The 56,849-nt window shown below is 35.8% G+C and carries 61 protein-coding genes, 1 tRNA gene and 1 riboswitch (1 of these 63 cut by a window edge); of the genes, 34 read left to right on the top strand and 28 right to left on the bottom strand.

Annotation, left to right across the window (positions count from 1 at the left end):
- Positions 1 to 50: 50 nt before the first annotated feature.
- The 3 genes from tsf (at position 51) to NHF50_RS08540 (ending at position 1,733) form a co-directional block, all read left to right on the top strand.
- Positions 51 to 875 (top strand): translation elongation factor Ts, encoded by an 825-nt coding sequence (gene tsf, locus NHF50_RS08550; RefSeq protein WP_109569302.1) that lies wholly within the window; start codon positions 51 to 53, stop codon positions 873 to 875.
- A gap of 74 nt (positions 876 to 949) precedes the next feature.
- Entirely contained in the window at positions 950 to 1,171 is a 222-nt protein-coding gene (locus NHF50_RS08545) for a VF530 family DNA-binding protein (RefSeq protein ID WP_109569301.1), read from the top strand.
- Between the two features lies 1 nt (position 1,172).
- The gene (locus NHF50_RS08540; protein ID WP_252775798.1) at positions 1,173 to 1,733 is read left to right on the top strand and encodes a DNA-3-methyladenine glycosylase I; all 561 of its coding nucleotides are present in this window, start codon (positions 1,173 to 1,175) and stop codon (positions 1,731 to 1,733) included.
- Here NHF50_RS08540 and aat read toward each other — a convergent pair.
- The 3 genes from aat to ahcY form a co-directional block, all read right to left on the bottom strand.
- Entirely contained in the window at positions 1,730 to 2,374 is a 645-nt protein-coding gene (gene aat / locus NHF50_RS08535; protein ID WP_252777321.1) for a leucyl/phenylalanyl-tRNA--protein transferase, read from the bottom strand. The genes NHF50_RS08540 and aat overlap by 4 nt on opposite strands.
- A 17-nt stretch (positions 2,375 to 2,391) precedes the next feature.
- On the bottom strand, positions 2,392 to 3,501 hold the full coding sequence (locus NHF50_RS08530) for a DUF4407 domain-containing protein (protein ID WP_252775796.1): 1,110 nt from the start codon (positions 3,499 to 3,501) through the stop codon (positions 2,392 to 2,394).
- Between the two features lie 140 nt (positions 3,502 to 3,641).
- Complete coding sequence (gene ahcY / locus NHF50_RS08525) at positions 3,642 to 4,958, bottom strand: adenosylhomocysteinase (RefSeq protein WP_109569297.1); 1,317 nt, start codon at positions 4,956 to 4,958, stop codon at positions 3,642 to 3,644.
- Positions 4,959 to 5,085: 127 nt separating this feature from the next.
- Between ahcY and NHF50_RS08520 the strand changes: the two genes are divergently transcribed.
- The 6 genes from NHF50_RS08520 (at position 5,086) to NHF50_RS08495 (ending at position 11,486) form a co-directional block, all read left to right on the top strand.
- Positions 5,086 to 5,727: a 4'-phosphopantetheinyl transferase superfamily protein gene (locus NHF50_RS08520; RefSeq protein ID WP_252775794.1), complete on the top strand. Its 642-nt coding sequence runs from the start codon at positions 5,086 to 5,088 to the stop codon at positions 5,725 to 5,727.
- A gap of 3 nt (positions 5,728 to 5,730) precedes the next feature.
- The gene (locus tag NHF50_RS08515; protein WP_252775791.1) at positions 5,731 to 6,444 is read left to right on the top strand and encodes a geranylgeranylglyceryl/heptaprenylglyceryl phosphate synthase; all 714 of its coding nucleotides are present in this window, start codon (positions 5,731 to 5,733) and stop codon (positions 6,442 to 6,444) included.
- The gene (gene pnuC, locus NHF50_RS08510; RefSeq protein WP_109570643.1) at positions 6,437 to 7,051 is read left to right on the top strand and encodes a nicotinamide riboside transporter PnuC; all 615 of its coding nucleotides are present in this window, start codon (positions 6,437 to 6,439) and stop codon (positions 7,049 to 7,051) included. Before NHF50_RS08515 ends, pnuC begins: the two co-directional genes overlap by 8 nt.
- Positions 7,021 to 8,556: a DUF4301 family protein gene (locus NHF50_RS08505; protein ID WP_252775789.1), complete on the top strand. Its 1,536-nt coding sequence runs from the start codon at positions 7,021 to 7,023 to the stop codon at positions 8,554 to 8,556. Before pnuC ends, NHF50_RS08505 begins: the two co-directional genes overlap by 31 nt.
- Positions 8,549 to 8,950 (top strand): alternative ribosome rescue aminoacyl-tRNA hydrolase ArfB, encoded by a 402-nt coding sequence (gene arfB, locus NHF50_RS08500; RefSeq protein ID WP_109569294.1) that lies wholly within the window; start codon positions 8,549 to 8,551, stop codon positions 8,948 to 8,950. The genes NHF50_RS08505 and arfB overlap by 8 nt, the downstream gene beginning before the upstream one ends.
- 43 nt (positions 8,951 to 8,993) lie before the next feature.
- Positions 8,994 to 9,091: riboswitch (TPP riboswitch) on the top strand.
- Between the two features lie 133 nt (positions 9,092 to 9,224).
- Entirely contained in the window at positions 9,225 to 11,486 is a 2,262-nt protein-coding gene (locus NHF50_RS08495) for a TonB-dependent receptor (RefSeq protein ID WP_252775787.1), read from the top strand.
- Positions 11,487 to 11,529: 43 nt separating this feature from the next.
- On the opposite strand, the gene NHF50_RS08490 is transcribed toward NHF50_RS08495, so the two are convergent.
- Positions 11,530 to 11,955: a hypothetical protein gene (locus NHF50_RS08490; protein ID WP_109569292.1), complete on the bottom strand. Its 426-nt coding sequence runs from the start codon at positions 11,953 to 11,955 to the stop codon at positions 11,530 to 11,532.
- A gap of 151 nt (positions 11,956 to 12,106) precedes the next feature.
- Here NHF50_RS08490 and greA point away from each other — a divergent pair, with 151 nt between their 5' ends.
- Complete coding sequence (gene greA / locus NHF50_RS08485) at positions 12,107 to 12,583, top strand: transcription elongation factor GreA (RefSeq protein ID WP_109570642.1); 477 nt, start codon at positions 12,107 to 12,109, stop codon at positions 12,581 to 12,583.
- A 15-nt stretch (positions 12,584 to 12,598) separates the two neighbouring features.
- The gene (locus NHF50_RS08480; RefSeq protein ID WP_109569291.1) at positions 12,599 to 12,988 is read left to right on the top strand and encodes an HIT family protein; all 390 of its coding nucleotides are present in this window, start codon (positions 12,599 to 12,601) and stop codon (positions 12,986 to 12,988) included.
- Positions 12,989 to 13,051: 63 nt separating this feature from the next.
- Here the strand turns inward: NHF50_RS08480 and NHF50_RS08475 are convergent, their stop codons facing one another.
- A complete protein-coding gene (locus tag NHF50_RS08475; protein WP_252775785.1) occupies positions 13,052 to 14,209 on the bottom strand; it encodes a PAS domain-containing sensor histidine kinase in 1,158 nt (385 codons plus the stop codon).
- A 117-nt stretch (positions 14,210 to 14,326) separates the two neighbouring features.
- Between NHF50_RS08475 and NHF50_RS08470 the strand changes: the two genes are divergently transcribed.
- Genes NHF50_RS08470 through NHF50_RS08450 form a run of 5 tightly spaced genes read left to right on the top strand, consistent with a single transcriptional unit; the run spans position 14,327 to position 17,525 of the window.
- Positions 14,327 to 14,608, top strand: a complete 282-nt coding sequence (locus tag NHF50_RS08470) for a hypothetical protein (RefSeq protein ID WP_252775783.1) — start codon at positions 14,327 to 14,329, stop codon at positions 14,606 to 14,608.
- A gap of 43 nt (positions 14,609 to 14,651) precedes the next feature.
- Positions 14,652 to 15,767, top strand: a complete 1,116-nt coding sequence (locus NHF50_RS08465) for a DUF4221 family protein (RefSeq protein ID WP_252775781.1) — start codon at positions 14,652 to 14,654, stop codon at positions 15,765 to 15,767.
- Positions 15,748 to 16,197: a hypothetical protein gene (locus tag NHF50_RS08460; protein WP_252775779.1), complete on the top strand. Its 450-nt coding sequence runs from the start codon at positions 15,748 to 15,750 to the stop codon at positions 16,195 to 16,197. Before NHF50_RS08465 ends, NHF50_RS08460 begins: the two co-directional genes overlap by 20 nt.
- A 55-nt stretch (positions 16,198 to 16,252) precedes the next feature.
- Entirely contained in the window at positions 16,253 to 17,128 is an 876-nt protein-coding gene (locus NHF50_RS08455; RefSeq protein WP_252775776.1) for a flavin reductase family protein, read from the top strand.
- A 13-nt stretch (positions 17,129 to 17,141) separates the two neighbouring features.
- Positions 17,142 to 17,525: a DUF3127 domain-containing protein gene (locus NHF50_RS08450; RefSeq protein WP_109569289.1), complete on the top strand. Its 384-nt coding sequence runs from the start codon at positions 17,142 to 17,144 to the stop codon at positions 17,523 to 17,525.
- A 58-nt stretch (positions 17,526 to 17,583) separates the two neighbouring features.
- Here NHF50_RS08450 and NHF50_RS08445 read toward each other — a convergent pair whose 3' ends face one another.
- The 5 genes from NHF50_RS08445 to hemW all read right to left on the bottom strand — a co-directional run bounded on the left by NHF50_RS08445 (position 17,584) and on the right by hemW (position 21,614).
- On the bottom strand, positions 17,584 to 18,786 hold the full coding sequence (locus tag NHF50_RS08445; protein ID WP_252775772.1) for an NAD(P)/FAD-dependent oxidoreductase: 1,203 nt from the start codon (positions 18,784 to 18,786) through the stop codon (positions 17,584 to 17,586).
- A gap of 88 nt (positions 18,787 to 18,874) precedes the next feature.
- Complete coding sequence (locus tag NHF50_RS08440; protein WP_109569287.1) at positions 18,875 to 19,237, bottom strand: MmcQ/YjbR family DNA-binding protein; 363 nt, start codon at positions 19,235 to 19,237, stop codon at positions 18,875 to 18,877.
- On the bottom strand, positions 19,237 to 19,587 hold the full coding sequence (locus NHF50_RS08435) for a DUF4260 domain-containing protein (RefSeq protein ID WP_109569286.1): 351 nt from the start codon (positions 19,585 to 19,587) through the stop codon (positions 19,237 to 19,239). The genes NHF50_RS08440 and NHF50_RS08435 overlap by 1 nt, the downstream gene beginning before the upstream one ends.
- A 41-nt stretch (positions 19,588 to 19,628) precedes the next feature.
- Complete coding sequence (locus NHF50_RS08430; RefSeq protein WP_252775770.1) at positions 19,629 to 20,420, bottom strand: cyclase family protein; 792 nt, start codon at positions 20,418 to 20,420, stop codon at positions 19,629 to 19,631.
- Between the two features lie 12 nt (positions 20,421 to 20,432).
- Positions 20,433 to 21,614 carry a radical SAM family heme chaperone HemW gene (gene hemW, locus NHF50_RS08425; RefSeq protein WP_252775767.1) on the bottom strand — a complete coding sequence of 394 codons (1,182 nt, stop codon included), beginning with the start codon at positions 21,612 to 21,614 and terminating at the stop codon, positions 20,433 to 20,435.
- Between the two features lie 100 nt (positions 21,615 to 21,714).
- Here hemW and NHF50_RS08420 point away from each other — a divergent pair, with 100 nt between their 5' ends.
- Positions 21,715 to 22,245 (top strand): DUF6252 family protein, encoded by a 531-nt coding sequence (locus tag NHF50_RS08420; protein ID WP_252775764.1) that lies wholly within the window; start codon positions 21,715 to 21,717, stop codon positions 22,243 to 22,245.
- A 196-nt stretch (positions 22,246 to 22,441) separates the two neighbouring features.
- On the opposite strand, the gene NHF50_RS08415 is transcribed toward NHF50_RS08420, so the two are convergent.
- Both NHF50_RS08415 and ruvC read right to left on the bottom strand, forming a co-directional pair.
- On the bottom strand, positions 22,442 to 23,329 hold the full coding sequence (locus NHF50_RS08415; RefSeq protein ID WP_252775762.1) for a DUF6252 family protein: 888 nt from the start codon (positions 23,327 to 23,329) through the stop codon (positions 22,442 to 22,444).
- Between the two features lie 15 nt (positions 23,330 to 23,344).
- Positions 23,345 to 23,899: a crossover junction endodeoxyribonuclease RuvC gene (gene ruvC / locus NHF50_RS08410; protein WP_252775760.1), complete on the bottom strand. Its 555-nt coding sequence runs from the start codon at positions 23,897 to 23,899 to the stop codon at positions 23,345 to 23,347.
- A gap of 55 nt (positions 23,900 to 23,954) precedes the next feature.
- Between ruvC and NHF50_RS08405 the strand changes: the two genes are divergently transcribed.
- Positions 23,955 to 24,914, top strand: a complete 960-nt coding sequence (locus NHF50_RS08405; RefSeq protein ID WP_252775758.1) for a lysylphosphatidylglycerol synthase domain-containing protein — start codon at positions 23,955 to 23,957, stop codon at positions 24,912 to 24,914.
- Positions 24,911 to 26,008, top strand: a complete 1,098-nt coding sequence (locus NHF50_RS08400) for a glycosyltransferase (RefSeq protein WP_109569281.1) — start codon at positions 24,911 to 24,913, stop codon at positions 26,006 to 26,008. The genes NHF50_RS08405 and NHF50_RS08400 overlap by 4 nt, the downstream gene beginning before the upstream one ends.
- Here NHF50_RS08400 and NHF50_RS08395 read toward each other — a convergent pair whose 3' ends face one another.
- On the bottom strand, positions 26,009 to 26,488 hold the full coding sequence (locus NHF50_RS08395) for a hypothetical protein (protein ID WP_109569280.1): 480 nt from the start codon (positions 26,486 to 26,488) through the stop codon (positions 26,009 to 26,011).
- 49 nt (positions 26,489 to 26,537) lie between these two features.
- Between NHF50_RS08395 and NHF50_RS08390 the strand changes: the two genes are divergently transcribed.
- The 5 genes from NHF50_RS08390 (at position 26,538) to NHF50_RS08370 (ending at position 30,291) form a co-directional block, all read left to right on the top strand.
- Complete coding sequence (locus NHF50_RS08390) at positions 26,538 to 27,038, top strand: DUF456 domain-containing protein (protein WP_109569279.1); 501 nt, start codon at positions 26,538 to 26,540, stop codon at positions 27,036 to 27,038.
- Positions 27,039 to 27,050: 12 nt separating this feature from the next.
- The gene (locus NHF50_RS08385) at positions 27,051 to 28,310 is read left to right on the top strand and encodes a Y-family DNA polymerase (RefSeq protein WP_252775756.1); all 1,260 of its coding nucleotides are present in this window, start codon (positions 27,051 to 27,053) and stop codon (positions 28,308 to 28,310) included.
- The gene (locus NHF50_RS08380) at positions 28,304 to 28,735 is read left to right on the top strand and encodes a LexA family transcriptional regulator (protein WP_252775754.1); all 432 of its coding nucleotides are present in this window, start codon (positions 28,304 to 28,306) and stop codon (positions 28,733 to 28,735) included. Before NHF50_RS08385 ends, NHF50_RS08380 begins: the two co-directional genes overlap by 7 nt.
- Before the next feature lie 256 nt (positions 28,736 to 28,991).
- Positions 28,992 to 29,366: a hypothetical protein gene (locus NHF50_RS08375; RefSeq protein ID WP_146193411.1), complete on the top strand. Its 375-nt coding sequence runs from the start codon at positions 28,992 to 28,994 to the stop codon at positions 29,364 to 29,366.
- A 4-nt stretch (positions 29,367 to 29,370) separates the two neighbouring features.
- Positions 29,371 to 30,291, top strand: a complete 921-nt coding sequence (locus NHF50_RS08370; protein ID WP_252775752.1) for a DUF6624 domain-containing protein — start codon at positions 29,371 to 29,373, stop codon at positions 30,289 to 30,291.
- Positions 30,292 to 30,696: 405 nt separating this feature from the next.
- On the opposite strand, the gene NHF50_RS08365 is transcribed toward NHF50_RS08370, so the two are convergent.
- The 8 genes from NHF50_RS08365 to NHF50_RS08330 all read right to left on the bottom strand — a co-directional run bounded on the left by NHF50_RS08365 (position 30,697) and on the right by NHF50_RS08330 (position 41,818).
- Positions 30,697 to 30,773: transfer RNA gene (locus NHF50_RS08365), tRNA-Asp, on the bottom strand.
- An 86-nt stretch (positions 30,774 to 30,859) separates the two neighbouring features.
- Positions 30,860 to 31,786, bottom strand: coding sequence for a DUF58 domain-containing protein (locus NHF50_RS08360; RefSeq protein ID WP_252775750.1), 927 nt, complete (start codon positions 31,784 to 31,786; stop codon positions 30,860 to 30,862).
- 110 nt (positions 31,787 to 31,896) lie between these two features.
- A complete protein-coding gene (gene trxA / locus NHF50_RS08355; RefSeq protein ID WP_109569256.1) occupies positions 31,897 to 32,214 on the bottom strand; it encodes a thioredoxin in 318 nt (105 codons plus the stop codon).
- 112 nt (positions 32,215 to 32,326) lie between these two features.
- Entirely contained in the window at positions 32,327 to 36,853 is a 4,527-nt protein-coding gene (gene dnaE / locus NHF50_RS08350) for a DNA polymerase III subunit alpha (RefSeq protein WP_252775749.1), read from the bottom strand.
- A 99-nt stretch (positions 36,854 to 36,952) separates the two neighbouring features.
- Positions 36,953 to 38,536, bottom strand: a complete 1,584-nt coding sequence (locus NHF50_RS08345; protein ID WP_109569254.1) for an MFS transporter — start codon at positions 38,534 to 38,536, stop codon at positions 36,953 to 36,955.
- 2 nt (positions 38,537 to 38,538) lie between these two features.
- Positions 38,539 to 39,588 (bottom strand): HlyD family secretion protein, encoded by a 1,050-nt coding sequence (locus tag NHF50_RS08340; protein WP_252775747.1) that lies wholly within the window; start codon positions 39,586 to 39,588, stop codon positions 38,539 to 38,541.
- Between the two features lie 24 nt (positions 39,589 to 39,612).
- Positions 39,613 to 40,971, bottom strand: a complete 1,359-nt coding sequence (locus tag NHF50_RS08335; protein ID WP_252775745.1) for a TolC family protein — start codon at positions 40,969 to 40,971, stop codon at positions 39,613 to 39,615.
- A 151-nt stretch (positions 40,972 to 41,122) separates the two neighbouring features.
- On the bottom strand, positions 41,123 to 41,818 hold the full coding sequence (locus NHF50_RS08330) for a DUF6252 family protein (protein WP_252775743.1): 696 nt from the start codon (positions 41,816 to 41,818) through the stop codon (positions 41,123 to 41,125).
- Positions 41,819 to 42,019: 201 nt separating this feature from the next.
- Between NHF50_RS08330 and NHF50_RS08325 the strand changes: the two genes are divergently transcribed.
- The 3 genes from NHF50_RS08325 to NHF50_RS08315 are packed head-to-tail and all read left to right on the top strand — an operon-like array spanning position 42,020 to position 43,824.
- The gene (locus tag NHF50_RS08325; RefSeq protein ID WP_109569249.1) at positions 42,020 to 42,562 is read left to right on the top strand and encodes a 30S ribosomal protein S16; all 543 of its coding nucleotides are present in this window, start codon (positions 42,020 to 42,022) and stop codon (positions 42,560 to 42,562) included.
- An 18-nt stretch (positions 42,563 to 42,580) separates the two neighbouring features.
- Complete coding sequence (rimM, locus tag NHF50_RS08320) at positions 42,581 to 43,108, top strand: ribosome maturation factor RimM (protein WP_252775742.1); 528 nt, start codon at positions 42,581 to 42,583, stop codon at positions 43,106 to 43,108.
- A gap of 5 nt (positions 43,109 to 43,113) precedes the next feature.
- Positions 43,114 to 43,824 carry a tRNA1(Val) (adenine(37)-N6)-methyltransferase gene (locus NHF50_RS08315; protein WP_109569247.1) on the top strand — a complete coding sequence of 237 codons (711 nt, stop codon included), beginning with the start codon at positions 43,114 to 43,116 and terminating at the stop codon, positions 43,822 to 43,824.
- Between the two features lie 199 nt (positions 43,825 to 44,023).
- Here NHF50_RS08315 and NHF50_RS08310 read toward each other — a convergent pair whose 3' ends face one another.
- Entirely contained in the window at positions 44,024 to 44,542 is a 519-nt protein-coding gene (locus NHF50_RS08310) for a hypothetical protein (RefSeq protein ID WP_109569246.1), read from the bottom strand.
- A 145-nt stretch (positions 44,543 to 44,687) separates the two neighbouring features.
- Between NHF50_RS08310 and NHF50_RS08305 the strand changes: the two genes are divergently transcribed.
- From NHF50_RS08305 to NHF50_RS08295, 3 genes are all read left to right on the top strand, one after another.
- Positions 44,688 to 45,866 (top strand): acyl-CoA dehydrogenase family protein, encoded by a 1,179-nt coding sequence (locus tag NHF50_RS08305; RefSeq protein WP_252775740.1) that lies wholly within the window; start codon positions 44,688 to 44,690, stop codon positions 45,864 to 45,866.
- A 122-nt stretch (positions 45,867 to 45,988) separates the two neighbouring features.
- Positions 45,989 to 46,630 carry a hypothetical protein gene (locus tag NHF50_RS08300; protein ID WP_252775738.1) on the top strand — a complete coding sequence of 214 codons (642 nt, stop codon included), beginning with the start codon at positions 45,989 to 45,991 and terminating at the stop codon, positions 46,628 to 46,630.
- Between the two features lie 94 nt (positions 46,631 to 46,724).
- On the top strand, positions 46,725 to 47,507 hold the full coding sequence (locus tag NHF50_RS08295; RefSeq protein ID WP_109569243.1) for a DUF3050 domain-containing protein: 783 nt from the start codon (positions 46,725 to 46,727) through the stop codon (positions 47,505 to 47,507).
- Positions 47,508 to 47,572: 65 nt separating this feature from the next.
- Here the strand turns inward: NHF50_RS08295 and NHF50_RS08290 are convergent, their stop codons facing one another.
- Positions 47,573 to 48,679, bottom strand: coding sequence for an HmuY family protein (locus NHF50_RS08290; protein ID WP_252775736.1), 1,107 nt, complete (start codon positions 48,677 to 48,679; stop codon positions 47,573 to 47,575).
- Positions 48,680 to 48,701: 22 nt separating this feature from the next.
- Positions 48,702 to 50,813: a TonB-dependent siderophore receptor gene (locus NHF50_RS08285; protein WP_252775735.1), complete on the bottom strand. Its 2,112-nt coding sequence runs from the start codon at positions 50,811 to 50,813 to the stop codon at positions 48,702 to 48,704.
- Between the two features lie 107 nt (positions 50,814 to 50,920).
- On the opposite strand from NHF50_RS08285, the gene NHF50_RS08280 reads away from it, so the two are divergent.
- Genes NHF50_RS08280 through NHF50_RS08265 form a run of 4 tightly spaced genes read left to right on the top strand, consistent with a single transcriptional unit; the run spans position 50,921 to position 54,601 of the window.
- Positions 50,921 to 51,745, top strand: a complete 825-nt coding sequence (locus tag NHF50_RS08280) for a hemin ABC transporter substrate-binding protein (protein ID WP_252775733.1) — start codon at positions 50,921 to 50,923, stop codon at positions 51,743 to 51,745.
- Positions 51,735 to 52,766 (top strand): iron ABC transporter permease, encoded by a 1,032-nt coding sequence (locus tag NHF50_RS08275; RefSeq protein WP_252775731.1) that lies wholly within the window; start codon positions 51,735 to 51,737, stop codon positions 52,764 to 52,766. The genes NHF50_RS08280 and NHF50_RS08275 overlap by 11 nt, the downstream gene beginning before the upstream one ends.
- 3 nt (positions 52,767 to 52,769) lie before the next feature.
- Complete coding sequence (locus NHF50_RS08270) at positions 52,770 to 53,546, top strand: heme ABC transporter ATP-binding protein (protein WP_252775729.1); 777 nt, start codon at positions 52,770 to 52,772, stop codon at positions 53,544 to 53,546.
- A 20-nt stretch (positions 53,547 to 53,566) separates the two neighbouring features.
- Positions 53,567 to 54,601: a hemin-degrading factor gene (locus NHF50_RS08265; protein WP_252775727.1), complete on the top strand. Its 1,035-nt coding sequence runs from the start codon at positions 53,567 to 53,569 to the stop codon at positions 54,599 to 54,601.
- Between the two features lie 33 nt (positions 54,602 to 54,634).
- On the opposite strand, the gene NHF50_RS08260 is transcribed toward NHF50_RS08265, so the two are convergent.
- From NHF50_RS08260 to NHF50_RS08245, 4 genes are all read right to left on the bottom strand, one after another.
- Positions 54,635 to 54,967: a 2Fe-2S iron-sulfur cluster-binding protein gene (locus NHF50_RS08260; RefSeq protein WP_252775726.1), complete on the bottom strand. Its 333-nt coding sequence runs from the start codon at positions 54,965 to 54,967 to the stop codon at positions 54,635 to 54,637.
- The gene (locus NHF50_RS08255; RefSeq protein WP_252775723.1) at positions 54,967 to 56,025 is read right to left on the bottom strand and encodes an NAD(P)/FAD-dependent oxidoreductase; all 1,059 of its coding nucleotides are present in this window, start codon (positions 56,023 to 56,025) and stop codon (positions 54,967 to 54,969) included. Before NHF50_RS08255 ends, NHF50_RS08260 begins: the two co-directional genes overlap by 1 nt.
- 162 nt (positions 56,026 to 56,187) lie before the next feature.
- On the bottom strand, positions 56,188 to 56,427 hold the full coding sequence (locus tag NHF50_RS08250; RefSeq protein WP_109569227.1) for a NifU family protein: 240 nt from the start codon (positions 56,425 to 56,427) through the stop codon (positions 56,188 to 56,190).
- A 28-nt stretch (positions 56,428 to 56,455) separates the two neighbouring features.
- Positions 56,456 to 56,849, bottom strand: the 3' end of a protein-coding gene (locus tag NHF50_RS08245) for an Mrp/NBP35 family ATP-binding protein (protein WP_109569226.1). 746 nt of this gene lie beyond the right edge of the window; 394 of the gene's 1,140 nt are visible here — the last part of the coding sequence; the start codon falls outside the window, past its right edge — the gene reads right to left on this strand; the stop codon is at positions 56,456 to 56,458.

Raw genomic sequence — 56,849 nt, 5'->3', positions numbered from 1 at the left:
ATTTGGTTTTTGAGTTTTGGAATTTTTACATTTAAAAACAAAAACAAGTTATGGCAAATATTACTGCTGCAGACGTAAATAAATTGAGACAGACTACCGGTGCCGGTATGATGGATTGTAAAAAAGCTTTAGTAGAAGCAGAAGGTGATTTTGATAAAGCAATTGAAATCCTTAGAAAAAAAGGTCAAAAAGTTGCTGCTAACCGTTCTGACAGAGAGTCTACTGAAGGTGCTGCTATCGCTGTTGTAAATGCAGATAAAACAGCTGGTGTTGTAATTACATTAAACTGTGAAACTGACTTCGTAGGTAAAAATGAAGGTTTCGTAAAATTAGCTACTGATTTAGCTACTCAGGCTTTAAATTATGCTACTAAAGAAGAATTATTAGCTTCTGATTTCGGTGGTATTACTGTAGCTGAAAAATTAATTGAGCAAACCGGTGTTATCGGTGAGAAAATCGAAATCGGTTCTTTCGAGAAATTAGAAGGAGCTTTCATAGGTTCTTACATCCACGCAGGAAACAAAATCGCTACTTTAGTTGCTTTATCAGCAAATGTTGAAGGTGCTGAAGAAGCTGCAAGAAACGTTGCTATGCAAGCTGCTGCTATGAACCCTATCGCGTTAAACGAAGAAGGTGTTGATGCAGATACAATTGCTAAAGAAATTGAGATCGCTAAAGATCAATTACGTGCAGAAGGTAAACCGGAAGCTATGTTAGACAACATTGCTAAAGGGAAATTAAACCGTTTCTTCAAAGACAACACTTTAGTTAACCAAGATTACATTAAAGATGGTTCTATGAGTGTTGCTGCTTACGTAAAAACTGTTGACGGTGGTTTAACTGTTACAGGTTTCAGAAGAGTTGCTTTAGGATAATAAATCTTGATACAAGATAGAAATGAAAAACCTCAATCAAAATTTGATTGAGGTTTTTTTATTATTTTTACACTATGCAAGAAAACAATCCTCTTCACGGAAAAACGCTAAAAGTCATTCTTGAAACTTTGGTCGGCTTTTATGGATTTGACACCTTAGGCGAGTTGATTCAGATACGTTGTTTCAATGTAGACCCGTCAATAAACTCAAGTCTGAAATTTCTCAGAAAAACGGATTGGGCCAGAAAAAAAGTAGAAGATTTGTACATTAGAACCTTACCTAAACTTAATGACTAAAATGACTTCAAAAAACAGATGCGCTTGGTGCGAAAAAGATGATTTATACCGCAATTACCACGACAATGAATGGGGGAAACCTGTTTACGATGACCCTACTATTTTTGAATTCCTGATTTTAGAAACCTTTCAGGCCGGATTAAGTTGGTATACCGTTTTAGCTAAAAGAGAAAATTTCAGAACAGCTTTTGAGTCCTTTGACGTTCAAAAAGTAGCCGATTTCAGTGAAGAAAAAATAATTTCACTCTGTGAAAACCCTGGAATCATTCGCAATAAACTGAAAATAAGAGCAGCTGTAACTAATGCACAAGCTTTTATAAAAGTCCAGGAAGAATTCGGAAGCTTTTCTAAATACATATGGGGCTTTGTTGACGGCAACCCTATTGACAATCAACCGCAATCTTTGTCTGAAGTTCCGGCAACAACTGAAATTTCAGATAAATTAAGTAACGATCTTAAAAAAAGAGGATTCAAGTTTGTTGGCTCTACAGTAGTTTATGCACACATGCAAGCCACAGGTATGGTTAACGATCATATTACTGATTGCTGGACGAGAAATTAATCGATATTAGTCTTCAAAATCATCATAAAATCATCGCGCTCGATTTCTACACAACCCAAAGAAGCTAAATGTTCATTATATACTTGGCAGTCTAAAATTCTGTAGTTAGCACGTTCTAATTGCTTTGCCAAATGAATAAATGCCACTTTGCTAGCATTAGATGCTTTTGAAAACATACTTTCACCACAAAAAACATGTCCTAAATCTACACCATACAAACCTCCGACCAACTCACCTTCTTGCCAAACCTCAACACTTTTTGCCACACCTAATTCATTAAGCTTACAATACGCTTCCACCATCTCATCCGTGATCCAAGTTCCCGGCTGATCTTTACGCACTATCTTTTTACAATTTGTAATAACTTCCCTAAAAGCCGTATTGAACGTCACTTTAAATTTATTTTGATTTAGCACGTTTCGCATACTTTTGGAAATTTTAAGATCTTCAAAAAACAAAACCATACGTTCCGGAGGAGACCACCACAAAATAGGTTCGTCTTCATCAAACCAAGGAAAAATTCCGCTCTTATAAGCCAATAAAAGCCGCTCCGGAGATAAATCACCACCAATAGCCACAATGCCTTCTATAGAAGCTTCTTCTACCGGCGGAAAATACAATGCTGACGTTAAGAAATACAAAACTCTTTTTTGCAAAACTATAAATTCTTAATCACTTTTTGTTGTTTTTGAGTATATGCTTTGGCTTGATCTTTTAAAACACCAACCCAATGTTTTCGCTTTTCATCGTATAAATCTGCATCATTAACTAATTCTTTTTTCAATTTGTCCTCAATTTCATTTTCAACTTGTTGAATAACTTCCTGCTGCTCTTTAAATTGTACCAGAATTTGCTTCACCGAATTTTCCTGATCTTCCAGTTTAAAGTCATATTCCCCTCTAGCTGTCATCATTTTAACCAGAACCGGAGCTGTTTCTACCGCTAAAAACAATAGCATAATAAAAAACGAAGGCCAAAAAGACAATTTCCCTAAAGCATCTATTCTGGCCATAATCCCATTATACTCTTTAAGTACCGGTTGAACCGATTTAATTTTTGCTTCTTGGTTTTTTTTCAATTCTTCTACCTGACTCTCTAACGCTTTAATTTTTATTGCATTGCGATTCTTTAGCGTATCTAACTCTTGCAAGGCTCTATCGTGTTTTTCGCGCTTTTCTTTATAGACCGGACCCTTACCCATCTTTTTAGTTCCGGAAGTTCCCTCTGCTTCTGTAATATAAACCGAATACAACTCATTTACCTCTTTTTCCTTTTTACCAATCTCAGACTTCAGACTATTTATCTGTTGCTGATTTTGTACTAAATCCTTTTGAAAATAAGAAGCGACTTGCTCTTTATTTTGCAGAGCCAACTGATTTTGTTCTTTTACTAAAACCGTATTGATCTCTTTTTCGAAAATTTTAAGTTCCAATGGCTTTGAAATTACAATAGCAATAATAATCGCCAAAACCAATCGTGGTGTTGCCTGCAACAATTCACTTTGCCAATGGTTCCGCTTACGAAGCGTTGACACAATAAACCGATCCAGATTAAAGATTAGCAAACTCCAAACCAATCCGAAGGCAACAGCACTATAATAATTATCAAAAACAGTATAAAGCGCATAACTCGCCGAAAGAAAAGCCATAACTGCTGTAAAGAAAACAGTAGCACCTATACCAACAAATTTATTTTGTTCGCCATTACTACAAGTGGCCATAATATCTTTGTCCGCTCCCGAACAAAGAAGAAAGAATTTTTTAAGCATGATTTTGTTTTTTGATGATGATACTTCATTAGTCCAAAAAACATGCTAAATGTTTCAAAAACAAGCTGTCAATTTGTAAAAAGAAAACCCCCTCACCAGAGTGAGGGGGTTCGATATCTAAAATTTTTCCTGAAGTCTTATTAATATCTGTAATATTCTGGTTTGAATGGTCCTTCAACCGTTACTCCGATATATTTAGCTTGTTCTTCAGATAAAGTTTCAAGTTCTACACCAATTTTTTCTAAATGTAGTCTAGCTACTTTTTCATCTAAATGCTTCGGCAACATATATACTTTGTTTTCGTAAGCGGCACTGTTTGTCCATAACTCAATTTGAGCTAAAGTCTGATTAGTAAACGAATTACTCATTACAAAACTTGGGTGACCTGTAGCACAACCTAGATTTACCAGACGTCCTTCAGCCAAGATAATGATATCTTTCCCGTTAATAGTATATTTATCAACTTGAGGTTTAATTTCATTCTTAGTTGAACCATGATTTTTGTTTAACCAAGCCATGTCAATTTCATTATCAAAGTGCCCGATGTTACAAACGATGGTTTTATCTTTCATTGCCTCGAAATGACGACCTACTACGATGTCCTTATTCCCTGTTGTTGTAATAACAACATCTGCATTTCCTACAACTGTTTCTAAACGTTTTACTTCGTAACCGTCCATTGCCGCTTGTAATGCACAAATCGGATCAATTTCAGTAACCGTCACAATAGAACCCGCTCCACGGAAAGAAGCCGCAGTACCTTTTCCTACATCACCGTATCCGCAAACCACTACTCTTTTTCCTGCTAACATAACGTCGGTCGCACGACGAATAGCATCAACCGCAGATTCTCTACATCCATATTTGTTATCAAATTTAGATTTGGTAACGGAATCGTTTACGTTGATCGCCGGAATGTGTAATGTTCCGTTCTCCATTCTTTCATACAAACGGTGAACTCCCGTTGTAGTTTCCTCTGATAAACCTTTAATCCCTTTAATTAATTCAGGATATTTATCAAAAACCATATTGGTCAAGTCACCACCATCGTCTAAGATCATGTTTAACGGTTGTCTTTCTTCACCGAAGAATAACGTTTGTTCAATACACCAGTCAAATTCTTCTTCATTCATACCTTTCCAGGCATAAACCGGAATTCCGGCAGCGGCGATTGCAGCAGCAGCATGGTCTTGTGTTGAAAAAATATTACATGAACTCCAAGTTACATCAGCACCTAAAGCAACTAAGGTTTCAATTAATACTGCCGTTTGAATGGTCATGTGCAAACAACCGGCAATACGAGCTCCTTTTAATGGCTGACTTTCTCCATATTCTGCACGTAAAGCCATTAATCCTGGCATTTCAGCTTCTGCTAACTCAATTTCTTTTCTTCCCCAAGCAGCTAAAGAAATATCTTTAACTTTGTAAGGAACATAAGGGATGGTTTTTGTACTCATCTATGTATATTTGTTATTTTTATTAGAAAGTGCAAATTTAAGCATTTCCTTTTTATTTCATAAATTAATTAGCTTATTTTGCGAAATGTTTAACTAGTTAAGCATTTGAAAAACAACAGAATAATACATGTCCTTTTACAAATCCATAGTTATAAACGAAACCACTACTGCTTATTTTTGGGAAATAACAGAAGATTTTAATGTTCTTTTCAGACAGGTTACATTGAAAGACATCTCATTGGCCCGGTTAGAAAAAATGAAATCTGAAAGCCATCAAAAAGGTTTTTTAGCTGTCAGAATGTTGTTGCAACACATCGGTTATTCTGATTTTGACCTGTATTACGACGAATTCGGAAAACCACATTTAAAAAATACAAAAGAAGAGCTTCATATTTCCATTTCTCATTCGTTTGATTTCTCCAGTATCTGTATTAGTAAAAGCAAACCTATCGGAATAGACATCGAAATTGTAAAACCTAAAATTTTAAAGATTGCGCCCCGTTTTATGGACATCAGTCATCTGAAAGATCTGTCGGAACCGGATAAAATCCGTAAAGCAACGATCATCTGGGGAATAAAAGAGTCTATTTTTAAGATTAAAAATGAGAAAGGAATTAGTTTTCCCAAACATATTTTTGAAAACCCGTTCTGTTCCATTACTGAAACGAACTGTACTGCAGAACTTCGGTTCAATAATACAAAAGAAGAATTCGATATTCAATATTATCAGTTAGAAGATTATATCTTTGTATGCGCTTTACCTAAATAAGTAATGAGTATTTACCAAAACATCATACAATCTGCTGAAGAGAATAAGAAACTTTTAGCCATTTTGATCGATCCTGAAAAAATTGCTTTAGAGCATGTTCCTCACCTGATTTCACAAATAAAAAAATCGCCTGCAACGCATATCCTTGTGGGAGGCAGCACTTTTGACGGACAAAATCTGGACGATTTAATCAGCGGATTAAAAAAACATTGTGATTTACCCGTTTTGCTGTTTCCGGGCGGATTTCAGCAAATCTCAGCACAAGCAGACGGCATTCTCTTTTTAAGTTTACTTTCGGGAAGAAATCCCGATTATTTAATTGAACATCAGGTAAGATCTGTTCCTTATTTAGAGCAAACCCGACTAGAAGTTATTCCAACCGGCTATTTACTGATCGAAAGCGGTAAAGAAACTGCCGTTGCAAGGGTCAGTCAAACACTACCGCTAAGCAGAGAGAATATAGAGTATGTTTCCCAAACTGCAAAAGCGGGAGAATATTTAGGTAAAAAACTAATCTATCTGGAAGCCGGAAGCGGTGCCAAACACGCCGTTCCTATAGAAATGATACGAAGAGTCAAAGACGCCCTTAATATTCCGTTAATTGTGGGAGGTGGCATTCGTTCCAAAAATGCTATTGAAGAAGTTTTTAACGCTGGAGCCGACATGGTCGTTATCGGTACCGCTTTTGAAAATGATAATACTTTTTTTGATGTTTGAAACACTATTTGAACCTTATCGTTATTATTCTACAGAAGCTATCATCTTAGAAGTTATTGCTATCTTCTTTGGCTTACTTAGTGTTTTTTTAGCCAAGAAAAATCATATAGGCGTTTATCCCACCGGTCTGGTCAGTACCGTTCTATATGTTTACTTGCTCTGGCAATGGGGGTTGATCGGAGACATGCTTATCAACTTCTATTATTCCACTATGAGCATCTACGGTTGGTTTCTATGGACTCAAAAACACGATAAAGAATACGATTACCCTATTAGTCAAATGAACCGCACTGATTTTCACAAATCTATCGTTATATTTCTATTAACCTGTATTTTTGTTATTGTCATTTACAATTTATTTAATAAATTTACGAATTGGACGGCTTATGTTGACACATTCACAACCGGTCTTTTTTTCGTCGGAATGTGGCTCATGGCAAAACGCAAGGTAGAAAACTGGATCTTGTGGATCATTGGTGATTTTATTTCGGTTCCATTGTATTATTGCAAAGGATACACGCTAACAAGTATACAATATCTGGTTTTCACGATTATAGCAATTTATGCATATAAAGAATGGAAGAATTATTTACCCCAAAAGATATAGAATTACTTGACCAAAAAGGCATCTCTATTGAAAAAATAAACCAACAATTAGAATATTTTATTTATGGAATTTCTAAAATAAATCTGGTTAAGCCTGCTACACCGGAATCCGGAATCTGGATTCTTTCCAAAGAAGACCGACAAAAGTACAGTACTCTTTTCGATACCAGTAAAAATCAAAAAAACATTCTAAAATTTGTTCCGGCATCAGGAGCAGCCAGCAGAATGTTCAAGTTTCTATTGGAATTCCTGAACGACTTCCGAAGAGGAAATGAAACCGTTAATGCTTATATTAACCGAACCCGATGTACCGAGCTGTCCGTCTTTCTGGTCGGACTTAAACGATTTCCGTTTTACAGAGACTTAAAAACGAGAGTACGTGAACTTTACCCTGATTTTATTCAACTGGAGAATGACGAAAAGAATTACTACTTAATAAAAACGTTATTAGATAAAAACGAATTTGATTTTGCCAGTAAAGCAAAGGGCGTTTTGCCTTTTCATGCAAAAGAAGACAAAAACCTGACTCCGATTGAAGAGCATTTCAGAGAAACTCTTTTTTATCAAAAAGAAGATGAAAAAGCTCAGGTACACTTTACGATTTCAAAAGAACACCTGACTAGCTTCCATTCGGTTTGCAATCAATATCCGGACATTGATACTTCTTTTTCTTTTCAGTGCGAATCTACCGACACTATTGCTGTGACTCCTGAAAACACCCCGTTTCGAGATGAAAACAACAATCTGTTTTTCAGACCCGGCGGACACGGAGCACTTATCAAAAACCTGAATGATTTAGAGGCAGATGTTATTTTTATTAAAAATATTGACAACGTTTCACAAAACCATATCATTCCCATTTTTGAATACAAAAAAGTACTTGGCGGCGTATTGCTGGAACTACAAGCTCAAACCTTTTACTATCTGAAAGAATTAGAAAACCAATCCGTTTCAGAAGAACTAATCAATGAGATTACCGGTTTTGCTACTCAAAAGTTAAATATTGTTCTGCCTAAAGATTTTTATAAATACCAGACACAATACAAGGTTGAAACGCTACAATCTTTCCTTAACAGACCTATCCGTATTTGCGGAATGGTAAAAAATGAAGGAGAACCGGGCGGAGGACCTTTCTGGATTAAAAATGAAGAAGGAGAAATTTCACTTCAGATTGTGGAAAGTTCTCAAATTGATTTCAGTAGCCCAAAACAACTTGCTATTGCACAGCAAGCTACTCATTTTAATCCGGTGGATATTATTTGCGGGATCAAAAACTATAAAGGTGAAAAGTTTGACCTTACCCAATTTGTTGATCATAACACCGGCTTTATCGTAGAAAAAAACAAAGACGGAAAACCTATAAAGTCATATGAATTACCCGGTTTATGGAATGGCGCCATGGCAGGCTGGATCTCAATTTTCGTAGAGGTTCCATTGGTTACTTTCAATCCGGTAAAAACAATCAACGATTTGTTGAAACCGGCTCACCAACCTGAAAATGAATAAAGAATACATTCAAAAGGAGTTACGATTCAAAGCTGTAAGAAGCAGTGGCGCCGGAGGTCAGAATGTAAATAAAGTAGCTACAAAAGTCGTTTTAAATTTTGATGTTCCAAATTCTTCGGGACTTACTGCTGAAGAAAAAGCATTACTTCATGAAAAACTGACTACAAAAATATCTCAGGAAGGAATTTTAATTTTATCCTGTGACGAAGACCGGAGCCAACTTAAAAACAAAGGAATTGTTACTCAGCGCTTTTGGGAATTATTATCCAAAAGTATGAAGAGACCTAAAGTCAGAAAAGCGACTAAAACACCCCGATCTGCCCAAGAAAAAAGACTACAATCAAAAAAGAAATCATCTGAAATTAAGGCAAACCGAAAGAAGCCAAACTTTTAGACCTATAAACTTGGAACTTTAGGCGAAAGAATTATATCTTTGCGTCGTCTCAAAGGGGTGCTCAAAATAAAGAGCTGAGATCATACCCATAGAACCTAGAACAGGTAATGCTGTTTAGGGAAAGCTGAGCATTGAGAAAATGTATTTTTACATTTTATGGAAAAATGTGCAGGCGCGCAAGCTCATTTTTCACGTTATGCAACCAGCAAGAGTATCAATTTTTAATAGTAACCTAAGAGTAATTACCCCTTTTATTCGTAAATTTTAATTACGGATGAAATTATTATTCACAAAAAGTGCCAAGCACAAAGTCACAAACCCAAAAACTCTTTTGAGTTTAACTGCTGTTCTTGTTTCTTCTGTTTCATTTTCACAGGAAAGAGCAAAAGACACAACAAAAGTCACCGATTTAAAAGAAGTAACGGTATCAGCAGTTAGAGCAAAAGACAAAAACCCGATTACTTTTACAAATGTTTCTGAAGAAGAAATCGAATCAAAGAACTTAGGACAAGACATTCCTATTTTATTAAATTATTTACCGTCGGTAGTTACTACGACCGATGCCGGAAACGGAGTAGGTTACACCGCTATGAGAGTTCGCGGATCTGACGGTTCCCGGATCAATGTAACGCTTAACGGTATCCCTTTTAACGACAGCGAAAGTCAAGGATCTTTTTTTGTTGACCTACCTGACTTTGCATCTTCTTTAGAAAGTGTTCAGCTACAAAGAGGTGTCGGAACTTCTACAAACGGAGCCGGAGCCTTCGGAGCCAGTCTGAATATGCAAACCAAAAGTTATCAGGAAAAAGCACATGCAGAGATCGCTAATTCAGTAGGATCATTCGGCACGCAAAAACATACTTTGTCGTTCGGAACAGGGTTACACGGCAATTTTGAAATGAACGGACGTATCTCGCAAATTGAATCTGACGGTTATGTAGATCGTGGATCCTCTAATATGTTCGGCTACCTTTTCAATGCCAATTATGTGAAAGAAAATACTCTGATTAAACTGATCGCTTTCGGCGGAAAAGAAAAAACCTATCAGGCTTGGTGGGGACAGGACACTGCGGCAATGGAAGGGTTGCGTGCTACTAATCCCAATTTTGATTTTGGCAGAAAATTTAACGTTTCCGGAATTATGATGAATGATAACGGGGAAATTACAGGATATTACAACGACCAGACAGATAATTATTGGCAGAACCACTTTCAATTACACTGGACTGAAAAGTGGACTGAAAAGTGGACCTCTAATACCGCCTTACATTATACGAAAGGAAAAGGGTATTACGAAGAATACATAGACAATTATTACTACTCCAACATTTTATTTGAGGACGATTCTTACCTGTCTTTCTTCGGATTAGATGACATCACTGTAAACGGGAACACCATCTCTTCAATGAACTATATCCGAAAAAGATGGCTAGATAATGACTTCTTCGGAGCTACTTTTTCAGCTAATTACAAAACAGCTAAAACGGATATTTTACTTGGCGGAGCTGCGAATCGTTACCTAGGAAAACATTACGGAGATGTTGTCTGGACTCAATATGAAATTCCTGATTTAGGTCGTTATTATAGCAATTACGGTAACAAAGACGATGTCAATTTCTACGCTAAAGCTTCACAACAATTTAACAAATTAAATGTTTTTATAGACCTACAATACCGCTACGTGGGCTATCAGGCTACTTCTTATAAATTTGCCGATGTTAATGACACATTTCACTTCTTCAACCCTAAAGTTGGCTTAAACTACCAATTAAACACTAAAAATGCTTTCTACGGTTTTGCCGGAGTAGCCAATAAAGAACCCAGAAGAAGTGATTACGAAGATGAAAACATCAAACCGGAACGCCTATACGATTTTGAATTAGGCTGGAAACACAATAGTTCTAAGTTCAAACTATCAGCCAATGGATTTTTCATGTACTACCTTGACCAGTTAGTTATGACAGGTGCTTTAAGTGACACCGGTTCGCCTATTTTTACCAATTCAGGAAAAAGTTACCGTTTAGGAGCTGAAGTGGAATCCGTAGTAAAAATCACTGACAAATTCAATGTTCAGGCAAATGCCACTTTAAGCGATAACAGAAATATTGATTTTTATTTCCAACGTGATGGCGAATTAAAAAACTTAGGCAATACCACTATTGCTTTTTCTCCGAAAATCGTATCGGCAGGAGCTCTGAACTATTTACCTCTTCAGAATTTACAATTAAGCCTTTTAGGTAAATATGTAGGAAAACAATATATGGGAAATATTGATTCTGAAGCTTCAGCGTTGAAGGCTTACGGAACGCTTGATTTCAATGCTGTTTATGAGTGGAAAATAAACAAAGGATTAAAATCAATTGTTTTTACAGCGCTTATTAATAACCTATTGAATTCAAAATATAGCTCTAACGGCTACTTCTATACTTATGACGATGACTGGTCTAATCCGGGAAGTGTAAGTACCATTGAAGGTACCGGCTATTACCCGCAAGCCGGAATCAACGGATTAGTGGGTGTTACACTTAAATTTTAAGAGTTAATACAAAAAAGGCTGTTTAATTAACAGCCTTTTTTTATTAATTATAAACTCTTAGACTATATTGATCTAGGACTTCAACTCTATATTGTTTCATCGGATATTCTTTTCCTTGTGATTGCCCTGTAAATAAACTATATTCGGCATCATCGCAAGGGCAAATAGCTTTAATACCATCTAAGCTCATAGTTGAGCAACTACTCAATTCCTGATTAGGACATGCCGCATCAAAAGCTACATAACCGGAACCGGTATTAAATACAAAAATTCCTCTAACTCCTTCTGAACCGGTAAAGACATAAACTGCATTAGCCGGATATAAAAGGGTATTATATTGCGGAAGTGATAAATTCAGTGTTGTAGAAAAACCATAATTCGGTAAATAGGGGTTGGAATTATTAAAACTGTCTTTAGTACAAGACAATACAGAAAAAACAGCAAACAGCAATAACACACTCTTCTTCATAAACAATAAAATATTAATCATTTTGATGTAACAAATTTAAATTAAATATTTTTGCCTTGCGTTAAGATTAACATTAATATTAAAAAATTCACTATATTTGCGTTAAGGAATCCCACAATGGGATTCTTTCTATTTATATAAACATGACGTTATGAGTAAAGTATCTTATTATACAGCAGAAGGATTAAAAAAATTAAGAGACGAGTTAGAATATTTGAAAAGCGTGGAACGTCCAAAAGCTTCTGATGCTATTGCAGAAGCACGAGATAAAGGTGACCTGTCTGAAAATGCAGAATATGATGCCGCTAAAGAGGCACAAGGGTTACTTGAAATGAAAATTGCCAAAATGGAGGAGCTTTTAGCGAATGCCCGCTTAATTGATGAATCTCAACTGGATGTTTCTAAAGTTTTAGTGCTTTCTACCGTTAAGATCAAAAATCAGGCTAACGGTATGGAAATGAAATATACTTTAGTAGCGGAGAGTGAAGCCGATTTGAAAACCGGTAAAATTTCCGTAACTTCACCTATCGGAAAAGGCCTGTTAGGCAAAAAAGTCGGAGAGGTCGCTGAAGTTCAGGTTCCTAACGGAGCTTTAAAATTTGAGATTTTAGAAATCACACGAGATTAATTAACTGGTATAAACATGGCTTCTATATTTACTAAAATAATAAACGGTGAAATTCCGTGCTATAAAGTTGCAGAAGACGACAATTATTTAGCTTTTTTAGATATCAATCCCAATACTCAGGGGCATACCTTATGTATCCCGAAACAAGAAGTGGATAAGATTTTTGATATGGAAGAAGAACATTATATGGGATTAATGGCTTTTTCCAGAAAAGTTGCCTTAGCTCTTGAGAAAACCATTCCTTGTAAACGTATTGGAGTTGCCGTAGTAGGTCTGGAAGTCCCGCACGTACACGTTCATTTAATTCCTCTGCATGACATGGATGATATGCGTTTTCAACGCAAAGTGAATTTAACAAAAGAAGAGTTTGAAGATTTAGCTGCTAAAATAAGTGCTAATCTATAAACTACGAGAAAGAATATCATATCAAAAAAGCCTTGCATTTATGTTATGCAGGGCTTTTTTAATTTACTGTATCTGACTCTTTCTCAAACTTACCTGTATTGTCGTTCCTTTTCCTATTTCTGAATGCACTACTTTTATTTTTCCTTTATGGTAATCCTCCACTATCCGTTTCGTAAGAGACAATCCTAATCCCCAACCTCTTTTTTTAGTTGTAAAACCCGGTTCAAATATCTTTTGAAATTGATTTTTAGGAATTCCTTTTCCCGTATCTGTAACCTTTATGTGAATCTGATTCGGCAGGTCTTCTATTTCAACATGAAGTTCACCTTTTCCTTTCATGGCATCTATAGCATTCTTAACCAGATTTTCAATGGTCCAGCTATGTAGTGCCGGATTAATATTGGCAAAAACAGGATAATCGGGAGCCTCAAAGCTAAATTTCACTTGTTTGGAAGCTCTGCTCTTCAAATATTCAAATGACATTTGAGTTTCTGCAATAACATCCAATCGTTCTAAAACCGGCTCGCTTCCTATTTTTGAAAAACGATCCGTTATTGTTTGTAAACGCCCGACATCTTTTTCAATTTCATCAACGATATCTTTATCTACATTTTCCGTTTTCAATATTTCAACCCAACCGATCAAAGAGGATAATGGGGTTCCGATTTGATGAGCAGTTTCTTTAGCCATACCTGCCCAAAGTTTGTTTTGGCTCGCCATTTTAGTCGCCCGGTAAAAATTATAGACCACAGCTCCAAACAAAAAAATGATCAGTAATAAAGCTATCGGGTAATATTTCAGTTTATTCAACAAAGGTGAATTACCGTAATACACCAATTGATAATTCTGCGCAGAAAGTTCCATTTTTATCGGCTGATTCTCCGATTTCATCTGATTAAGGTATCCTTGCAACGCAATTGTATCATTAGAATCTGAAAGTTCAATATTATCGAAATTGATAATTCTGTTAGTAGTATCCGTAACGATCATAGGGATCGTATTATTTTTACTGATTACCTGAAAAGGCAATTCCACATCGGTATATTCATTAGCATTTGCCAACGTCTTTTGAGCTGTAGCCCAAAGTTCCATTCGCACTCGCTCTTCATTTTTAAAAATCTGAAAGAAATTATACGTATTCCAGACGATAAGAACTACGATAAAAAAAGAGGCTGAGATAATAAACCAACGGGTAATATTTCGTTTGTCGGTGAAATACATAATAGCTATTTGTTAGTAAAAATAGTAAAAAAAAGAAATAATCAAATACTACAAAAAGTTGTACAAAATGATATTTTTTTTAATACATTTGAATTATTATTCTTTAATTTTTCAATTATGAAAAAAACTCTTATTGTTTTAATTGCATTCATTACATGCAATTTTTTTGCACAAGACCTATTAAATAGCGACGGTGTTGTATATGGTTTTAGTGAGTATGGCGATTTAATTATTTATGACGATGCAAGCACTTCAAGATTAGCACCGACAGCTGCCGGCTGTAGATGTTATCAGGGGTATGACCCGGCATCAAACCAACAATCCCAGTTATACGGAAGTTGTTGCTGGAAGCCAATCACTACCAGTTATCCGATATGTGGTGGTGGATGTGTAAAATAGTTTAATATCAGAGCCCATCAAAGGCTCTTTTTAATAAAAAAAAATGCATAAATATTTATATATTTGTTTACTTACAATTATTTTTTATAGTTGTAGCGAAAAGAAGAGCCAAGCTTATCTTCAAATAACCAATGAAAATATTATTTTACCAGTAGTAGAAAACTATGCCGATCTCCACATTAATTTAGATTATTCTAATTCCAACGGAACAGATTATCTAACCTATTTAACACGAAATACAATAAGTGGAGAACAAGAAATTTTATTTTTTGATTTAAAAAGCAATAAAATAGTCAAAAATCTGATTTTTTCAGAAAACAATGGTTTCTCAAAGTCTATTAATTCTTTCACTAATATCGAAACAAACAACCTTTTTGCTACGGGAAGTTTTAATGACACTATATATATTACTGATTTGAATGCTAAAATTTTAAAAAAAGCCTATTTATTTGACGAAAATATTGTTTCAAATCTGACTTCGACTACAGGGAAAAAAATAATATATAAAAATAATAAAATTTATTTTTCTCCTGAAATCTCTTTCGAAACTATTAATGATTTAACGAATAAATCCATTTTTTACACCTATAATTTTGAATCAGATAAAATAGAAGACTTACATTTTTATTACCCTAAAGAATACCTTAGTTCAAAAGTTTTTAATCCTGAGTTTTCTTATTGTTATGATGGAAAAAACATATTATACTCTCCTCTAAATTCAGATGAACTATGGGTTACCGATTTGGATCATAAAAACTTTAAAAAAGTAAACGCTAAAAGTGACTATTTTAGAGAGTTCAGACCTTATGAAAAACAACCGCAATCTATGCAAGAAGCAATATTTAATTACTGCTTTTATTCCTATTATACTTTTATTGCCTTTGATAAATACAGGAATGTTTACTATCGTTTTTTCATACCGGGTATTGACATTGACATGGATAATAAAACATTAGTACAACAAAAAGAAACTCCTCAAAAAATGAGTATTATTATTTTAGACAAGGATCTAAATAAAATTGGGGAGACTCTATTCGAAAATCAAAATTTACAATCTTCTTATTTTATAACTCCGGACGGTTTATACATTGAAGTAAAAAATGATGATAAAACTTTATTTACTAAATTAGAACTAATCAATGAAAATAAAAGTAATTAACCTGATCTTAATTATATTGTTAATAGGTTGTTCAAAAAGTAAATTCGGTAGAGAAGAAAAAATTCTAACTGATTTTCTAAAATCCGATTCTTTTCTTACCTCCAAAAAATGTGTTGTGATCATTCCTAGCTATGGTTGTGGAATATGTACTCAGGATATCATAGCCTTTTCTAAAAACAATTTTGAAAATGAAAAAGTCCTATTTATCTATTCTCCATATGATAAAACAAAAAGCTTAGAATTTAAAAAAATTATTGGTTTTGAAGAGACAATCGCTAAAGATCGAAAATCAGAACTAATAAGTTTGGGGTTAGTAGACAATAAACCTTTTGCGTATTTTATTGAAAATAACAAAATCCAGGAAATAATAAAATTTGACGATAGTACTTCAAATGACATAATCGAAAAAATCGAGCTTTCTATTAAATAAAGTGCTTTTTAGCACTTTATTTATTTTAGTACCTTTGTCAAAAATTTAAAAAAACATGCTGACCATAAATCCTAAAGAAGTTTCTCCGGCTAAACTGCAAGGCTATTTGCAAGGAGCCGTAGGACCGAGACCTATTGCTTTTGCCAGTACGGTTGATCCTAATGGAACCCCTAATTTATCGCCTTTTAGCTTTTTTAATATTTTCAGTTCTAACCCGCCGATATTAGTCTTTTCGCCGGCAAGAAGAGTGCGTAATAATACGGTAAAACACACTTTAACGAACTGCGAAGCTACAAAAGAAGTTGTAATCAATATTGTAAACTACGATATTGTACAGCAAATGTCTCTTTCCAGCACAGAATATCCTGATGGTGTTAATGAATTTGAAAAATCTGGGTTAACTATGTTAGCTTCAGACCTTATAAAACCATTCCGGGTAGCTGAAAGTCCGGTTCAATTTGAATGCAAAGTAAATGAGATCGTTCCTTTAGGTCAAGAAGGAGGCGCCGGAAATCTAGTGATCTGTGAAGTGATTAAAATTCATATTGATGAAGCTGTTTTAGATGAAAACGGAGGAATAGATCAACATAAAATTGATCTGGTTGCTCGAATGGGAGGCAATTGGTACACCAGAGCCAATATGGGAATGTTTGAAGTAGAAAAACCCCTTACAACCTTAGGAATAGGCGTTGACAACATTCCTGACTTTATAAAAGAAAGCTACTTTTTTAACGGAAATGATCTGGGAAAATTAGGTAACATTGAAGCCATTCCAACTGAAGAAGAAATTGCTATCTTTGTAAAAGAGGATTTTTCGGTAAAAGCTGCTTTAAGTTCTGACGATCAATTAAAACAAATGCAGCTTGCAAAAAAATTATTAGACGAAAATGAAGTTCTGAAAGCATGGAAAGTGCTTTTAGCAAAAAAATAAATTATTTAGATATATGGAAGTAACAGGGAAAGTAAAAGTAATTAATCCGGTACAACAAATAAGTGCCACTTTTAAAAAAAGAGAATTAGTTGTGACTACTGAAGAGCAGTATCCTCAACATATCATGATTGAATTCACTCAGGATAAGACAGATATTCTAAATCAATTTAACATCGGTGATTTAGTAAAAGTTTCAATTAACCTAAGAGGTAGAGAATGGGTTAATCCACAAGGTGAAACTAAATATTTCAATTCTATCCAAGGTTGGAGAATAGAACGAGTTGCAACGGAAACTCCGGCTGCTTCAGCTCAAGGGATGCCTACCATGCCTCCTGTTGATGCTTTTGAACCGGCAACAAACTTCAATGAAGAAGAACACGACGATTTACCTTTCTAAGAAAAAAGATCTCATATAAAAAGCGCCGTTCAGATGAACGGCGCTTTTTTATTTTTAATTATGGTAAAAAAGAATACCCGTTTTTGGTTTTCCATAAAAAGTATTTTTCAAATAATACTTTATTAAAATCATAAATCACATTTGGAATCATAATAGCAAAACTTCTTGGTTTAAAAAGTTTATCTGATACGATAATTACTTCTTTTTTTCCGGCATCCATAATACACAAGCCCGGAATTTTACCCCAAGGTTTTTCTTTTAACTTGGTTTCTCCTTTCGTCACCCGAATAATATTTTCGGCTACAACTTTTCCGGTTTCATCAGAAGGATAACCGGTTTTCGGAGCTGCAAAAGGAACTGTTTTAGGTGTAAAAGGCAACGGAACATTTACAGCAATTCCTGCAGTCCAGATATTAGGATAATCCGGATGTCTGTAATCATCTCCTGCTGGGACATACCCGGCAGCATTTGCATGAAGTTCCGGAGAATTGGTCACAAAATCCACTCCTATAAACGGTGGCATCAACATTGTAAATTTACTTGATAACACTTCTCCGTTAGTTAAAATTACTTTGTCTTTTTCCATCTCTTTAACACCTACCTGCGTTCTGAAATGAATATTGAACATTTTCATAAAGCCGGTTAACATGGATTCTGCTAAAGGCATTCCGTCAATTCCGAAGTGTCCTAAATAATCTTCCGGAGTAATCCAATATAAATCCACTTTTTTACGGATTTTTTGATCTCTAAGCCATTTTTCAATATTGAATAAGAATTCGTAAGCTGCCCCCATACATCCTGCATTTTGGGTCGCCCCGACAACAATTGGTCCGGGATCTTTTTTAAATTCTTCTAATGCTTTACGGATTTTCATTGCTCCGTTTGGCGTTCCTACATAATAAGCATGCTCGGCTACACCGGGAGCTACATCATATTTTACTTTCGGTCCTGTCGCAATAACCAAATGGTCATATTTGAATTCCCCTTTATCAGTATAAACCACTTGTGTTTTCGGATCGACTTTTAATGCCTCTGCATTTATAAAATCAACTCCTTTTTTTTGAAGAATTCCATCTTTTCTAAAAGAAATATCCTTAATTTCTCTTCTTCCGAATGGCACCCAGATAAGAGAAGGGATAAATAAAAATAATGGTGATTTATCTATCAAAATGACTTTGTGAGCTTCTTTCCCTTTTCGTTTAATCTCGAGGGCTGCTGTCATTCCGGCAAAGTTCCCTCCTATTACTACAGTAGTTGTCATGATGTCAATGTTTTTTAGTTTTGTTATTTAAAGTTAGGCCTTTATATCAATCCCTACTGTTACAATTGTTACAAAAAAAAGCTCGGTTTTATTGAGAAATTTCAGTTTGCAACTTTTTAGACAAACTCGAAAAAACCAAATCGTACGAATGCCACAACATTTTTACAACTTCCTTATCCTCAACATCTTGATTTACCGAAACCGTATTCCAATGTTTTTTACTCATGTGATATCCGGGCTGAACCCCCTGATAACGAGCTCTCAATTCTAAAGCCTCTTCAGGATCGCATTTTAAATTCAGGGATGGTTTCCCGTTTTCCCAACCGGCTAACGATGTTAAACAGAACATTTTTCCTCCTACCTTGAAGACTAAGGTATCCTCATCAAAAGGGAAATGCTCGGTTACCCCTTTCTTTGACAAACACAACTCATATAATTGCTGAATATTCATTACTTTCCTATATTATCTAAATGTGTAAATTTAAAACCTTTTATATATTTCAACCCATACCCGAAAACTCGATCCATTGAAGCATGGGAAAACAAGATAATTCCAATAATCTGTACTATTTCTGAATGAAAATATAGTCCCAATCCATAAATTCCTAATGCCAATCCTTTATGATGAAAAACATTATATACAAATGCTCCTGTTTTATTGTTTATACTATAACCTATCATTCCGACATCAGGTACTAGTATCAACACAAAGAACCACCAAACAGGAACATTAAGTTGATAAAAGGCTATAAATCCCGCTATAAACAAGGCTAACTCTTCAAGTTGTAAGATCCTTTTCATCCATTAATTTTTGATTATTAGTCTTTTACCTCATCCTATTGTTACTCAATTTTATACAAAATCGGTTTTCCGGGACTGGCATCATTTTCAAATGAAGCAATTTGTAAATTGAGTAAATAGATTCCGTCTTTAATTGTATTATCAACGAAAATCATTTCAGTAATGGTACAATCTAATCGGGCATCGTTATTCAAATGATGTACGTCTGTTACATTCCAAAAAGCTTTATGCGCCAATAACTTTCCTTCATCATGCTCCTTATCTACACTTGGTAAATCAATCAATAAATGTTTGATATTCATTTCTCTAATGTAAGCCGCGGCTTTCTCTGACAAATAAGGTGGATTTGAATTAGAATAGTTTTTATGTCTTTTCTCTGCTAAATTAGGCAACGTTCTGATGATTAGAGCTTCAATTTGATGAAGCGACTTCTCGACTCCGCCCGGAGTGACAATAGAAGATTCTATCTGTTCTTTCGTTATCACTAAATCTTCACCTACAGAAATCGGCTCAACTGAAATCAGTTCTGCCAGAAAGAAAAACTGTTGTAAGGACTGATTAACACTATAAAAATCATTGGTTATATGACCTAAACATTCTGTATGTGTTCCGTGCGCATGCGGATTAAAGAAAATATTATTGAAATTAGTTGACGATTTTCCTTCGGAAACTTTCCCTATCCAATCACCCATTTTAACGGGTTCTATTTCCGGCTCTTTCTGGTACCAGGCAATAGGATTTTTATCATCATTCGTTACAGGTAACGAAATATCTATCGGTTTTGATAAATCAACTGTAAAATTTTGATCTTTATACTCTAAGACTGCTTTCAATTGGAATTATTTTTATTCCAAATTTAGCAAAAACAAATCACTCGCTATCCCGTCTGTCAGAAATTTACCTTTTGGGGTCGTTTTTAAAATCTTCCCCGCCTCGTCGGGAATGACGATCTCTAAATATCCCTGCTCAATGAATTTCTGACTTTGCCGGTTAAGGTACTCTGAAAATTTTGTTCCGAATTCACGCTCTACTCGTTCCAATGAAACGCCCCAAATGGTCCGTAGTCCAGTCATAATATATTCGTTATAACGGTCAATTGTTGAAAGTGTTTCCGCCTCAGAAGGTCGTTTATTTTCCTGAATGGACTTGATATAAAGTGTATTATTGGCAAGATTCCAACTTCTGTTTCTTCCGTCATAACTATGTGCTGACGGGCCGATACCGATATATTTTTTACCTAACCAATAAGCTGAATTATTTTTGGAAAAATAATTCGGTTTTCCAAAATTCGACAGTTCATAATGTATAAATCCGGCTTCTTGCAGTCGATTGACCAGCAAATGAAAGTGCTCGTTAGCTACCTCTTCTTTAGGAGCTTGAATTGTTCCTTTTTTGATAAAGGAATCTAAAGCTGTTTTAGGCTCTACCGTTAAGGCATAACTCGAAATATGAGGGATCCCGAAAGACAAAGCGGTTTCAATATTTTCCAGCCAACGCTCATTTGTCATCCCCGGAATACCATAAATCAAATCGATTGTAATATTATCAAAATATTGGGTAGCAGTTTCCAGACATTTTTTAGCTTCTTCAGCATTATGTGCCCGATTCATCAGTTTTAAGTCTTCTTCAAAAAAAGACTGGATTCCGATAGAAAGGCGATTAATCCCTATTTCTTTTAGATCCTTTATGGGATGCTTTGCTGAACTTACGTTTCCCCCATCGGATTGAAAGCTCAAATCATCAGGATTAGCCTCTAACGTAATTTCAGGGTTTTCAACTACTTCGAAATTTTCATATACTGTATCAATCAGAAACTGAATTTCTGCAACAGAAAGTATGCTTGGCGTCCCGCCACCAAAATAAATAGTTTCTACTTTTTCATTTCCCGGTTCATTTTTTCGCATTTGGATTTCTTTGGCTAAAGCCAAAACCATTTCCTCTTTTTTCTTCAAGGATGTAGAAAAATGGAAATCGCAATAATGGCAAGCCTGTTTGCAAAAAGGGATATGAATGTAGATGCCTGACATAATAACAAATGTATTTCAAATTTAATTATCATTGTAATAAAAAAATATTTTTATGCTAATAGCTCTTTTTTTACTTTTGCAAAAATTTAAAAATATTTTTATGAAAAAATTACTCTACATCCTACCTTTTCTGATTTTATCATGTTCTTCTGACGACGGGAACAACTCTTCTACGGATCCCCAATCGCAATATGCTATGACGGCAAAAATTAATGGAGTAACGTTTGAAGCGAATAACCCTTTCGGTAACAATATGTTTTCTTCAACAAATATCTGGAATTATTTCCCGGAAGAAGATTTTGTAATGATACAAGGAAGACAAGGTGGTATTTATGGAAATCCAGAAATCAATATTTGGCTAAAAAGATCAGATATAACGATTGGAACTTACACTATTGGCACTGAAACTTACAACACACCTCCTTCGCACTTTATCGATTTAATAGACAATAGTAATGATGAATTTGAAAGTACAGTTGCTGGAACGATTATTATTACAGAAGTGAACACTACTACAAAAATTGTAAAAGGAACTTTTCAGTTCACAACTTCCGACAATGTACAAGAATCAAATCCTATAATTAATTATAATGTAACTGATGGGACATTCCGTTATCAGTACGAAGAATAATAAAAATTTAAAAAGCGAGAAGTTTTATTCTCGCTTTTTTTATAAAATTGAAAAATGGAAATCGCAATAATAGCAAGCCTGTTTGCAAAAAGGGATATGAATGTAGATGCCTGACATAATAGTAAAGAAATCTCAAATTAAATTGTCATTAAAACTAAACGCTCGCTGGCTTACAAAAAGAAAGAATAAGAATACCTTATCTATAACGCTCTGAAAAAACTCCATTAGTTACTGTTACTGTATCTCCTGTGTTTGGGTCAACACTAGTAAATGAAAAAGTTCCCTTTATATAATTTACGCCAACTTCTGATATGGTCATTGTACCAGATGAATTGTAATCCATATTATCGTAATTTTCACCTAAATCTTCATTGTACTTATAAAGAAAAATAACGTATGGAGATTCAACTCCCATATTTGAATTTGTAAAATTAAACGTCCCTGTACTTAATGTTTGGTTTTTGGGCACATGCAGGTAAATAACATATTGGTCATCACCCTGAATTTCTGTATAATAATAGTCTGGTGTCTCATCTCTCCTACCAAGTCCTCTCCAACTATTCCCATTTATTGTTGCCGTTGTTCCAAAACTTGCAATACTTGGCAAATTAGGACTTATATTTTGAAATTCAGCATATACAGAACTATTAACTGTCACACTCCCTGACCCAACAGAAACATATCGATTGAAAGATAAATCACCATTGAATTGAATTTTCAAAGTATTATCGCTAGCATTAATATCAACTATTGAAAAGTCTAAATAATTATCAATAAAAAAAGGTGCGCTATAATAATTAAGAATATCTCTATCATAAGCTTGAATATCTATTAAAGTTCCGTCTTCATGAAACAAAATAGATATATCGTTCCTTTCTGAATTATTCTCATATTTTGAAGCATATACTCTGTAATAGCTCCCATCTTTTTCTGCACTCCATTCTGAATATTGCAACATATTACCGTTGTAAATCATATCAAAATAACCAAAACTATTTTGTTGATTACTATTAGAATTAGATGATGGACTGCATGCGATAAGTGTAAAAATTAGCGAAAGACAAAAAATGTAGTGTTTTTTCATGTTTTTTTAAGTAAATTATTTATTAATACGATTCTCATTTTGCTTCACAAAAGCATCCCAACCGGAATAACTTTTTCCTACTTGGGTTTTACCTGAATTAAAAAAATGACAAACTGCTGCTGCTAAACCATCAGTTGAATCTAAGTTCTTAGGCAACGTTTTTAGTCCTAATAATTGCTGTAGCATTTTAGCAACTTGTTCTTTACTGGCATTACCGTTTCCGGTTATGGCCATTTTAATTTTCTTAGGTTCGTATTCGGTAATAGGAATCTGACGCGATAAACCGGCTGCCATAGCAACTCCTTGTGCTCTTCCCAGTTTTAACATCGATTGCACATTTTTACCAAAGAAAGGCGCTTCAATAGCAATTTCATCCGGGTGATAGGTATCGATCAGCTCTATAGTGCGCTCAAAGATACGTTTCAGTTTTACGTAATGGTCGTCTAATTTACCCAATTGTAATTCGTTTAACTGGACAAATTCCATTTTTTTATTGACTACTTTAATGAGTCCGAAACCCATAATAGTTGTTCCCGGATCGATCCCTAATATGATTCGTTCGTTTGCCAAAAGTTTTGTTTTGCGTTTAAGGTTTCATGTTCAAAGTTTTATGTTACTTTGCAACATGATTGTTATTTCTCACAAAGCTAAACAATTCTTGTTAGTTCTCGCCAAAGTTTTGCTTGTGAGTCTGGCTTTTTTTTACATTTACAACAGATTGCAAGCTGAAAAAGAAATCACCCTAAAACAGTTGATTCACTTTTTAAACGTTCCTGCAATTGCTATCCTTTTCCTTTTTTCTTTAGCCAATTGGTCCTTAGAAATTCTAAAATGGAAAACCTTAGTAAGCAGTTTTAAAACGATTTCTTTTAAAGAATCAGTCTATCAGACTTTGGGTTCACTTACTGCTTCTGTATTTACCCCTAACCGAATCGGAGAATATGGTGCAAAAGCCTTGTATTTTCCAAAAGAAAAGGTCAAAAAAATTGTCTTTCTGAACTTTATCCATAACAGTAGTCAAATGCTGGTTACTACCTTGTTTGGAATCATCGGTTTGCTTTTTTTATTCTTCTTACACGATAAGAACAACCCGATCTTTCAATTTTCGTTCAAGATCAATAACCTTATTATTTTATTGGTCTCCATTGTACTTTTGGTTCTTTTCTTTATTTATGGACGGAAAATGGAAATTTACGGTTTTTCGATTGAAAAATTACTTCAGAAATTCAAAGCTCTTCCCTCTGAAATCCGACTAAAAACTTTTATTTTTTCTTTGTTGCGTTATCTTGTTTTTTCACATCAGTTTTTCTTTTGTCTTTTTATTTTTCATACCAAATTTGATTATCCAACAGCACTAATCACTATATTTTCCATGTATTTCTTGGCATCGATCATCCCGAGTATTCACCTTATGGATGTTGCTGTAAAGGGAAGTGTTGCTATTTACCTTTTTAATGCTTTAAATATCGAAAGTGAGAAAATTATTTCCGTAACTTTGCTGATGTGGATTTTTAACTTAGTTTTTCCGGTTATCTGGGGAAGCTATTTTGTTTTACGGTTCAAACCCAAACCGAAACAAGTATGATACTTTTATTTATTGTTTTAGGCATTTATGTAGTAAGCATAAGTGTCTTGATTTTAGGATTCACTAAGATGAAGCCTATTCACTTTCACAATGCCATTCCTCAAACCCGTTTCAGCATTGTAGTTCCTTTCCGTAATGAGGCTCAAAATTTACCTTTGCTCTTAGCCTCTCTCGAAGCGTTAGATTATCCTAAAGATCAGTTTGAAGTTCTTTTAGTTGACGATGCTTCTGATGATAATTTTATACTTCCGCCAACAACTATTGACCTGAAGATCATTCCGAGTAAACGCAAAACACTTTCACCTAAGAAAGATGCTATTAATACAGCTATTACATCTGCTAAATACGAATGGATCATTACTACGGATGCTGATTGTGTTGTTCATTTTAACTGGTTGAAGGTTTATGACAATTACATTCAGCAAACCGATAGAAAAATGATTGCTGCCGGAGTTTGTTATATTCCTAAAAAGGGCTTTTTACATGCTTTTCAGAATTTAGATCTGCTAAGTTTGCAAGGAGCTACTATCGGTAGTTTCGGCGTATTTGGTCCGTTTATGTGTAATGGTGCCAATTTTGCCTACAAAAAAGATTTTTTCTTTGACCTGAACGGTTTTGAAGGCAATGAAAATATCGCTAGCGGGGATGATGTGTTTTTATTACAAAAAGCGGTAAAAAAAGACAAAAAGAAAGTGGGTTTCTGTATGCACGAAAACAGCATTGTTGCTACCCAAAGTTTAGACTCGTGGAAAGCTTTGTTTTATCAGAGAGTCCGATGGGCCGCTAAGAGTCCGGGCTATTCGTCAAAATTCGGAAAATTTTTAGCTTTAGTAGTCTTCCTGACTCATTTAGCCTTACTTTCTGCTTTAATTTTATGGCTTTCCGGTTTTATGGATCAGAATTATTTTATGCTTTTTTTTGGCGTGAAATTTTTAGTCGATCTGGTACTGTTAATACTTTCCGCCCGACATTTTCATTCCGGATTAAACGGACTGTTGCTGACTTCTCTGTTGCATCCGTTCTTTAATTTTGCCGTTGCTGTTTACAGTTTGTTAGGATCCTACCAATGGAAAGGAAGAGTATTCCAAAAATAACTACTCTGTCACATTTAAGATTACCGGAAGTACAAATTGAGATTTTACTTTTATTCCTTGTTTGATTGCCGGCTCAACAGTCGGGAAGTCAGAAAGTCGGTTTTGCAAAATACTGTCAATAACCTTAATATCATAAGAAATTGAATCCTGTGGTATCTCTGTCTGAAATTGTAAGGTAGCATCGGGGTTTATGGTTACCTTAACCGAAATCGTATCCAGTTCAGGGTATAAAATATGAATTGTATCAATACCTATTCGATTCTGGATCGTTTCGATAAGAAAATCAAACAAACATTGTTTTTGAGTTTCTTTGTCTAAAATAGTATCACACGAAGCTACGGAAGGGTATTGATCGACTTGATTCCAATTTATTTTTTGCAATTCCTGCTGCAACAACTCTTTTTCATCCGGCACTTTTTTATCAAAAAGTTGGCAGGAAGTTAAAAGCATCACTAAAAATAAAATTAGAATTTTGTTCATTTATGCACTAACTTTGTTACTGTTAAGACTGTCAAAAATAATAATATTAATGGAATACTTTCTCCTAATCGTCGGATTTTGTTGTATGTTAATAGGAATTGCCGGTAGTTTATTACCTGCTTTACCCGGACCACCTATCAGTTGGATCGGGCTTTTATTACTTTATCTGAGCCCGAAAATAGAAAATAATTACTGGATATTAGGTATTACACTTGCCATTGCTGTGCTTATTGTTATCCTAGATTATGTGATTCCGGCACAAGGAACGAAACGCTTCGGAGGAAGTAAATACGGGATTTGGGGAACCAACATCGGATTGATCTTAGGGTTGATTTTACCTATTCCTTTCGGTTTCATTATAGGTCCGTTCGTTGGAGCATTAGCCGGTGAACTTTTATTTGACAAACAAAATGTCAACAGAGCTTTTAAGGCCGCTACCGGTTCTTTTTTAGGCTTTCTGGCAGGAACTTTCATGAAATTTGTAGTAAGCATCGCTTATTTCGGGTTATTCATCGCTTTATTTTGGAACAACAGATCCGTTTGGTTTTAATTTACTAAAAACATGTTTGCCTTAGTCGATTGTAATAATTTTTACGCTTCCTGTGAAAGGATATTCCAACCGCAATACCAAAACCAACCGATTGTGGTATTGAGCAACAATGATGGCTGTATCATTTCGAGAAGTGAAGAAGCAAAACGATTGGGAATCCCTATGGCTGCACCCGAATTCAAATTCAAAAAACTTTTGGCAGAGCACAACGTTAAGGTTTTCTCTTCAAATTACCCGCTTTACGGGGATATGAGCAGTCGGGTTATGAATTTATTGCATCACTTTACGCCCGACGTAGAGGTTTATAGTATTGACGAAGCCTTTTTAAATTTTAAAACCGTAAAAATTGACCATTACTATAGCTATGGTCAGGATATAAAAAACTATATCAAGAAATGCCTCAGTCTTCCTGTTTGTGTTGGTATTGCACCTACCAAAACCTTAGCCAAAGCCGCAAACCGAATCGCTAAAAAATTTCCGGAAAGAACTAACGGTGTCCACGTAATAGATTCAGAAGAAAAACGCCTAAAAACACTAAAATGGATGGCAATTGAAGATGTTTGGGGAATTGGTTTTCGGTTGAGCAAAAAATTTAGAGCCAAAAATATTAAAACAGCTTATGATTTTACGTTACCCGAACATGAAAACACCATCAAAACATTAATGGGAATAACCGGACTTCGTTTGAAAATGGAACTGGAAGGCACACCCGCTATCGAATCAAACGACTCCAATGAAAAAAAGTCAATTGCCATAACCCGAAGTTTTGAACATAGCATCAGTGATCTTAAGGAGCTAAAGGAACGCATCACAACTTTTGCTTCTGTTTGTGCCGAAAAACTTCGCAAGCAAAACACCTTGTGTAACGGTATTATTCTATACCTGAGAAAAGACAGCTATGACCCAAAAAACACTAGGTATAACTATACTTCATTCTATACATTACCTTTTGCGTCAAATTCGACCTTAACAATTAATACTATTGCTTTAAAAATGCTGAATGACCTTTATGAGGAAGGTTCCGTTTATAAAAAAGCGGGTGTTATTGTAACTCAAATCGTCAAAAGCGAAGAGGTTCAACTTTCCATTTTTGAAAACGAAAACCCTAAGCATCAACATCTGATGCATACTATTGATACATGCAATAAAAAATGGGGGCGTAAAATACGACTAGGTTCACAAGACCTGAAACGGACCTGGAAGATGAAACAAAATCACTTGTCCAATCAATACACCACTAAAATAAACGAGATCCTTACTGTAAAATGTTAAACAAAAAACTCCATTTCTTTAAACCCGATTTTTCTAAACCTGAAAATGTAGTTATGATTAGTGAAGGAATCAAAGCCGGATTTCCTTCACCTGCTTCTGATTTTGAAGAGCAACGCATCAGTCTGGATCAATACCTGGTAAAGAACAGTGAAACTACTTTCTATGCCCGGGCAAGCGGTAATTCTATGATCAATGCCGGAATAGAAGACGGAGACCTGTTGATCATTGACCGAAGTTTGGAAGCCAGTGATAATGTTATTGCTATTTGTTACATTGATGGCGAATTCACTGTAAAACGCATTAAAAAAGACAAAGACAAAGTAATCCTTCTGCCAGAAAATGAAGCCTATGCTCCCATTGAAGTTTCGAAAGAGAGTGAACTGCTTATTTGGGGAGTTGTAACCTATGTGATCAAGAAACTTTAATTTCAGCTTTTTTCCACATCTCAACTTATTTCCTCAATTCAACCAATCTCATCATAAACGATATTCAATACTCAGACAAGCTAAAATGGAGATGAACAACCATTTTTTTAGGTAATTCTGTTCACAAACAAACGTTTCAACCTTTAAGAGAGCAAAAACAGTCAAAACCTTTCCCAAAAACTTCATTCGTCGCAAAAAAAAGAAAGAAGTAAGCTCTGCTTTTATTTTTGGAACTCAATTTAAAAACAGAATTATTATGAGAATGCCATTTACAGAATTTATTGCTAGTGGAGACCCGAAGTTTATCATTGTTTTTTTAATTTTCAGTTCAATAGCGGTCTTTCATTTCATTAAAAAATTAAAAACAAAACCTGAAGATCAAAAATTGATCTCTTATTACAATTCTAAAATAGACCATGCTGCCTTTTGGATCCTTATATCCGGCATCCTATCCCTTTTACTGGGATTAATGCATAGCTTTTATTTTGTTGGAAAATCCGGAGGTATTGCTCCGAATTTAATGTTCCAGGGTATCTCTTATACCTTAATCACTCCTGTATTGGGAATCAGTTTGTATATGATCTGTAAAATACTCAAAGGTCTTTTTAATTCTAAGAAAAACAAAGCATAAGGACATGAAAAAGTATCTAAAAACAATAATCCTACTATGGATCAGCCATAGCTGTTTTGGACAAACTGCAATTTCTGAAGGCGATAGTTTACGACAAAAAGGAGAATTAGACCAAGCAATCATAGCTTATAAGACAATTTACAAAAAAGATCAAAACAATCGGGAAAACGTTTATAATCTGGCATGTGCCTATGCTTTAACTTTTCAAAGAGACAGTGCTTATCATTACTTAAACATTGCTTTACAAAATGATTCTTCTTTATGGGCATTGGCAGATACCGACTTGTACGCTCTGACACAAGATCCCCGTTGGCTTAATATCGAAACGCAACAGATGGAAAAATTCCAAAAAGTAAATGGCAAACTTAAACAGCCGGAATACACAAAAAAATTGCTCCACATTATCATGAAAGATCAGGTACTGGACTATTACATTGAACAAGCCAAAAAATTTTATTCAGAACAAGGCTATATTCCGCAATGGTATTATCCGTTAGCTTATATGAAGCAAAAAACAGCTCAGGACAACTACACGGACATGGAAGAACTAATTAAAACGTATGGATGGCCTAAATATTCTAATGTAGGTCAATTGGCAGCTGATGCTCCTCTTCTTGTCATTAATCATCATGAAAGTGATAGCATACGAAAAAAATACTTGCCTGTAATAAAAAAAGCCTGCTTAGACGGAGAAGGAAGTTGTGTAGAATATGCCAAAATACAGGATCGGATATTGGTTAATGACAACCAACCTCAAATTTACGGAATGCAATTTCGTTATAATGCAGAACGAAGCCTTGAACCCTTTCCTATTCTTGAACCTGAGTATGTGGATCAACGCCGAAAGAAAATCAGTTTAGAGCCTCTAAAAGTGTATTTAAAAAGGAAGATCAACTATGATTGGGAAGTTGTACAAAGAAAATAAAGAAGCAACCTTAAATATCAAAATTGTAATCATTAGAGCCTAATGAATGCCTTTCCGGACATCTTATTAGGCTTTCAAATTTAAACTTTACTATTCTTAAAGCAAAATCTGACTTCTTTTAACCATCCTATAAAAAGTCATCCGAACGAATAAACAATCTAAAAATAACATTTAGTTAATTAAAACTTTAAATTAATTATTTAAGCAATTGATTTTTTAAGAAAAAAGATGTGAAAAATGCAATAGAGAAGTCTATATAAACAAAAAAGCCCTTCCGTAAACGGAACAGCTTTTCATTGGTCTAACTACTAAACCTTTGGCACTTTCGTGCCTAAACAACACAACTATCTTTAAAAATGTAAGAGGGCAAAAAAGCTCCGTTGTTCACGGAGCTTCCTCTTTTTCTGGCGGTCTGGACGGGACTCGAACCCGCGACCCCATGCGTGACAGGCATGTATTCTAACCAACTGAACTACCAAACCAGTGCTTCATTGCGGTTGCAAATATACAACGGTTTTTGATTCCTGCAAATGTTTTTCTAAAAAAAAATCACTTTTTTTCACCACTTTTAAACAAACTTCTGTTTTTCAATTAAATAGGATATTAAAATTTTTTCAAAATTTTCTCCCACAGCTGCCGGTACATACTGAATTTTATATTGTAAACAATTTTCTTTAATTTTCTGAAAGTACATTTCAACTGCTTTTTGATAACTCTCTTTTACATTTTCAGCAAATAGCTGAACGGATTCTCCTGTTTCCACATCTATAAATTTCTTAGGTGCATCTGAAAATTGAAACGAGAATTCTTTATCCTTATCAAAAACATGGAAAACCACAATTTTATGCTTGTTGTGTTTCAAATGTTGTAGCGCTTTAAAAATCTTATCTTCATCTTCATTCTGAAACATATCTGTAAACAGAATAATCATAGAGCGACGGTGTATTTTTTCAGCAATCTGATGTAAAAAAGTAACCGTATCTGTTTTCTTATTCTCCGGGTTTTTATCCAAAAGTTGTTCCAACTGATGCAGCAACATACGATAATGGCGCTCACTTCCTTTTTCCGGCGCATAATATTCATATTCATCAGAATAAATACTTAAGCCTACCGCATCACGTTGTTTTTTTAGTAAATTCATAAGACTGGCTGCCGCCAAAACCGAAAAACCTATTTTGCTACGATAGAAAGGCATTGAACGCTCTAAAGCCGGATAATGCATCGAAGAAGAGTTATCTATGATAATATGGCAACGTAAATTAGTTTCTTCCTCAAATCGCTTCGTAAACAGCTTATCGGTTTTAGCAAATAACTTCCAGTCGATAAATTTGGTACTTTCCCCGGGATTGTAAATCTTATGCTCTGCAAATTCTGCGGAAAAACCGTGAAACGGTGACTTGTGCATTCCCGAAATAAAACCTTCAACAACCTGATTTGCTAAAAGCTCCAGATGCTGTATAGCTGCTACTTTTTCTAACTGTGTTTCAATCTTCATATTATCAAAGATACAGTTTTTTCTTTTGTTTAAAATGCTCCTCTCCTATATGCTAATAAAAGAAAAGGGCAAACATTAGTTTGCCCTTTTCTTTCTTTTTCATAATGTTTCTACAACAATGCATCAATTGCATCTGTGTATGTTTTTTTAGGAGCTACTCCTACTTGACGTCCTACTACTTCTCCGTTTTGGAAAACTAAAACGGTAGGAATGTTACGTACTCCGTATTTTGCTGCAAATTCTTGGTTTGCATCTACATCAACTTTACCTACAACAGCTTTTCCGTCGTATTCTGTTGAGATTTCGTCAATAACCGGACCCACCATTCTACAAGGACCACACCATGCCGCCCAAAAATCTACCACTACCGGTTTATCTGATTTTAATACTACTTCTTCAAAAGTAGCATCAGTTATTGCTAATGCCATATCTTTAATTTTTTAGTTTTACTTTATTGCACAAATGTAAGGAATTATTTTATTACACTTATGCAACTTAAATTACTTTTGGTTATGTATAAATAGTTTTTATTGATACTAACTAGTTCAATTTGAAGTTTATCTGATTCTCTTCCAGTTCTCTTAATAATTCCGTTGAAATCTTCACTTTCATTTTCCGACTTGGCATACTTAATTTAGTTACCACTCTGATCTCCTCCACTTCCGTACGCAAAGGTTCTATTTCTGTCTCTAAACTTTCTACATCCAGATTTTCGTCTATATCATCAGTCTCAGGAAGTTCAGCCGTTACCTGTGTAATGACTTCTTTGGTTACTTTCTCCAGTTCCATCACTTCTATCGTAACCTGATGATCTCCTTTTTCTCTTTGGAACAAAGTATGTAATGAATGAATCAGATTTTCACTTAATTCGGCAATATTGAACTGTAAGATTAATTTTTTAGCAAATGTAGTCAGTACATCTTGTAAATACTGAACAGCTAAAAACTGTATCTTCGGGTCAGAACGTCTTCCGTCTGCATTTATCCAACCTTCTTTTACCATGAAGCGAAGGAATGTAAAATTGTTTTGTATTAGAAAATGTCTGAATTTTAAATACTCTTCTCCGAAAATCTTAAACTCATAACTCTCCTCATACCCCTCTAATACAAAGACAGCCCATCCTTTTCCGTTTTTAGACACACGGTGTTCCACATTGGTTATAATTCCTCCTACTGAAATATTTTTCCCTACATGGTTATTCAGCTCTCTTAAATCATCTAATTTAGTATTGCAGAAATAATGCATCTCATATTTAAAATCATCCAAAGGATGCCCCGAAATAAAGATCCCTACCACTTCTTTCTCTTTTGCCAGTTTTTCCATAGTGTTCCACTCTTCACATGGCGGGACAACCGGTTCGGGAATTTGAACTTCTGAAGCATCACCAAACAAACTCACCTGAGCGGAATTCTCATTTTCCTGATATTTAGCACCGTATTTCATAGCTTTTTCTAAGAAAGAGATTCCGTCTCCCTCATTATGAAAATATTGCGCCCTATGTGTATCCTCAAAACAATCAAAACCTCCGGCCAAGGCTAAATTCTCAAATGCTTTTTTATTGGCAGCCCGCAGATCAATTCGCTTGGCTAAATCAAAAATGGATTTGTATTTTCCGTCTTTTCTGTTTTCTACAATAGTATTTACGGCGCCTTCTCCCACACCTTTTATCGCTCCCATACCAAAACGAACAGCATTTTGTTCGTTTACCGTAAACTTATAGTACGACTCATTCACATCCGGACCTAAGACCTGTAAGCCCATTCGTTTACTTTCTTCCATAAAGAACGAAACCTGTTTGATATCGTTCATGTTATTCGAAAGTACTGCCGCCATATATTCTGCCGGATAATGCGCTTTTAAATAAGCCGTTTGATAAGCCACCCAAGCATAACAGGTAGAGTGCGATTTATTAAACGCATATTGCGCAAAAGCCGTCCAGTCTTTCCAAATTTTCTCCAACTTATCTTCGGCGTGTCCGTTTTTAACTGCTCCTTCAATGAATTTGGATTTCATTTTTTCCAGAACATCGATCAACTTTTTACCCATCGCTTTACGCAACACATCGGCATCACCTTTTGAGAAACCGGCTAATTTTTGCGAAAGCAACATTACCTGCTCCTGATATACAGTAATTCCATAAGTTTCAGCTAAATATTCTTCACAAGCATCTAAATCGTAAACGATCGGTTCTTCTCCGTTTTTTCTTCGGATAAAAGAAGGAATATATTCCAACGGTCCCGGACGATACAAGGCGTTCATCGCAATCAAATCGGCAAAAACCGTAGGTTTCAGCTCTTTCATGTATTTTTGCATTCCGGCGGACTCGTATTGGAAAATACCAACTGTTTCTCCACGCTGGAACAACTCGTACGTCTTTTGATCGTCAATCGGGAACTGTTCCGGATCCAATTCTATTCCGTGTCGGTATTTGACTAATTTGACTGTATCTTTAATCAGGGTTAATGTTTTCAACCCCAAGAAGTCCATTTTTAGTAATCCGGCCGATTCTGCTACTGAGTTGTCAAACTGCGTTACATACAGATCAGAATCCTTTGCTGTAGCCACCGGAACGAAATTGGTAATATCGTCTGGCGTAATGATCACTCCACAAGCGTGAATACCGGTGTTACGCATAGAACCCTCAATGACTTTGGCCTGCTGAATCGTTTCTGCTTGCAAATCGGTTTCCTGTGCAATGGCGATCAATTCCTTCACACGCTCAAATTCGTCAGCCGACTTCAGTGCTTTCTTTACATCCTCTTCATTTTCGGAAAGGAATCGAGCCAAATTCCATTTGCTCGGCATCATTCCGGGTATCAATTTCGCAATCCTATCTGCCTCATACAAAGGCAAATCCAATACACGAGCGGTATCACGAATAGCCGATTTAGTTGCCATTTTACCGTAGGTAATGATCTGCGCTACCTGATTGGCACCGTATTTTTGGATTACATAATCCATAACACGGCTTCTTCCTTCGTCATCAAAATCGATATCAATATCGGGCATCGACACACGATCCGGATTTAGGAAACGCTCAAAAAGCAAATCGTACTTAATAGGATCGATATTCGTGATTCCTAAACAGTAAGCTACGGCTGATCCTGCTGCCGACCCACGTCCCGGACCTACGGAAACTCCCATGTTTCTGGCTGCGGCAATGAAATCCTGAACGATCAAGAAATAACCCGGGTATCCGGTTTTTTCGATAGTCGCCAATTCAAAATCCAAACGTTCCGAAATTTCTTCATCAATTACTTCGTACCGTTTTTTAGCACCTTCATACGTAAGATGTCTTAAATATTTATTTTCGCCTCGTTTTCCGCCATCTTCATCATCTTCTGCTACTTGAAATTCTTCCGGAATATCAAATTTAGGAAGTAACACATCACGATACAAAGAGTATTCTTCTACTTTTCCTATTATTTCTTCGATATTGATGATCGCTTCAGGCAAATCTTTAAAGAGCGCTTTCATCTCCTCTACCGATTTGAAATAATATTCCTGATTGGGCAAACCGAAACGATAGCCACGACCACGACCAATAGGTGTTGATTGCTTTTCGCCATCTTTTACACACAACAAAATATCGTGTGCATTAGCATCTTCTTTTTTAACATAATAGGTATTATTAGTCGCTACTAATTTGACATCGTGCTTTTTAGCCAAAGGAATCAATGTGTCGTTTACACGATTTTCGTCTTCCTGATTGTGGCGCATTACTTCCACGTAGAAATCTTCACCAAATTGTTCTTTCCACCACATCAACGCTTCTTCCGCCTGATTTTCACCGATATTTAAAATTTTATTCGGAATCTCACCATTTAGATTTCCGGATAAAACAATGATATCTTCTTTGTATTTTTTTACAATTTCTTTATCGATCCTCGGCACATAATAAAACCCGTCAATATGTGCAATGGAGGACATTTTGGCTAAATTGTGGTAGCCTTTTTTATTTTTTGCCAAAAAGACCACTTGGTAACCTGAGTCTTTTTTGGTTTTATCCAAATGATTTTCACAAATGTTAAATTCACAACCTACAATTGGTTTTACCGGAATTTCAGCACATTCTTCTCCTTTTTCTTCGGCTTCTTTAATTTTAGCCAAAACGCCTTTGTTATAATTCAGAACAGCGCTTACAAATTGAAAGGCTCCCATCATGTTTCCATGATCGGTCATAGCAACTGCCGGCATATTAAATTTAGAAGCAGCTTTTACTAAATCCTGAATTCCAATGGTAGATTGTAAAACTGAAAACTGTGAATGATTGTGTAAATGTGCAAAATTTGCCTGTTCAAATTGCTCGAGAATTTCTTCTGAAATAACTACTTTACCGGCATCGCCCTGAAGTTTTTGCAAACGGGCTCTTACCTCATCCGATGCTTTTTTTAAGTTGATATGTTTTAAGCCAATCAACTGTATCTGCATCGGGTTTTGCTCACGGAATCGTGTGTAATAATCTACCGGAACGTCTAACTCTTCTTTCGGAAAAATTTCTCTTTTCAACAATTCCAAGAAACAGCGAGTAGTTGCCTCCACATCGGCTGTAGCATTATGAGCTTCTGCGAAAGGTTCGCCAAACAAATATTCATGTAACTCGGTCAATGTTGGCAACTTAAAACGTCCCCCTCTACCTCCGGGTAATTTTAGTAACTCGGCGGTCGTTTCGGTACACGTATCTAAAACCGGTAAATCGGCTAAATCCGTTCCAAATCCCATTCTGTGGAACTCACATCCCATGACATTAACGTCGAAACCCACGTTTTGTCCCACAACATATTTAGCTTTCGACAGTGCAATATTGAACTTTTCTAAAGCTTCTACTAAAGAAATTCCTTGTTCTTGCGCCAATTCGGTAGAAATACCGTGAATTCTTTCAGCGTCATACGGAATGTTGAATCCATCAGGTCGAACCAAATAATCCTGATGCTCTACCAAGCGCCCCATTTCGTCGTGCAACTGCCATGCGATCTGAATACATCGAGGCCAGTTATCCGTATCAGTAATAGGAGCCGTATAGCTTTTAGGTAATCCGGTAGTTTCGGTATCGAAAATTAAATACATAATTGAAAATGAATATTTTAATCTTTACAATTCGGAATAAAATGCAATTCTCAAAAATACTATTTTTTTACTATACCATAAATTTAAGTTGTTAACAAGCTAACTTCCCCAAACTCTGTTTTTGAAAATATCGAACGTTTGTTTCAAATGTTTATTGAACAATAAAAGCACTGTCAATAACAGTAACACGTAACCCAAAGCGGTAAAGATTTCCATATTACCTAACAACACAGATTGTTTAGAAAGCGAATCTAATACTTGCCTGATAGCCAATTTCCCGGCATCATCCGTCGCATAGCCTTTAGCGATAAAGCTATTGGTATATTGTGAAATTCGTTCTTGTGTTTCCGGACTTTCCCAAAGAACACTTTGACTTAGTTTCGTGTAGTGTTTTTTCTGAAGAAATACTTGTGCATTTTGCATAATACAAAATCCGATTGTACTTCCCCAAAATCGTCCCGAAACCCCTACAGTTCCTGAAAAAGGAGCATATTCAACCGGAACGGAAGAAACTGTAAATAAGACTAACGGTACAAAAAGTACACCAACCGCCATCCCTTGTATAGTGTAAGGCAAAGCTATATCTCTTAAAGCAGCATCAGGCACAAACAAAAACGTAAACCACAAATGGTAAACTGCAAGAAGAAAAAAGCCAAGCATAAAGGCATATCTGGAGGCCAAACCCTTAGCCAGAATAAATCCGGCAGTAATCATACCGATCAGGTTGCCGATCACGTTTAAATATTGTACGTGCGCAACTCTTGAAGGTTCCCAATTCCATACCGAAAACATGGTACTATGGCAAATATTAAGCGTTGCTCTTGAAATATAAAAAATGATAAAAAGTAAAAAACCAATCCTTAAATTATCGAATTGAAACACTCCCATATCAAAACATGGCCTTTTAAGTACTACCTGCCGGATCACAAATAAACCTCCGGTTATGAATGCCACAACAATTGCTGCTTTAATCGCTATAGAATCAAACCAATATAGTTTTTCACCATAAATAAAAACAAAGGCTCCCGATAAAATAGCGGTTAAAACCAAAATATAACTGGACCAATCTACCTGATACAGTGGAATTTTTTTATGAAAACGATTTTCGTTAAACGTCAGCATAACCAACCCCACACAAATGATTTGGAACATAGCTGAGCCATATGCCATATATTTCCAATCGTAGTTTTCCAATAACCACACCGCAATATTCATAATAAAAGGCGAGGCCAAAAGTAAGGTTCCGTAATTAAAGGTAAACCCGAGAATAACTGCATTTTTAGATTGAAAACGTGTAATCAACAATTGCCGTAACGGAATCCAAGGTAACGCCATAAGAACTCCTTCTACCATTCGCAATACTATGAACAACGAAAAATTATCAGTATACGCAGACAGTATAAATGTAATAGCTGCTAAGCCATAAATCGTGACAAAATACTTTTTCGTCGGAAAGAATTTAAACAACCGGCTTTCGATGAGGATCGTAGCCAAAAAAGTTCCGTAGGTTACACAAAGTGAAAATTGCAAATCTTCTACTTCAACATCCAAGAAACTTGCAGAATAGGTAATATTTGAGGTGTACACTCCCAATAAAACCATGGAATGCAACATACAAAACACCAAAACCAAGATGATAAGCCAATTGGGAACCCAAGGCTTAAACACGTTTCCTTGTATCATTTTTAGTTATGCTTAGCTACTACAATAACATTCATTCCTGCTTTAAGCAGTTTTGATTTCGGATCGGTTTCATCGATTTGAATACGAACCGGAATACGTTGTTCGATCTTCACAAAATTCCCTGTAGCATTGTCCGGTGGAAGCAGGGAGAAACAGGCACCACTTGCCGGTGAAAGCGATTCAACTGTTCCAGAGAATTCATGACTACTGATCGCATCAGCTTCTAAAGTTACTTTTTGCCCTACTGCTAAATATTCGATTTGAGTTTCTTTAAAATTGGCCGTCACCCATTTTTCCTGACTCACCATAGAAACCAAAGCTTGGCCTTCTTTTACTAATTGTCCGGATTGCAACACTTTTCGCCCGACCCAACCGTCATAAGGAGCCGTAATTACAGTATAGGATAAGATGAGATTAGCATTATCAGCGACAGCTTTTTTAGCTTTAATCACAGCTTCGGCAGTTGGAATTTTAGCCTTAGCTTCACCCGTATTCGAGTGCGCTACGCTGATGCTGCTTAAAATTTCATTATAATGTGATCTTGCTGCATCATAGTCGGTTTTCACTTTTTCCACCTGTTGCATGGTTGCAGCTTCTTCCTTATACAATTCGGAATAACGATCATACTCTTGTTTAGCCTTCCACATTTCAGCTTTTGCAGCAGCTAATTGCGATTTTCTAACCGAAACATTATTAGCCGTCATTTCGACTGTTTTTTGTAACACATTAATATTTTTTTCAGCATTTTCAATTTCAGCTTGTGCCAAATCTACTTTTGCTTTAAACTCTCTGTCATCAATAATGATAAGTGTATCACCTTTGTGTACAAATTGATTTTCTTCGTATCGAATATCTTCAACATAGCCGGTTACCCGTGCAATAATTGGCGTAACATATTGTTCGACCTGAGCGTCATTGGTTTCCTCATGGTTCTTATAGAAAACGTAAAACCAAACAGCCAAAATCACTCCGCTTACCACTAATAAGGTAGCAGAAACTGTTACTAATAGATGGAACGCACGATGTGAAAACAAAAATCTTGTTATTTTCATTTGGAAAAAATTAGGAAATGAATATTATTTTGCAAGCTGACCTGTCGTATGCAGTAGTTCGTAGTGCTTCATTACAGCGTCGATCCGAGTGGCAATCTGATTGAACTTAGCCTGAATCAAAGCATTATCCGCATCGACCATTTCTGTAACCAAAGCTAATTGATTCAAATATTTCAATTTGACAATTCGATAGTTCTCAGTTGCTAAAACAACCGCTTTATCAGTTACTTTAAACTTATCAGTAATCTCTTTGTACTCGGTAAATTGTTTAAAAACTCTGTCCGACATTTCGTCTTTAACTCTATTTCGTTCATTCTCCTGCATTTCCATTTTGGCTTTAGCCAATTGCACACGGGATTTATTTTTATATAATCCCGAAATATTAAACGTTGCTTCAAATCCGACTTGACCCAAACTATACAAATACGGATCAGGCGGAAAAAACATATAATTGGGATATCGTAAGTTATAATTTCCAAAGAAACTGATATTGGGATAAAATCCGGCTTTGGCTAATTGTACTTCTGTCTTTTTAATCTCAACTTCCTGTTCTGCAATTCTGACGTCTTCGTTTTGCAAAGCCAATTGATGGTAGTATTCCAAATCTAAAAAAGCATCTTCTTGTAACAAATCGGTTGTATCAATGGTAATTTCAGTATTTTCCGGAAATTGCAGGATCGTTTTTAAATCGTGTAGTACAATATCAATATTCTTCTCATTGTTCATGGAATCTAACTGCCGTTCGGAAAGCTGTAATTCAGCACGCAACACTTCGTCCTTTGTTACTGTTCCATGTTTTTTAAAAGAGGAAACTTCTTTTAATCGCTCACGCTCTTCTTCAATGTTCTCATTAATGATTTTTTGAAGCTCCATCATTTTATAAATGCCCAAATAAGAAGCTAGAACTTGCAACTGTACGTCATTCTCCGCTTTTTCCAGAACAATTTTACTGATCTCGTGTTCTTGCTCAGCTTTTTTAACCAGATTGTTAATCTTATTCCCTGAATAAACCGGCATTCTTAAAGAACTGCTGATGTCATAAATTTCAGGAATAGTTCTCGTAACGGCTTTATCTTTTAAGAAACCTCCTTTGAATTCCGTTAAATTGGTAATCCGGGAATAAAGAGAATGAAAATCTACTTCGGGAAGCCTTAACTCTTCCTTTTCGCGAATCTCTTCCTCAGTTATTAGCTGTAGTAATTGCCCTTTTTTAACCACAAGGTTGTTCTCTTTTGCTATCTCTAAAGCTTTCTGTAATGAAATCTTTTGTTTTTCTTGTGCATTTAATGCACTGTCAACAAATACGATAAAAAAAATAGATGTTAAAGTATTTAATGAATACGTTTTAATAGAGTGTGAATACTCCTGCCTCTCTGACCACATTTGAATATTACTAAATTCTAAACAAAGTTCTATGATTTTAGCATCCAGTATCGAGTAAAAAAAGTCAAAATTTTATTCATTTCAGACAAAATATTGAACTAAAAAAAGCTGCCTAAAAAAGCAGCTTTCTATTTTAAAATATCAATAGTTATTAATAAACCGGTACTTTATAAAAATTCCCTTCTGAGAAAGTAATCATTTCTCCATCTTCATTTGCTGCATTCAATTTGAATGTTCCGGTAAATGTTCCGTTTTCAAAAGATTCAATAACAATCTCACCGTTACTTTGCTGTACATTAAGAATTCTTACTCTGGCACTGCCATTACCTCCTAAAATAGTAACTATATCACCTGCTTTATAACCGTCTCCTCTCGCAACTATTACAGCAGAAGTAACTTTTCCGGTAGCATCAGTCTGAATCGATAATTTCATACCGGATCCTGTTCCGGTATAACTTTGCGTTAAAGCTCCTGTCGTGTTACTATAATCAGCTCCACCATTTAATATAGAAGCAATTTTATAGGCCGGACCGTAATACGTATCTGTATCATAATACGCTTCTATTCCTTCGCTATTGAAGTAGTACGACGCAAAATTATTTTGATTAGTAGTTCCCAACACATATGTCCCCGGGTTTGTAGAAGATGTCTCTAACACCAACTCTTCATACGCCGTAAAAGCTGTGATTACAATACCATTATTTTCTCCTAATGAAACCCTTGCGTCATTAGCACGCCAGTTCGCATCATTAATTTTTGCCTGAAAAGCAGGAGTATTTGTCTTGATATCCTGATTACAGGAAACCAAAACAACTGCAAACAACGCTAAAGATAAAATTTTTTTCATTCTCAATTATTTTCTATAGATTTAAGGTTGTAATAGTTAGCTGTGAAATTCTTCCACTCCGACAAAAGTAATTTTTTTTCGCCAACTTTACAATTAATCAAAAAAATATTTACATAATATTAGTCCATTGTTTTACAAACTTTTGTATATTTGCGCCCTTAATAACTGAGGTCGGGAACCTCAAATTTAATCAAAAAGATTATGCCTGTAAAAATTAGATTACAAAGACATGGTAAAAAAGGAAAACCTTTTTACTGGATCGTAGCAGCTGATTCACGCTCTAAAAGAGATGGTAAATTCCTTGAAAAATTAGGAACTTACAACCCGAACACTAACCCTGCAACTATCGACTTAAACTTAGACGGTGCTGTACAATGGTTACACAACGGGGCTCAGCCTACAGACACAGCAAGAGCAATCTTGTCTTACAAAGGAGCTTTATTAAAACACCACTTAGACGGAGGTGTACGTAAAGGTGCTTTAACTCAAGAACAAGCTGACGCTAAATTAGCTACTTGGTTAGAAGAAAAAGCTGGTAAAGTAGGAGCAAAACAAGATGGTTTAGCAAAAGCTAAAGATGACGCTAAAGCAAAAGCTTTACAAGCTGAAAAAGAAGTAAACGAAAAACGTATTGCTGCTAAAGTTGAAGCTGAAAAAGCAGCTGAAGCTGAAGCTACTGCAACTGAAGAGGCTGCTGAAGAAGCACCTGCAGTTGAAGAGAACAACGAAGAAACAGAAGCTTAATTTTAAAGACCGTAACACATGCGTAAAAAAGATTGTTTCTATTTAGGCAAGGTTGCGAAAAAATTCAGTTTCAAAGGGGAAGTTCTGATCTACTTAGACACGGATGAACCCGAAATTTACGAAAATATGGAATCAGTTTTTGTTGAACTCAACAAAAGTCTGGTTCCATTTTTTATTGAAAGAAGCCAAATTCACAGAGGAGATTTCCTAAGAGTTAAATTTGAAGATGTCAGTTCCGAACAAGAAGCAGATGAGATCATAGGCTGCGAAGTTTATTTACCGCTCAGCATGCTCCCTAAACTGGAAGGCAACAAGTTTTATTACCACGAGATAGAAGGATTTCAGGTGGAAGATGTAAGATTGGGCACAATAGGCAAGCTCATTCGTGTAAATGACAACAACACCCAAGCCTTATTTGAAATCGACCACGAAGGAAGTACTATATTAGTACCGGTTATCGATGACTTTATAGTAGAGGTTAACCGAAGAGAACAAAAACTGATTCTAAATACTCCCGAAGGTTTAGTCGACTTATATCTGGGATAAGTTCTATGTTCCGTTTTAAACAATTCTCCATCAACCAAGAGCGTACTGCTATGAAAGTAGGTACTGACGGCGTGTTATTGGGTGCTTGGTCTCCGCTAAAAAATTCCCCTTATAATATTCTCGACATCGGATCCGGAACCGGTCTTATTGCATTAATGCTGGCTCAAAGAAGCCATGCTGAACAAATAGATGCTCTTGAGATCGATGAAAATGCTTATGAAGAATGCGTAGAAAATTTTGAAAATTCACCTTGGAATGATCGATTGTTTTGTTATCATGCCGATTTAACAACGTTCACAGAAGAATTTTTTGAGGAGGAAGAATATGACCTCATTGTTTCTAACCCTCCTTTTTATACCGATGCTTATAAATCCCAAAACACAGGCAGAGATCTAGCCCGATTTGAAGAAGCATTGCCTTTTGAAGAATTAATTGAATGCACTGTAGCTTTACTTTCAGAAAAAGGTGTTTTCAGTGTTATCATTCCGTTTAAAGAAGAAGAACATTTTATTACGATCTGCCAATCGTTTGATCTTTATCCATTTCAGATTACACGTGTTAAAGGAACACCTGAAACCGAAATTAAAAGAAGTCTTTTGGCTTTCTCTTTTGAGAATAAAGAAACGGAAATTTCAAGTTTAACAATTGAAACTAACCGCCATGAATACACAGCGGAATATGTTGAACTTACCCAAGCGTTTTATCTGAAAATGTGATATAAAAAAAGACACTATCCCGTAAAGTGTGTAAGTTATAAATCGAGGGTTTGGCTTTTATTAAAGCTGAACCCTTTTTTCAAATATATAAAATTTAAAATTAAGCAAAAAAATATCGAGAGCTTTAACCCTCGATATTTTATACTTTACACACTTAGTGAGATACTACCTAAAAAAACGGGATAACCCGTTTCTTTTTCTATTCCTGAGACTCACCTTCCTGCATTTGCATTTGCATATTTTGCTTTGCTTTCTCCAGTTTTTCTCTGGTTTCTTTAATTCGCTCTTCAGCTTTAGCTATTTTTTCAAGACGCTCCTGAGATAAATTTTTATCTTGTTTTGCCTTTTTTAATTTAGTCTCCAATTCATTTATCCTTGTCTCTTGCTCATCTAATTTTTTAAGTGTTGCTTTAGCTTGTTCTGAACGTTCCTTCCCAAACTCTTTCCCACTCAACTCTCCTTTTTCCTTGCCATAAGCATTGCCTTCATTTTCTTTAGCCTCTTTTACTCTTTCTTTGGCTTCTTTCATTTTTTCTTTAGCCTCATCTGACTTTTCCTTTGCTTTCTCTTTGCCTTGCTCCCGAGTTTCATCCATCTTTTTCTCCATCTTCTCTTTTTTCACTTCAAGGTCTTTCCCTTTTCCTTGTGCCATACTAAAAGATGTTGTGATAAGCATCATAGACACAAGCACCAACTGAACTACTTTCATTTTTTTCATATTTAATATCGTTTAATCTGTCATAAATTTACCAAAGTTTATCCTTCCAAACAAATTAATTTCTAAACTCTATTTTTAAATATAACATTTACCCATTGATTTGTTAAAAATCTTTGTTTACATTTGTTTACCAAAACAAACTAAAATGAAACCAGATTTATTTCAATCCCCTGATTATTATTTATTAGACGATCTATTATCAGATGAACATAAATTAGTCCGTGAAGCCAGCAGAGCTTGGGTAAAAAAAGAAGTTTCTCCTATTATAGAAGAGTATGCCCAACGTGCTGAATTTCCGAAACAACTTATAAAAGGATTAGGAGAAATTGGCGGATTTGGCCCATACATTCCGGTTGAATACGGAGGAGCTGGACTTGACCAGATCTCGTACGGATTGATCATGCAGGAAATTGAACGTGGTGATTCAGGTATACGATCTACTTCATCTGTACAGTCTTCATTAGTTATGTATCCTATTTGGAAATACGGAACAGAAGAGCAAAAAATGAAATATCTTCCTAAACTGGCAACAGGAGAAATGATGGGGTGTTTCGGTTTAACGGAACCCGATTTCGGATCCAATCCGGGCGGAATGATCACTAATTTTAAAGACAAAGGTGATCACTATCTTTTGAACGGTGCCAAAATGTGGATTTCCAATGCTCCGTTTGCTGATATTGCAGTAGTTTGGGCTAAAAACGAAGAAGGAAGAATTCACGGTTTAGTTGTGGAACGAGGTATGGAAGGCTTTTCAACTCCTGAAACCCACAACAAATGGTCACTTCGCGCTTCAGCGACAGGTGAACTGATCTTTGACAATGTAAAAGTACCTAAAGAGAACTTGTTACCTGGAAAATCAGGTCTTGGTGCTCCTCTAGGCTGTTTAGATTCTGCCCGCTATGGTATTGCCTGGGGAGCTATCGGAGCTGCTATGGATTGTTACGATACGGCTTTGCGTTATTCTAAAGAGCGTATTCAATTTGACAAACCCATCGGAGCGACACAATTGCAACAAAAGAAATTAGCAGAAATGATCACTGAGATCACTAAAGCACAATTATTAGCCTGGCGTTTAGGTGTTCTCCGCAATGAAGGAAGAGCTACTTCTGCTCAGATCTCAATGGCAAAACGCAACAATGTTGATATGGCAATTAAAATTGCTCGTGAAGCCCGTCAAATGTTAGGGGGAATGGGAATTACCGGAGAATATTCAATCATGCGCCACATGATGAATTTAGAGTCTGTAATTACGTATGAAGGCACACACGATATCCACTTACTGATCACCGGAATGGATGTAACCGGTCTTTCAGCATTCAAATAAATAAAAAAGCAGGTTAAAAACCTGCTTTTTTTAAACACTATTATTACCTCTGTAAAGTTTAACTTTTCATAAACTCTTTTCATCAATCATTTCAGTTACTTTAGTCGGGAAATTTATTGATTATGAAAAATATATACCTATGCCTTTTTCTGTTTAGCCTTACTTCTTTCTCTCAGACAGGAATGATGGGCGGAGGCATGAGAGGACAAAGACCTTCCGGACCTCCACCTGAAAATCAGTTTGAACAAAAAGATTCAAGCGCTACTAAAATGTCTGTTGAAGAACAATTGAGTTTTTTGAAAGAACACTTGAACCTTGATGAACTTCAGGAATTATTGGTACGAGAAGAGTTGATCGAAGAAGAAAAAAAGCGCACTACATCTTTCAATCCTAATACTTCTCCTGAGGAATTAAAAGGTAAGATGGAAGCTGAGAAAAAGAAAAAAGAAGAAAAATTTAAAAAGATTCTGTCTGAAGAGCAATTCCGAAAATGGAAAGAACTAGAAACCAATTCTCCAAAAGGAAGCAAGTTCCGTAAACAAAACATAATGACCGTTTTTCAAGAAAATGTCAGCGATCTAAACTTAACGGAAGCACAAAAAAAAGCTATCGACAACTTTACCGACCCGGAGCAAATAGATGCGTCTGAATCTTTCGATCCGCAAAAGAAAGAAAAAGAATTTGAAGAGTTCCTAAAATCGACTTTAGACAAGAAGCAATATAAAATCTGGAAAAAAATCTTAAAAAAGCACTCTTTGGAATAATCTTTGTTTAATTTTCTTTTGAAATTTAAAATTTACATCAAAATACTTCTGTAATTAGAGAAGCATTTTTAATTTTGTATAAAACATTAGTGCTATGAATACCCAAACGATCCATAAAACAATTGAGCCGTACAAAAAACAATTGCTTCATCATAACTTATATCATGAAATAAAAAGTTTAGATGATTTGTACTGCTTTGTAGAAAATCATGTGTATGCCGTATGGGATTTTATGTCGTTGTTAAAAGCTTTACAAAATAAATTGACCTGCACGACTACTCCTTGGGTTCCGGTAGGAAACCCTGAGGTTCGCTATTTGATCAATGAAATTGTATTAGCAGAAGAAACAGACATTAATCAGGCCGGCAAAAGAAAAAGTCATTACGAACTATATTTAGATGCAATGGAAGCTTGCGGAGCTAATACCTCAACCGTTTTAGATTTTTTGCATGATGTACAGGAAACACAAAATATTTTCGTATCTATAAAACATAGCTCTTTGCATGAAAATGTAAAAGACTTTCTGGACTTTACTTTCAGAGTAATTGAAGAAGGCAACGTACATCAAATTGCTGCTGCCTTTACTTTCGGAAGAGAAGACCTAATACCGGAAATGTTTACCGAGATTCTAAAAAACTTCCAAAATAACTTCCCTGACACTGACCTATCTCAACTGATCTACTATTTTGAAAGACACATTGAACTTGACGGGGACGAACATGGCCCTATGGCAATGAAAATGATAGAAGAACTTTGCGGTGACGATGACAAAAAATGGCAGGAAGCAACCGATATGGCGATACTTGCTTTAGAAAAAAGAATCAAACTTTGGGATGCTATCAGCGAACAAATAATGTTGAAGCAAGAACTGGTTTAAAAAACAAAAAAAGGCTATCCAAACTTACGATAGCCTTTTTTCATAACACAAACACAATCTAATATTTATAGCAATTCATATTCAAAAACAGGATATCCTCGCACTCCGTTATCATTTGTCAATGCTAACAATCTTAATTTATAGATATTCCCACCTGTATCTTTAACCACGTAAAAACGATCGTCTTTTATACTTGGACCGGAAGAAGGACCACCACCATTTCTCCAATTGCTTCCAATAACTCTTTGATCCGTAATTGACACCCAAAAATCAGCATCTTCAACATCTTCCAATGCAAAATCAGCATAAGTAGTCTCCGTTTGTGTTGCATCACTAACAACTACTTCATACACTTGTGTTCCTCCGTGGATATTAGTTGTAATAAAATCTGAAAAATAGTAAGTGATCTGACTGGTTCCGTAAGGGTAGTAATTTGTAAAACCGGTAAAGTTCAGATCCCATTTATCCGATTCCGGCTCAACATTTACTGTTTGCCCGTTTGTTAAACTTACAAACACAAAGTTATAGTTTGCATTTTTAGAGATTGTTACAGATTGAGCGGTTGTAGCATCCAGATCCGCATATTGCAACACATAATCATTGCCTTGTTTAGTAATTCTTATTTTTTTCCAGCCTCTTGCTTCACCGTCTAAAGCTACAGATCCGGCTTCCGGCGTAGTAGTTCCTACTTCATACCCCAGATTGACCAAGTAAACCTTATTCTCCTCATCATTATCTGAAACTTCTGCAATTGCCGTTCCTTCCCCATTTCCGGCTCCGGTTAAAATTCCGGTAGGATTATCAACATAGCCCAGATCCGCTAAAGTGGTATATCCTACAGACACAGAAGCATCTTCTTCCTGAACTTCTGTTATATCGGTTGTGTTCAACTGCTTTACAGCCATTTTGATCGAACCGTTAAGGATCACCCGGAATTCACTGCCACTATAAAATCCTAAATCCCAACTGTCCCGTTGAATACTTGTTTCCTGAGCGCTACTTAAATCTACAAATACCTGATTAGGTTCATTGGCACCGCCTACGAAAGGAGCAACTACAGCCTCATCTACCGGTAAAAGGGCTGTTTCTCCTCCGGTTGTTGAATCATCATCACTTGAACAAGAAGCCATAAATAAGGCCACTGCTGATACAATAAAAATACTTTTTTTCATAATTACAATAGTATTGAGTATATTAAAAATTAAGGTTATACGTTAGTTTTACAAAGTAACTCCTGCCATAAGCCAGTAACATTTGAGACGATGCAGCATGTCCGGCACCTTGATTGAGGTTGGATTGATTAACATTAGTAATATCAAAAAGGTTACGGGCACCAAGAGTCAATTCTATTTTGTCTTTCAGAAAATATTTTCGTACCGATGCATCCAGCCAACTATATGGCTCTATTTCAGAAAGAACATATTCATCCGTTCCGGCGACATATTGTTGGGACTTACCGGTATATTTATAGTATGCTGAAAAAGTAGTTTTCCATTTCGGAACCAAATAAGAAACACTACTATTTATGTTGAAATTGTAGAGATAACGATCATCAGAAGAGAACTCAAGATTGTCCATTGATCTGGAAATTCCGGTTAAAGACATCCCGAAATTAAAATTCCAGTTTCCCGTTTTAAGCTGATTGGTAGAAGAAATCGTAATGCTGTTATATTGGCTTATGTTGATGTATTCATAGATCGGAGTTGCCGCCTCATATCCGGTAAGCGCACTTGTAATCCTGTCTTTTACATCAATATAGCCCGCCATTAAACTATTAGACAAGACAGATCCGGACTCAAATACGGTTCTCTTTTTTAAACTGACTTCATACGAAGTACTTTTTTCCGGAACCAGATCTTCATTTCCTACAAAATAATGTCCGTCAAAAATGATTTGACTATATAGCTCTTCAAAAGTAGGTGTCCGAAACGATTTTCCTACTGAAGCCCTTATTTCAACATTTTTTGGCAATAAATAGCGTCCCCCTAATGAAATAGCATATTGGTTATCAAATAAAGATTGTATAGAATATCTTGCTCCAGGACGAATTGACAATTTATCGCTAATATTGATCTCAGAAATAGCAAAAAGGTCCACATTATCGATTCCTTTACTTACTTCTTTGGTTTGATTGTCCTCATCATCAACAACCGCAAAGCCATTGTTCTTAACAGCTTCATACCCGAGTTGAATATCAAATCTCTTTTTCTTAAAAAAGTTACTTAAAGTCCCTCTGGAATAAAACACTTCCATAGATTGATCCTTGTTCCTTGAATTGTTCATTTCCACATCGTTAGTAATATTGTATCTGAAATCTTCTACTTCTCTTTTCTGGTACTGATGCGAAACAGAAACATTATAATTAAGTTGCGAGAACAATTTGCCTACCACATTCAAATGATGGTACAATCTGTTTGTATAATACCTCTGATCTTCACCATATTTATAGGCACCGTATTCAGAACTGTATCCGGACTGAGCTGCCGAACCGTAAAAATCGATTACTTCATCTAAAATTTCAAACTTGTAGAATGCTCTGAAATTATTCTTTTTATAAGAGATCAATGCATTTCCCTGCCATTGTTCTTTAGGCAACCAGCTATATCCTCTGGTTCCGTCATTAATTGTATGATATTTCCCTTCCATATCTCCTAAAAAACCTTTAAAATCATTATGAGTACCTCCCACAGAGGCAAACCAATGCTCAGAAATAGTATGTGCTGTTTTTACATTTTGAATATGCTTTCCTTCTTCAAAAAAAGAGAATTCTTTACCCACAGTCTCTTCCTGAGCAGTAGCTGTTATTGCCCATTTTTCAGGAGTAGACTTCTTAGTTATAATGTTTAAGATTCCGGAAACTGCATTGGCACCATGTGTTACTCCCATAGAACCTTCAATTATTTCGATCCTCTCAATATCATTCAGATTTATCTGAGACAAATCGATATTGTTTCCGAAACCTCCTTCATTTACCAATGGAACATTATCTATTAAAATCTTAAAATATCCGGCATCCAGACCAAACATTGAAACTGTAGAACGACCTGTATTACTACTGGGGCGAACGGTAATATTTATATATTGGTTCAAAACGTCACCGAGAGTATTAGCTGCTAAATTCTGTATGTCTGCAGCAGTAATAACTCTAACATTATGAACTGATTTTTTTAACGATTGCGGTTCAAACTGAGCCGTTACAACGACTTCTTTAAGTCCGTTAACACTTATAGAATCCCTCTCCTTTTCTTGAGCTGTAAGTTTCAAAACACCTAATATAGCATACCCTATTAGAATTCCTTTTTTCATTATTTATAATAAATCTTAATTAAAATAATTTCAGCAAATGTAAATATTATTTTTATTTATTCTAAATAAATTTTATATTTTTGCTTCGAAATTAATTACTAATACTCATGAAAAAAACAGTCCTTTTAGCTCTATTTCTGCTTTCAGCCTTTGTGTATCCTCAACAAAAATCTTTGAGAATCATAAGTTTAAACGGTGCCGTAACTGAAATCATCTGCGAGTTAGGTTTTCAACAAAACATTATTGCAACTGATGTTACCAGCACCTACCCTTCCTCTTTAAAAGTCAAAAACTTGGGGCATGTTCGAAATCTTTCCGTTGAATCTGTAGTAGCTTTAAAGCCCGATCTGGTTTTAGGAACTGAAAAAGACATCAATCCTACTCTGGCAAATAATTTAAAAGCAGCCGGAATAAAAACGATATTTTACAAGCAAGAATTTTCTGTATCCGGAACGAAACAATTGATCGCAGAAATTGCTAAAACACTAAATCATAAAGATTATGCATTTCTCCAGCATAAAATTGACCAGGAGATTTCAAAAGCGAAAGAACTGACTGTAAAACCTAAAGTATTGTTCATTTATGCCAGAGGAGCCGGTACTTTAATGGTAGCCGGTAAAAATACTCCCATAGAAAAAATAATTGGTTTATCCGGCGGCATTAATGCCATTACAGCATTTGAAAACTTTAAACCCTTAACTCCTGAAGCACTCTTGGCTGCAAATCCTGATTACGTCTTGTTCTTTTCAAGCGGTATGGAAAGCTTAGGAGGTATTGATGGTGTTTTAAAAATAGATGGTATTGAAAAAACAAAAGCCGGCAAACTTAAAAACATCATAGCTATGGATGGCGCTTTACTTTCAGGGTTTGGCCCCAGACTGGGAGAAGCTATAGTAGCATTAAATACATTATTACGAGAAAATGGAAAGTAAAAAGTACTTCTTTCTATCGGCAATTATAATGCTGTTGGTACTCCTTACAGCTACCTCTCTGTTTGTGGGTGTATATGAATTTGAAATGCCTTATTCTACCCTTTTAAAAAACACTTTCTTTCATAAAGACCGTATCCCGGAAACCGATTTCTATATTCTTTATGAATTACGATTACCCCGAATTATTATGGCTATACTGGTAGGAAGTGCCCTAGCTGTTTCAGGAACAAGCTTGCAAGGAATGTTTAAAAATCCTTTGGCTACGCCTGACCTGATCGGAATAACTTCCGGAGCATCACTTTTTGCCGCTATTTCAATTGTTCTCGGGGCGCATTTGAAAAATTTACTTCCTGAAGTTTTCCATTTTTCATTAATCAGTATTATGGCATTTCTGGGTTCTGTCATTACTATGATCTCTGTCTATAAAATTGCTACAGTAAAAGGAAAAACCAATGTTGTCGTGATGTTGTTAACAGGAGTTGCAATTACCGCACTAGGTTTTGCTTTCACCGGATTTATGATTTACCTCTCAGAGGACGATGAATTAAGAGATCTTACTTTCTGGAATCTGGGAAGTCTTGCTGCTGCTAACTGGACAAAGAACGGTATCTTAGTTTGTGTCATCGCTGTATCTTATTTCTTTATCCTCAAAAAAGGAAAGGCGCTCAATGCCATGATGCTGGGAGAGAATGACGCCGCTCACTTAGGCATTCCGGTTGAGCGGACGAAACAACAGATCATTTGGTTTTCCTCTTTATTAGTTGGCACTTCAGTTGCTTTTTGCGGTACTATCGGTTTTATAGGACTTATTGTTCCTTATATCTTACGGCAATTGTTCAAATCAAATTACCAGATCATTTTACCTTTTTCAGCAGTAACCGGAAGCGTTTTATTACTGGGAGCTGACACCTTAAGCAGAACTATTGCTGCTCCTTCAGAACTGCCTATCGGTATTTTAACAGCAATTATGGGAGCCCCCGTATTTATTGCTATTTTAATCAAAAACAAAAAAACGTTATAAGTCATGTTAGAAGCAGAAAAATTATCCTATAGCGTAAAAAACAATACCTTACTCCGAAACGTTACCCTCAAAGCAGAACGGGGAAAGCTAATTGCTATTGTAGGCCCGAATGGTGCCGGAAAATCCACTTTACTTCGTTTGCTTTCCCACGAAATCACGTCAAAAGGTCACCCTATTTTATTTAAAGGGGAAAAGCTAGAAAATTGGAGTTCTACTGAATTGCCAAAACACAAAGCTAAATTCTCTCAGCATTATCATCATGATATTCCTCTTTTTGTGGAAGATGTCGTGTTAATGGGGCGCTATCCTTATTTTAACTCCCAGCCATCTTTACTTGATAAAGAAATTGTAGAAAATAAGCTATTGGATTTAGGCATTGAACATTTAGCTAAAAAAAATTACAGCCAACTATCCGGTGGCGAGAAACAACGGGTTCATCTGGCCAGAGTTATGGTACAACTTGAGAATACGGTTGAACATAAGCTTGCCTTTTTTGACGAACCACTGAACAATCTGGACATTCTACATCAACACCGGATCATGAAAAACATTAAAGATTTTACACAATTAAACAATACTGCGATGGTGGTTCTCCACGATCTGAATATAGCGGCTCAATATGCTGATTCGATCGTATTGATGAAACAAGGTCAAATTGCAAAACAAGGTCATCCGGAAGACGTTTTTACCAATGATATTATTTCTGACGTTTACAATTTCCCTTGTACTATTTGTCGAAATCCTGTTACGAACAACCCACTGATTCTATTTGGAAATTAAAATTTTAAACACATAAAAATATGGATACAACCGCAACATTAAGAGAAAAATGGGATGAATTAAAAGCAAAAAATCCTTCTCTTAGAATACGAAATGCTGCACTTGAGTTAGGTGTTAGCGAGGCTGAACTTTTGGCCACCAAAATTGGAGAAACTGTAATCCGGCTACGTCCGGAGATCACTTCGATCCTACAAGAGATAAAATCTTTAGGAAAAGTTATGGCACTTACCCGCAATGAAGAATGTGTTCATGAGCGTAAAGGAGTTTATCTGAATGCTGACTTTTCAAGCCCCTATGCCGGCTTGTTTGTAGGTGAAGATATTGATCTACGGATCTTTCCTTCTGTTTGGACAAAAGCCTTCAGTGTAGAAGAAACATCAGAACACGGCACTCGAAAAAGTCTCCAGTTTTTCAGCAAAGACGGATTAGCGATTCATAAGATTTATCTAACACCTCAGAGCAATGACGAGGCTTTTAACGCATTGGTCTCAAAATACAAAAGTGATAATCAAGAAGCTATAGAAACTGTTGAGTCTGTTTCACTGGATCTGAATGAAAAACCGGATCATGAAATTAACATTGTTAGCTTTCAGAAAGAATGGGAAACCTTAAAAGACACACATGATTATTTCGGTCTACTCAAAAAATACAATGTTAGTCGTACTCAAGCCATGCGACTGGCTCCGAGCGAATATTATGCAACTCCTATAGGAAAAGAAAGAATAACCTCCATGCTGGAGACTGTTGCAAAAGAACATTTCCCTATTATGGTTTTTGTCGGAAACAAAGGCAATATCCAGATCCACACAGGCGAGGTCAAGAGAACACTATGGCACGGAAACTGGTTTAACATCATGGACCCCGACTTTAATCTGCATTTAGATATGTCAAAGATCGCGCAAACATGGATCGTCAGAAAGCCTACAGAAGACGGTATTGTTACTTCTATTGAAGTTTTTAATGAAATGGGAGATCTGATCGTTCAGTTCTTTGGAAAACGAAAACCGGGAATTCCTGAAATGAAAGAATGGCAGGATGTAGTAGCTAATTTATGATAACAAAAAAGCGAGAAAAAATTCTCGCTTTTTTTATTGTTCCGGTGCAATTTGTATTGCTAAACCCTCTAAATTTTCCGTTATGGGAATTTGGCAACCCAACCTGCTATTTGGCTGAACATGATAGGCTTCGTCCAGCATCGCTTCTTCATCCGGATTTCGGTCAATAGGTACCACATCATTTAAGATATATACCTGACAAGATGCGCACATAGCCATCCCTCCGCAAATTCCTAAAGTACCTTCTTCGGCTAATTCATAGGAACGGATTAACTCCATCAGGTTCATATTCATATCAGTAGGAGCTAAAACTTCGTGAGTCACTCCGTTTCGGTCTGTTATTTTTATGTTTACGTCTTGCGCCATTACTCTATTGCTTTTACAACTGCTTTTTCTGCTTCTTTACGAGTTCCGTCAAAACCATCAACACCGGAAACGGTTGTATATTTCAACACATAACGTTTTCCCGGATTGATTCGGTTATAAACACTCTGGCACATTAGAGTTGCTTCGTGAAAACCACATAAGATCAGTTTTAATTTTCCCGGATATGTATTCACATCGCCAATAGCATAAATCCCGTCAATATTGGTCTGATAATCTAAAGCATTGTTTACTTTAATAGCATTTTTTTCGATTTCCAATCCCCAATTAGCTATGGGTCCCAATTTAGGTGTCAAACCAAACAAAGGAATAAAATAATCGCACTCTACATTCATACGAGCACCATTAATTTCAATATCGACAGCTGTTATTCTCTCACTACCATTAAATCCAACAACTTCTGCAGGAGTAATCAATTTAATTTTTCCGGCATCTTTTAATTCTTTTACTTTTTCTACTGAATCTAATGCTCCTCGGAATTCATTTCTTCTGTGAACTAAAGTCACTGATTTTGCTACATTTGACAAAAAAACAGACCAGTCCAAGGCTGAATCTCCTCCTCCGGCAATCACAATATTTTTATCTCTGTATTTTTCAGGATCTTTTACGAAATAGTCAACACCTCTGTCTTCTAACTCATAAAATTCAATGTCTTTTAAAACCGGCTTACGAGGTTCAAAAGTTCCTAGACCACCGGCAATAGCAACTGCTTTAGCTTTGTGCTTTGTTCCTTCTTTAGTCGTTACAACAAAGGTACCGTCTTCTAATTTATCAATTGTTTCCGCAGTTTCTCCTAAGGTAAAACCCGGTTGAAACTGTTTAATTTGTTCCATTAAATTGTTTACCAAATCTCCTGCTAAGACTTCTGGATAACCCGGTATATCAAAAATAGGTTTTTTAGGATATAATTCTGCTAATTGTCCTCCCGGTTGCGGAAGTGCGTCAATAATGTGGCATTTCATTTGAAGCAGTCCGGCTTCAAAAACGGCAAAAAGACCAGTAGGCCCGGCACCGATTATCACTATATCTGTTTCAATCATTTTAAATATGGTTTTTTACAGGGCAAAGTTCTTTTAAGTGAAACTTAATCCCTATGACTTTTATCAGTTTTTGCATGGGACTTTACGGTGTAAAGTTTACTCGTTTTGAGACGCCCCAAACGCAATACTAAATTAACTTTTTCGAACAGTTCACTCTGTAACCTAAGCTACATTCTCTACTGTTTCTATTTGCGGTACATATTTTTTGATAGTCGTTTCTACTCCGGCTTTCATTGTGCTGATACTTAAACTACAACTTGTACAAGCTCCTTCCAGTCTAACCTTTACGTGTTTACCGTCAACGATCTCAACCAATGAAATATCTCCACCATCAGAATTTAAGAACGGACGGATTTCGTCCAGTGCTTTTTCAATATTATTTTTTACTTCTTCTTGTGTCATACCTTTTGTTTATGCGCTATGAAAGGCATTATTTTTTAACAGCAGAACATCCTGCCATAGTTGTTATTTTTACAATTTCTGTAGGAGGAAGATTGTCATTTCTGTTTACCGTTTCCTGTACTACATTACGGGCTAATTCCTCAAATGCTTTTTCCAGCGGAGTCGCTGTCTGCAAAGCTGCAGGGCGTCCGTAATCGCCTGCTTCACGAATACTTTGTACTAAAGGAACTTCTCCTAAAAACGGAATTTGTAGATCTTCTGCCAGATTTTTAGCTCCTTCCTGACCAAAAATATAATATTTATTCTCCGGTAATTCTTCCGGTGTAAAATAGGCCATGTTTTCAATTATACCTAATACGGGAACTTTGATATTTTCATTCTGGAACATTGCCACTCCTTTTTTGGCATCAGCCAGAGCAACC

This window comes from Flavobacterium sp. NRK F10, assembly GCF_024054235.1.
GTDB lineage: Bacteria > Bacteroidota > Bacteroidia > Flavobacteriales > Flavobacteriaceae > Flavobacterium > Flavobacterium sediminis.
The sequence above is the reverse complement of the archived record's forward strand: the minus strand, read 5'-3'. Positions and strand labels throughout refer to the sequence as shown.

Coding starts and splice junctions, on each gene's coding strand:
- NHF50_RS08315 (WP_109569247.1), top strand. CDS start 43,114: ATGTTCCGTTTTAAACAATTCTCCATCAACCAAGAGCGTACTGCTATG.
- NHF50_RS08335 (WP_252775745.1), bottom strand. CDS start 40,971: ATGTGGTCAGAGAGGCAGGAGTATTCACACTCTATTAAAACGTATTCA.
- NHF50_RS08455 (WP_252775776.1), top strand. CDS start 16,253: ATGCTGACCATAAATCCTAAAGAAGTTTCTCCGGCTAAACTGCAAGGC.
- NHF50_RS08495 (WP_252775787.1), top strand. CDS start 9,225: ATGAAATTATTATTCACAAAAAGTGCCAAGCACAAAGTCACAAACCCA.
- NHF50_RS08540 (WP_252775798.1), top strand. CDS start 1,173: ATGACTTCAAAAAACAGATGCGCTTGGTGCGAAAAAGATGATTTATAC.
- NHF50_RS08545 (WP_109569301.1), top strand. CDS start 950: ATGCAAGAAAACAATCCTCTTCACGGAAAAACGCTAAAAGTCATTCTT.
- NHF50_RS08515 (WP_252775791.1), top strand. CDS start 5,731: ATGAGTATTTACCAAAACATCATACAATCTGCTGAAGAGAATAAGAAA.
- NHF50_RS08520 (WP_252775794.1), top strand. CDS start 5,086: ATGTCCTTTTACAAATCCATAGTTATAAACGAAACCACTACTGCTTAT.
- NHF50_RS08305 (WP_252775740.1), top strand. CDS start 44,688: ATGAAACCAGATTTATTTCAATCCCCTGATTATTATTTATTAGACGAT.
- NHF50_RS08505 (WP_252775789.1), top strand. CDS start 7,021: ATGGAAGAATTATTTACCCCAAAAGATATAGAATTACTTGACCAAAAA.
- NHF50_RS08400 (WP_109569281.1), top strand. CDS start 24,911: ATGATACTTTTATTTATTGTTTTAGGCATTTATGTAGTAAGCATAAGT.
- dnaE (WP_252775749.1), bottom strand. CDS start 36,853: ATGTATTTAATTTTCGATACCGAAACTACCGGATTACCTAAAAGCTAT.
- NHF50_RS08285 (WP_252775735.1), bottom strand. CDS start 50,813: ATGAAAAAAGGAATTCTAATAGGGTATGCTATATTAGGTGTTTTGAAA.
- pnuC (WP_109570643.1), top strand. CDS start 6,437: ATGTTTGAAACACTATTTGAACCTTATCGTTATTATTCTACAGAAGCT.
- NHF50_RS08415 (WP_252775762.1), bottom strand. CDS start 23,329: ATGAAAAAACACTACATTTTTTGTCTTTCGCTAATTTTTACACTTATC.
- NHF50_RS08405 (WP_252775758.1), top strand. CDS start 23,955: ATGATTGTTATTTCTCACAAAGCTAAACAATTCTTGTTAGTTCTCGCC.
- NHF50_RS08375 (WP_146193411.1), top strand. CDS start 28,992: ATGAGAATGCCATTTACAGAATTTATTGCTAGTGGAGACCCGAAGTTT.
- NHF50_RS08360 (WP_252775750.1), bottom strand. CDS start 31,786: ATGAAGATTGAAACACAGTTAGAAAAAGTAGCAGCTATACAGCATCTG.
- NHF50_RS08435 (WP_109569286.1), bottom strand. CDS start 19,587: ATGAAAAGGATCTTACAACTTGAAGAGTTAGCCTTGTTTATAGCGGGA.
- NHF50_RS08325 (WP_109569249.1), top strand. CDS start 42,020: ATGCCTGTAAAAATTAGATTACAAAGACATGGTAAAAAAGGAAAACCT.
- NHF50_RS08385 (WP_252775756.1), top strand. CDS start 27,051: ATGTTTGCCTTAGTCGATTGTAATAATTTTTACGCTTCCTGTGAAAGG.
- hemW (WP_252775767.1), bottom strand. CDS start 21,614: ATGTCAGGCATCTACATTCATATCCCTTTTTGCAAACAGGCTTGCCAT.
- NHF50_RS08275 (WP_252775731.1), top strand. CDS start 51,735: ATGGAAAGTAAAAAGTACTTCTTTCTATCGGCAATTATAATGCTGTTG.
- NHF50_RS08420 (WP_252775764.1), top strand. CDS start 21,715: ATGAAAAAATTACTCTACATCCTACCTTTTCTGATTTTATCATGTTCT.
- NHF50_RS08290 (WP_252775736.1), bottom strand. CDS start 48,679: ATGAAAAAAAGTATTTTTATTGTATCAGCAGTGGCCTTATTTATGGCT.
- NHF50_RS08330 (WP_252775743.1), bottom strand. CDS start 41,818: ATGAAAAAAATTTTATCTTTAGCGTTGTTTGCAGTTGTTTTGGTTTCC.
- NHF50_RS08310 (WP_109569246.1), bottom strand. CDS start 44,542: ATGAAAAAAATGAAAGTAGTTCAGTTGGTGCTTGTGTCTATGATGCTT.
- NHF50_RS08475 (WP_252775785.1), bottom strand. CDS start 14,209: ATGTATTTCACCGACAAACGAAATATTACCCGTTGGTTTATTATCTCA.
- NHF50_RS08395 (WP_109569280.1), bottom strand. CDS start 26,488: ATGAACAAAATTCTAATTTTATTTTTAGTGATGCTTTTAACTTCCTGC.
- tsf (WP_109569302.1), top strand. CDS start 51: ATGGCAAATATTACTGCTGCAGACGTAAATAAATTGAGACAGACTACC.
- NHF50_RS08440 (WP_109569287.1), bottom strand. CDS start 19,237: ATGAATATTCAGCAATTATATGAGTTGTGTTTGTCAAAGAAAGGGGTA.
- ahcY (WP_109569297.1), bottom strand. CDS start 4,958: ATGAGTACAAAAACCATCCCTTATGTTCCTTACAAAGTTAAAGATATT.
- arfB (WP_109569294.1), top strand. CDS start 8,549: ATGAATAAAGAATACATTCAAAAGGAGTTACGATTCAAAGCTGTAAGA.
- NHF50_RS08450 (WP_109569289.1), top strand. CDS start 17,142: ATGGAAGTAACAGGGAAAGTAAAAGTAATTAATCCGGTACAACAAATA.
- NHF50_RS08465 (WP_252775781.1), top strand. CDS start 14,652: ATGCATAAATATTTATATATTTGTTTACTTACAATTATTTTTTATAGT.
- NHF50_RS08480 (WP_109569291.1), top strand. CDS start 12,599: ATGGCTTCTATATTTACTAAAATAATAAACGGTGAAATTCCGTGCTAT.
- rimM (WP_252775742.1), top strand. CDS start 42,581: ATGCGTAAAAAAGATTGTTTCTATTTAGGCAAGGTTGCGAAAAAATTC.
- NHF50_RS08300 (WP_252775738.1), top strand. CDS start 45,989: ATGAAAAATATATACCTATGCCTTTTTCTGTTTAGCCTTACTTCTTTC.
- NHF50_RS08280 (WP_252775733.1), top strand. CDS start 50,921: ATGAAAAAAACAGTCCTTTTAGCTCTATTTCTGCTTTCAGCCTTTGTG.
- NHF50_RS08470 (WP_252775783.1), top strand. CDS start 14,327: ATGAAAAAAACTCTTATTGTTTTAATTGCATTCATTACATGCAATTTT.
- NHF50_RS08295 (WP_109569243.1), top strand. CDS start 46,725: ATGAATACCCAAACGATCCATAAAACAATTGAGCCGTACAAAAAACAA.
- NHF50_RS08370 (WP_252775752.1), top strand. CDS start 29,371: ATGAAAAAGTATCTAAAAACAATAATCCTACTATGGATCAGCCATAGC.
- NHF50_RS08460 (WP_252775779.1), top strand. CDS start 15,748: ATGAAAATAAAAGTAATTAACCTGATCTTAATTATATTGTTAATAGGT.
- NHF50_RS08260 (WP_252775726.1), bottom strand. CDS start 54,967: ATGGCGCAAGACGTAAACATAAAAATAACAGACCGAAACGGAGTGACT.
- NHF50_RS08250 (WP_109569227.1), bottom strand. CDS start 56,427: ATGACACAAGAAGAAGTAAAAAATAATATTGAAAAAGCACTGGACGAA.
- NHF50_RS08255 (WP_252775723.1), bottom strand. CDS start 56,025: ATGATTGAAACAGATATAGTGATAATCGGTGCCGGGCCTACTGGTCTT.
- NHF50_RS08340 (WP_252775747.1), bottom strand. CDS start 39,588: ATGAAAATAACAAGATTTTTGTTTTCACATCGTGCGTTCCATCTATTA.
- NHF50_RS08270 (WP_252775729.1), top strand. CDS start 52,770: ATGTTAGAAGCAGAAAAATTATCCTATAGCGTAAAAAACAATACCTTA.
- NHF50_RS08445 (WP_252775772.1), bottom strand. CDS start 18,786: ATGACAACTACTGTAGTAATAGGAGGGAACTTTGCCGGAATGACAGCA.
- NHF50_RS08265 (WP_252775727.1), top strand. CDS start 53,567: ATGGATACAACCGCAACATTAAGAGAAAAATGGGATGAATTAAAAGCA.
- NHF50_RS08490 (WP_109569292.1), bottom strand. CDS start 11,955: ATGAAGAAGAGTGTGTTATTGCTGTTTGCTGTTTTTTCTGTATTGTCT.
- NHF50_RS08345 (WP_109569254.1), bottom strand. CDS start 38,536: ATGATACAAGGAAACGTGTTTAAGCCTTGGGTTCCCAATTGGCTTATC.
- greA (WP_109570642.1), top strand. CDS start 12,107: ATGAGTAAAGTATCTTATTATACAGCAGAAGGATTAAAAAAATTAAGA.
- NHF50_RS08390 (WP_109569279.1), top strand. CDS start 26,538: ATGGAATACTTTCTCCTAATCGTCGGATTTTGTTGTATGTTAATAGGA.
- NHF50_RS08530 (WP_252775796.1), bottom strand. CDS start 3,501: ATGCTTAAAAAATTCTTTCTTCTTTGTTCGGGAGCGGACAAAGATATT.
- trxA (WP_109569256.1), bottom strand. CDS start 32,214: ATGGCATTAGCAATAACTGATGCTACTTTTGAAGAAGTAGTATTAAAA.
- NHF50_RS08380 (WP_252775754.1), top strand. CDS start 28,304: ATGTTAAACAAAAAACTCCATTTCTTTAAACCCGATTTTTCTAAACCT.